41 protein-coding genes and 1 other RNA gene (1 of these 42 cut by a window edge) are annotated in these 57671 nt (G+C 45.7%); 18 read left to right on the forward strand and 24 right to left on the reverse strand.

Annotated features, from left to right (window positions below; genetic code table 11):
- Window positions 1–96: 96 nt before the first annotated feature.
- The 6 genes from BZA03_RS07655 to BZA03_RS07675 all read right to left on the reverse strand — a co-directional run bounded on the left by BZA03_RS07655 (window position 97) and on the right by BZA03_RS07675 (window position 7127).
- Window positions 97–1368 (reverse strand): inorganic phosphate transporter, encoded by a 1272-nt coding sequence (locus BZA03_RS07655; RefSeq protein ID WP_039224609.1) that lies wholly within the window; start codon window positions 1366–1368, stop codon window positions 97–99.
- Window positions 1369–1708: 340 nt separating this feature from the next.
- Window positions 1709–2425, reverse strand: coding sequence for a phosphate signaling complex protein PhoU (phoU, locus tag BZA03_RS07660; RefSeq protein WP_014948403.1), 717 nt, complete (start codon window positions 2423–2425; stop codon window positions 1709–1711).
- The gene (locus tag BZA03_RS20405; RefSeq protein WP_155279921.1) at window positions 2413–2583 is read right to left on the reverse strand and encodes a hypothetical protein; all 171 of its coding nucleotides are present in this window, start codon (window positions 2581–2583) and stop codon (window positions 2413–2415) included. Before BZA03_RS20405 ends, phoU begins: the two co-directional genes overlap by 13 nt.
- On the reverse strand, window positions 2576–3382 hold the full coding sequence (gene pstB / locus BZA03_RS07665) for a phosphate ABC transporter ATP-binding protein PstB (RefSeq protein WP_014948402.1): 807 nt from the start codon (window positions 3380–3382) through the stop codon (window positions 2576–2578). The genes BZA03_RS20405 and pstB overlap by 8 nt, the downstream gene beginning before the upstream one ends.
- 15 nt (window positions 3383–3397) lie before the next feature.
- Window positions 3398–4957: a phosphate ABC transporter permease PstA gene (gene pstA / locus BZA03_RS07670; RefSeq protein ID WP_061094323.1), complete on the reverse strand. Its 1560-nt coding sequence runs from the start codon at window positions 4955–4957 to the stop codon at window positions 3398–3400.
- Window positions 4950–7127, reverse strand: a complete 2178-nt coding sequence (locus BZA03_RS07675; RefSeq protein ID WP_110288444.1) for an ABC transporter permease subunit — start codon at window positions 7125–7127, stop codon at window positions 4950–4952. The genes pstA and BZA03_RS07675 overlap by 8 nt, the downstream gene beginning before the upstream one ends.
- Window positions 7128–7336: 209 nt before the next feature.
- Between BZA03_RS07675 and BZA03_RS07680 the strand changes: the two genes are divergently transcribed.
- The 4 genes from BZA03_RS07680 to BZA03_RS07695 all read left to right on the forward strand — a co-directional run bounded on the left by BZA03_RS07680 (window position 7337) and on the right by BZA03_RS07695 (window position 12599).
- A complete protein-coding gene (locus BZA03_RS07680; protein WP_014975755.1) occupies window positions 7337–7843 on the forward strand; it encodes a glycine cleavage system protein R in 507 nt (168 codons plus the stop codon).
- Window positions 7844–8030: 187 nt separating this feature from the next.
- Complete coding sequence (ppk1, locus tag BZA03_RS07685) at window positions 8031–10103, forward strand: polyphosphate kinase 1 (RefSeq protein WP_014948398.1); 2073 nt, start codon at window positions 8031–8033, stop codon at window positions 10101–10103.
- Window positions 10104–10119: 16 nt separating this feature from the next.
- Complete coding sequence (ppx, locus tag BZA03_RS07690) at window positions 10120–11682, forward strand: exopolyphosphatase (RefSeq protein WP_110288445.1); 1563 nt, start codon at window positions 10120–10122, stop codon at window positions 11680–11682.
- A gap of 149 nt (window positions 11683–11831) precedes the next feature.
- Window positions 11832–12599 carry a transporter substrate-binding domain-containing protein gene (locus tag BZA03_RS07695; protein ID WP_110288446.1) on the forward strand — a complete coding sequence of 256 codons (768 nt, stop codon included), beginning with the start codon at window positions 11832–11834 and terminating at the stop codon, window positions 12597–12599.
- Window positions 12600–12623: 24 nt separating this feature from the next.
- Here BZA03_RS07695 and BZA03_RS07700 read toward each other — a convergent pair whose 3' ends face one another.
- On the reverse strand, window positions 12624–14750 hold the full coding sequence (locus tag BZA03_RS07700) for a S9 family peptidase (RefSeq protein ID WP_110288447.1): 2127 nt from the start codon (window positions 14748–14750) through the stop codon (window positions 12624–12626).
- 235 nt (window positions 14751–14985) lie between these two features.
- Between BZA03_RS07700 and BZA03_RS07705 the strand changes: the two genes are divergently transcribed.
- Window positions 14986–15435 (forward strand): hypothetical protein, encoded by a 450-nt coding sequence (locus BZA03_RS07705; RefSeq protein WP_110288448.1) that lies wholly within the window; start codon window positions 14986–14988, stop codon window positions 15433–15435.
- A 107-nt stretch (window positions 15436–15542) separates the two neighbouring features.
- Here BZA03_RS07705 and BZA03_RS07710 read toward each other — a convergent pair whose 3' ends face one another.
- The 8 genes from BZA03_RS07710 to tkt all read right to left on the reverse strand — a co-directional run bounded on the left by BZA03_RS07710 (window position 15543) and on the right by tkt (window position 27537).
- Window positions 15543–17021 (reverse strand): TolC family protein, encoded by a 1479-nt coding sequence (locus BZA03_RS07710; protein ID WP_110288449.1) that lies wholly within the window; start codon window positions 17019–17021, stop codon window positions 15543–15545.
- Window positions 17011–20196 (reverse strand): efflux RND transporter permease subunit, encoded by a 3186-nt coding sequence (locus BZA03_RS07715; protein ID WP_075176026.1) that lies wholly within the window; start codon window positions 20194–20196, stop codon window positions 17011–17013. Before BZA03_RS07715 ends, BZA03_RS07710 begins: the two co-directional genes overlap by 11 nt.
- A 9-nt stretch (window positions 20197–20205) precedes the next feature.
- Window positions 20206–21291 (reverse strand): efflux RND transporter periplasmic adaptor subunit, encoded by a 1086-nt coding sequence (locus BZA03_RS07720; protein ID WP_039224934.1) that lies wholly within the window; start codon window positions 21289–21291, stop codon window positions 20206–20208.
- A 195-nt stretch (window positions 21292–21486) separates the two neighbouring features.
- Window positions 21487–21801: a hypothetical protein gene (locus BZA03_RS07725; RefSeq protein WP_230633693.1), complete on the reverse strand. Its 315-nt coding sequence runs from the start codon at window positions 21799–21801 to the stop codon at window positions 21487–21489.
- A gap of 222 nt (window positions 21802–22023) precedes the next feature.
- Entirely contained in the window at window positions 22024–22923 is a 900-nt protein-coding gene (locus tag BZA03_RS07730) for a fructose bisphosphate aldolase (RefSeq protein WP_039224596.1), read from the reverse strand.
- A 301-nt stretch (window positions 22924–23224) separates the two neighbouring features.
- Window positions 23225–24400 carry a phosphoglycerate kinase gene (locus BZA03_RS07735; RefSeq protein WP_014975742.1) on the reverse strand — a complete coding sequence of 392 codons (1176 nt, stop codon included), beginning with the start codon at window positions 24398–24400 and terminating at the stop codon, window positions 23225–23227.
- A gap of 116 nt (window positions 24401–24516) precedes the next feature.
- Complete coding sequence (gene epd, locus BZA03_RS07740) at window positions 24517–25527, reverse strand: erythrose-4-phosphate dehydrogenase (RefSeq protein ID WP_110288450.1); 1011 nt, start codon at window positions 25525–25527, stop codon at window positions 24517–24519.
- Between the two features lie 18 nt (window positions 25528–25545).
- Entirely contained in the window at window positions 25546–27537 is a 1992-nt protein-coding gene (tkt, locus tag BZA03_RS07745) for a transketolase (RefSeq protein WP_110288451.1), read from the reverse strand.
- A gap of 427 nt (window positions 27538–27964) precedes the next feature.
- On the opposite strand from tkt, the gene metK reads away from it, so the two are divergent.
- Both metK and BZA03_RS07755 read left to right on the forward strand, forming a co-directional pair.
- Window positions 27965–29110, forward strand: a complete 1146-nt coding sequence (gene metK, locus BZA03_RS07750; RefSeq protein WP_014948382.1) for a methionine adenosyltransferase — start codon at window positions 27965–27967, stop codon at window positions 29108–29110.
- A 239-nt stretch (window positions 29111–29349) separates the two neighbouring features.
- Window positions 29350–29820 (forward strand): hypothetical protein, encoded by a 471-nt coding sequence (locus BZA03_RS07755; protein ID WP_014975740.1) that lies wholly within the window; start codon window positions 29350–29352, stop codon window positions 29818–29820.
- Between the two features lie 88 nt (window positions 29821–29908).
- Here BZA03_RS07755 and BZA03_RS07760 read toward each other — a convergent pair whose 3' ends face one another.
- Entirely contained in the window at window positions 29909–30406 is a 498-nt protein-coding gene (locus BZA03_RS07760; RefSeq protein ID WP_014948380.1) for an exonuclease domain-containing protein, read from the reverse strand.
- Between the two features lie 335 nt (window positions 30407–30741).
- Here BZA03_RS07760 and BZA03_RS07765 point away from each other — a divergent pair, with 335 nt between their 5' ends.
- The 3 genes from BZA03_RS07765 to BZA03_RS07775 are packed head-to-tail and all read left to right on the forward strand — an operon-like array spanning window position 30742 to window position 35584.
- A complete protein-coding gene (locus tag BZA03_RS07765; protein ID WP_110288452.1) occupies window positions 30742–31920 on the forward strand; it encodes an ABC transporter substrate-binding protein in 1179 nt (392 codons plus the stop codon).
- Window positions 31917–34796, forward strand: a complete 2880-nt coding sequence (locus BZA03_RS07770) for an ATP-binding protein (protein ID WP_170870488.1) — start codon at window positions 31917–31919, stop codon at window positions 34794–34796. The genes BZA03_RS07765 and BZA03_RS07770 overlap by 4 nt, the downstream gene beginning before the upstream one ends.
- A gap of 23 nt (window positions 34797–34819) precedes the next feature.
- On the forward strand, window positions 34820–35584 hold the full coding sequence (locus tag BZA03_RS07775; RefSeq protein WP_110288453.1) for an ABC transporter substrate-binding protein: 765 nt from the start codon (window positions 34820–34822) through the stop codon (window positions 35582–35584).
- Between the two features lie 19 nt (window positions 35585–35603).
- Here the strand turns inward: BZA03_RS07775 and BZA03_RS07780 are convergent, their stop codons facing one another.
- Window positions 35604–36548: a DMT family transporter gene (locus BZA03_RS07780; protein WP_110288454.1), complete on the reverse strand. Its 945-nt coding sequence runs from the start codon at window positions 36546–36548 to the stop codon at window positions 35604–35606.
- Between the two features lie 389 nt (window positions 36549–36937).
- Here BZA03_RS07780 and BZA03_RS07785 point away from each other — a divergent pair, with 389 nt between their 5' ends.
- The gene (locus BZA03_RS07785; RefSeq protein WP_170826494.1) at window positions 36938–39334 is read left to right on the forward strand and encodes a TonB-dependent receptor; all 2397 of its coding nucleotides are present in this window, start codon (window positions 36938–36940) and stop codon (window positions 39332–39334) included.
- Window positions 39335–39402: 68 nt separating this feature from the next.
- On the opposite strand, the gene rnpB is transcribed toward BZA03_RS07785, so the two are convergent.
- The 4 genes from rnpB to BZA03_RS07805 form a co-directional block, all read right to left on the reverse strand.
- An RNA gene (gene rnpB, locus BZA03_RS07790) (RNase P RNA component class A) lies at window positions 39403–39753 on the reverse strand.
- Between the two features lie 37 nt (window positions 39754–39790).
- Window positions 39791–41254 (reverse strand): potassium/proton antiporter, encoded by a 1464-nt coding sequence (locus BZA03_RS07795; RefSeq protein WP_049586178.1) that lies wholly within the window; start codon window positions 41252–41254, stop codon window positions 39791–39793.
- A gap of 161 nt (window positions 41255–41415) precedes the next feature.
- Complete coding sequence (gene secD, locus BZA03_RS07800) at window positions 41416–43983, reverse strand: protein translocase subunit SecD (protein WP_110288455.1); 2568 nt, start codon at window positions 43981–43983, stop codon at window positions 41416–41418.
- An 84-nt stretch (window positions 43984–44067) separates the two neighbouring features.
- Window positions 44068–44382 carry a hypothetical protein gene (locus BZA03_RS07805; protein ID WP_258364607.1) on the reverse strand — a complete coding sequence of 105 codons (315 nt, stop codon included), beginning with the start codon at window positions 44380–44382 and terminating at the stop codon, window positions 44068–44070.
- 288 nt (window positions 44383–44670) lie between these two features.
- Between BZA03_RS07805 and BZA03_RS07810 the strand changes: the two genes are divergently transcribed.
- From BZA03_RS07810 to BZA03_RS07830, 5 genes are read left to right on the forward strand one after another with little or no spacing between them, the layout of a single operon-like run.
- Entirely contained in the window at window positions 44671–47970 is a 3300-nt protein-coding gene (locus BZA03_RS07810; RefSeq protein WP_110288457.1) for a DUF2126 domain-containing protein, read from the forward strand.
- Between the two features lie 20 nt (window positions 47971–47990).
- Window positions 47991–50573 (forward strand): circularly permuted type 2 ATP-grasp protein, encoded by a 2583-nt coding sequence (locus BZA03_RS07815; protein WP_110288458.1) that lies wholly within the window; start codon window positions 47991–47993, stop codon window positions 50571–50573.
- Window positions 50570–51448, forward strand: coding sequence for a transglutaminase family protein (locus BZA03_RS07820; protein ID WP_014948368.1), 879 nt, complete (start codon window positions 50570–50572; stop codon window positions 51446–51448). Before BZA03_RS07815 ends, BZA03_RS07820 begins: the two co-directional genes overlap by 4 nt.
- Window positions 51449–51458: 10 nt before the next feature.
- On the forward strand, window positions 51459–52934 hold the full coding sequence (locus BZA03_RS07825) for a circularly permuted type 2 ATP-grasp protein (protein ID WP_014948367.1): 1476 nt from the start codon (window positions 51459–51461) through the stop codon (window positions 52932–52934).
- An 11-nt stretch (window positions 52935–52945) separates the two neighbouring features.
- A complete protein-coding gene (locus tag BZA03_RS07830; protein ID WP_014948366.1) occupies window positions 52946–53866 on the forward strand; it encodes an alpha-E domain-containing protein in 921 nt (306 codons plus the stop codon).
- 152 nt (window positions 53867–54018) lie between these two features.
- On the opposite strand, the gene BZA03_RS07835 is transcribed toward BZA03_RS07830, so the two are convergent.
- A complete protein-coding gene (locus BZA03_RS07835) occupies window positions 54019–54675 on the reverse strand; it encodes an NAD(P)H-dependent oxidoreductase (RefSeq protein ID WP_069943783.1) in 657 nt (218 codons plus the stop codon).
- Window positions 54676–54948: 273 nt separating this feature from the next.
- On the opposite strand from BZA03_RS07835, the gene BZA03_RS07840 reads away from it, so the two are divergent.
- Together BZA03_RS07840 and BZA03_RS07845 are read left to right on the forward strand one after the other, a co-directional pair.
- Complete coding sequence (locus tag BZA03_RS07840) at window positions 54949–55896, forward strand: DUF3034 family protein (RefSeq protein ID WP_110288459.1); 948 nt, start codon at window positions 54949–54951, stop codon at window positions 55894–55896.
- A 12-nt stretch (window positions 55897–55908) separates the two neighbouring features.
- Entirely contained in the window at window positions 55909–56340 is a 432-nt protein-coding gene (locus BZA03_RS07845) for a group 1 truncated hemoglobin (protein ID WP_014948363.1), read from the forward strand.
- 135 nt (window positions 56341–56475) lie between these two features.
- Here the strand turns inward: BZA03_RS07845 and BZA03_RS07850 are convergent, their stop codons facing one another.
- Window positions 56476–57198 carry a YebC/PmpR family DNA-binding transcriptional regulator gene (locus BZA03_RS07850; protein WP_014948360.1) on the reverse strand — a complete coding sequence of 241 codons (723 nt, stop codon included), beginning with the start codon at window positions 57196–57198 and terminating at the stop codon, window positions 56476–56478.
- A 330-nt stretch (window positions 57199–57528) separates the two neighbouring features.
- Window positions 57529–57671, reverse strand: partial view of a cell division protein ZapE gene (gene zapE / locus BZA03_RS07855; protein ID WP_110288460.1) — the final stretch only. Its footprint extends 955 nt past the window's final position; only the last 143 of its 1098 coding nucleotides appear in the window; the start codon falls outside the window, past its right edge; it ends in the stop codon at window positions 57529–57531.

Below are 57671 nucleotides of genomic sequence, written 5' to 3' on the forward strand. Positions count from 1 at the left end.
AGAAAACATTCCACAAACAAAAAGGCCGTGCTTCACTTCAAGCACGGCCTTTTTTAATTCTTTTCGCTTAATACGAACGTTTGTAAGCGCTGTGTTTTACGCTACGCCAAACGACGCTTTAAGAATGTAGAAGAAAATAATCGAGAGGATTGCGCCTGCAGGCAACGTAACAATCCACGATACGACGATATTTCTCACAATGCCTAGGTTAAGCGCTGATACACCACGCGCCAGACCTACACCTAGTACCGCTCCTACAAGCGTTTGGGTAGTCGAAATAGGTAAACCCGTACCTGATGCGATAACTACCGTACACGCTGCAGCGAGTTCTGCTGCAAAACCGCGGCTTGGTGTTAAGTGTGTAATACCTTGACCAATGGTCTTGATAACGCGATGTCCAAATAGCGCAAGACCCGCAACAATACCTAAACCACCAAGAGGAAGGATCCAAGGTGCAAGCGTAGTGCTAGAGTTAATTTCGCCGCCACTACTTACTACGCTAACTACCGCAGCCAATGGTCCAATAGCGTTAGCTACATCATTTGAACCGTGGGCAAACGCCATACAACAGGCTGTTACTACCATTAGAAGTGCGAATACTTTCTCAACGTTAGCCGCCTGTAGGTCTGCATCTTCAGAACCGCTGAACTTCATACGGCCGATAAACCATTTACCCAAGAAGCCCAACGCTACGGCAATAGCAATCGCCAGCACATATCCGTTAACAGCGCTTAGCTCTAAACCAACGTGCTTAAGGCCTTTCTTGATAGTAACAAGCGACATCACAAAGCCCGCTAATGCCATATAGAACGGCACATAACGCTTAGCATTTGCAAACGGAGAGGCAGTTTGGAAGATGAGCTTGTGCGCGCTCATGAAAATAAGATAAGCAATGATGCCTGAAATAGCTGGGGTTACTACCCAACTACCAACAATACCACCCACTTTGTCCCATGCTACTGCGTCCATGCTGACGCCAGTGGCAGTAAAACCGATGATTGCACCGATAATTGAGTGAGTGGTAGATACAGGCCACCCCAACCATGACGCTACCGCAAGCCAGATTCCAGCTGCAAGTAGTGATGAGATCATGCCTAATACAAGGTATTCAGGTATGTCTATAAAATAGGTTGAGTCGATAATCCCTTTTCGAATGGTAGACGTTACTTCGCCACCTGCTAGGTAGGCGCCAGCAAACTCAAATATCATTGCAATGATAATGGCTTGTTTTATGGTTAAAGCTTTAGAACCTACTGACGTACCCATTGCGTTGGCAACGTCATTCGCTCCAATACCCCATGCCATGACGAAACCAACGCCGGCGGCAAGGATTATAAGAATTAGGCCATAACTTTCAAAAAATTCCACGGATAATCGCTCCCGATCTAAACGCGATTTAGGCTGGACGCTACTTGAGTAAGTAGCATGATCTCTTCACCACAAAGGCTAGAGAATGAAGTTAAAGACAAATTGTGTTTTATCATAAGGTTCGATTAAATTTTGCACGATCTGTTCTTGGCTGCGGCGCATGATAACGTAATCATGTTAGAAGCCATAGCGAAAATCACTGAAAAACGATAAAAGTATGCGGAATTATTTGAATGCGATGATAAATCCACCAAATATTTCAGTTTTATGACAAATAAATTTCGCATGTATCCATATTTGAATATCAATACGCAAAATTGTACTGACCATTTGGACAGGATTACGTCAAATCTTCCAATTTTTGTTGCATATTTTCCAACGGTGTATGCCTAACATCGGTACCCCGAGTAAGATAAACCACATACTCACACACATTCTTACATCTATCGCCAATACGCTCTAACGAGCGCATTGCCCACAAAACATCCAACCAATCCTGCATGTCATCGGTACTTTTCTGCATTTCGGAGGTGGTATACGACAGCAGACGCTTGTATTCACTATCAATGCGGTTGTCTTGGTCGTACACTTCTAACGCCGCAGCCTCATCCTGACGAGCAAAAGCGTCGAATGTGCCGCGCATCATGGCGGCCACGCGCTCGCCAATAAGTAACATGCTGCTCTTAATGGTATCTGAGCTCGGCAACTTATTGCGCGTTACCAGTTTAGCAATACGCTCGATTTCATCGCCCATTCGCTCTATATCGGTAATGGCTTTGGAAATGGTCATAATTAAACGTAGATCGCTGGCGGTAGGATGACGTTTTGCAATAATGCGCAAGCACTCTTCGTCAATTTGAATTTCCATGGAGTTAATTTTTAAGTCGTTCAACACCACTTTTTCAGCCAGAGCGGCATGATTGTGCTTTACCGCTTTTAACGTATCCACCAGCTGCTGTTCAACTTCGCCCCCCATGGTTAATACCGAGTTACGCAAGTTTTCCAACTCGATATTAAACGTACCCGAAATATGCGTGTTTAAGGCTACCTGTCGCATGGTGTTTTCTCCTCGCGGCGTAAGCATAACGAATAACGACAATCAATCGTGCCGCTACCTGTGGCAGAACTATCGTGACAAACCGCTACGTCTTGCCAAACTTCAGCATTGCGGTACAACCCCATGTGAGAACACACACCTACTGCTACCTTATCCATATCGCCCCGTTATGTAGTCTTCGGTTTGCTTCTTCTCTGGCATAGTAAACAGCGTATCGCTGTCTGCATATTCTATCAGCCTGCCCTGATGGAAAAAGGCGGTGTAGTCGCTTACCCTAGCCGCTTGTTGCATGTTGTGCGTCACGATAATAATGGTGCATTGTTTCTTTAATGCATCCATCAGTTCTTCGATAAAAAGCGTGGTCAGAGGGTCAAGGGCTGAGGTTGGTTCATCAAGAAGAAGAATGTCGGGCTTCAACGCCAGTGCTCTTGCAATCACCAAACGCTGTTGCTGACCGCCAGATAAGACATGAGCGGATTCAAATAAACGATCTTTAACCTCGTCCCACAGCGCCGCCTGTTTCAGTGCGCTTTCCACCGCGTCGTCTAAGTGTCGACGAATTTTAACGCCTTGAAGCTTAAGTCCGTAGCACACGTTCTCATAAATGCTCATAGGAAAGGGGTTGGGTCGCTGAAAAACCATGCCCACGTTCGTTCTTAGGCGTGACACATTTACTTTGCGGCTATTGATGTTTTGCCCATCAATAATAATTTCACCATCGTATTTGCAACCGTCATACAAATCGTTAAGGCGATTGAAACAACTAATGAGTGTAGATTTACCGCAACCACTTTGACCAATTAACGCTGTGATTTTGTTTTTTGGGATCCGCATGCTGATGTCATTTAACACATGCTTATTGCCAAACCACAGGTTGAGGTTTTTAACCTCTACCGCAGTTTGTTCTTCACCAATGTCGTTAACGTTCAGCGTATTGTGTTCAAACAACTTCAACATGTTACAAAACCTGTATTATCCTTTGAGATAGCGTTTGCGCAGGCGCGCTCTAAGTACAACTGCCAGAATATTTAATACAAACACCACCACGAGTAAAAGCAAGCAAGCGGCAAACATCATGCTTGCGCTCTTTCCATCAGTTTGGCTGTGAAACGCTCCGTCATAAATAAGCACGCCCAAATGCATAAACTGCCTATCAAGGTGGAGATAAGGAAACTCTCCATCTATGGGCAAGGTTGGCGCAAACTTGACCGCACCCACTAACATAAGTGGCGCTACTTCACCTGCCGCCCTCGCAATCGCCAGAATTACGCCAGTCATAATACCCGGAGACGCAATAGGCAATACGGTACGCACTATAGTCTCAATTTTGGTAGCTCCTAATGCGTAACTGCCCGCTTTCAATCCTTCCGGCACCCTGCGCAAACCTTCTTCAGTCGCCACAATCACTACAGGTAAGGTCAAAATTGCCATGGTTAAGGCAGCCCAGAAAACGCCAGGGCTTCCCATTGTGGGTGCTGGCAGTGTGTCACTAAACAATAGCTCATCAATACTGCCGCCCAAGGTATAAACAAAGAAACCAAGGCCGAATACGCCGTAAACAATAGAAGGTACACCTGCCATGTTGCTTACACTGACACGAATAATGGTGGTAAGCGCCGTGTTAGGTGCATATTCGCTCAAGTAAATAGCGGCTAATACACCAAAGGGCGTTACGATGATGGTCATTAAAAATACCATGAGTACAGTGCCAAACAACGCAGGGAAGACGCCACCTGAGGTATTCGCTTGTTTAGGCGAATCGGTGAGAAAAACACCGATTTCCGAAAACGCCACCTGCCACTTTTCCCATGTACTTAGACGACTGACAAAATCCACATCTTGAATACTAGATATGGGAATAACAAACGGCGTTTCGTCAGCAAAACTTACCAATAAGGTATACTCGGCTCGTGTTGCTTCTAACGCTTCCACACGCTTTTGGTATTCGTCAAACGATGCCACTAAACGCTCTCTTGCTGGCGCGTCGGCAACAACATTACGTTTATCAAATTGAGATAGCGCTTCGTGAATAGGTGCAAGGTGTTGCGTGTTTAAATCTTCAATTTGAGCGCTTATTTGAGCTACTTCCTCTAGCACAATGTCAATGTTACCAAGAGGTTGAGGCGGTTTAGATGGCACAACGATGTATTCAGGAATTGCCAACACACGCCTGCCGTCTAACAGTTTTATTTCTGCGCTTTGGTTTGCAAGTAGAGAAGTCTCTATTTCCTCTCGAGATAACTGGACTTGAAAGCCATAAGGATGCTGAGCATCTGAGAATTTAAGTGTCACATCCTCATTTGTTGATTCATCAAATAGGTTCGCAAGCACCGAAAACCTTGTGCCGTCTTGATGAGTACCGGTAACCGTATAGATGGGCTCTGGCCAAAAATATGCCGTACCTCGAAAACTAATAAGTATAAGAACGCTAACTAGCGCAATAAGCAGCAGACTGGTGAAAAAAGCCGTTAAGCTAATGACTAACGATTGACGCTGTACCGCACTTAACCCAAACGTTGTTCGATTAACCATAGTACGCCCTACTTCTTATACGCTGTCGCAATAGCTCTGCCATGGTGTTTACCAAGAAGGTAAACAGGAACAAAATACACGCGGTGAAAAATAGAATTTGATAGTGCGCCGATGATACATCTGCTTCTGGAAGTTCGATTGCCAAGTTAGCAGTAAGTGCTCGCAAACCTTCTATCAAGCCCCAGCTGGAGATTGGCGTATTTCCCGTCACCATAAGGACTATCATAGTTTCACCAAACGCGCGGCCGAAACCTAGCATAATCGCGGCAACAATACCCGGTAGTGCAACGTGAAGCACAACATGAAGTAAGGTCTGTAGTCGTGTGGCGCCTAAAGCAAAAGAGGCGTGTTTTAAATCATTTGGAACGCCGTTTATGGCATCTTCAGCAAGGGAATAGATACTAGGTGATATGGCCACACCTAACGCTAACGCTACCACTATAGTCGTTTTCCCGATGGGACTATCGGACTCGGCCGCAAGCATTGTAAACCCGTCAACTCCCATTACCGAGAAAATAAGTGAAGGCGCATACTCCACGCTAATATAACCTAAAAGGAACACTCCGCTTATAGCAAATAGTAGCTCTGCTCCGTGTCTTAGCTTCTTTGGTAAGTATTCCGCAACAGGGCGCTGTACCAGGGCAACGACAATAAGCACAAAAGGGATAACGATTAGGAAAAAGGCAAAGGAAAATAAAAACTGCTCAGCTTTTGGCGACAACCAAATAGCCGCGATGAAGCCAATGAGTACACTGGGAATCGCTTCGAGCAATTCGATAGCCGGCTTAATAACGTTGCGAAGGCGGCTTTTAGCAAAAAACGCGGTGTAAATTGCGGCACCGATAGCAACCGGAATAGCAATAAGCAGCGCTAAAAGAGAGGCTTTAATACTGCCTATTAATAGCGGTGTTAAGCTAAACTTTGCCTCTTGAAAATCAGAGGCAGTGGTGGTTTGCCATACGGTTTCTTCCGTTTCATACCCTTCGTAGTGCTGCGGTTCAAACAGAGAGGCCCATGTAGTAACGCCGCTTAAGTGTTTGCCTTCCCATACTGATAAGGTGCTATCTGAATAGCCATAAAGCTTATTGCCGTACCAAATGATATTCTCAGCAGAACGCTCTATCTGTTGTGATGCTACTACATCGCCTGATACACGGTTTACCAACAACACTCTTGCTTTGTCGGTCAGCACTGCCACTAAGTTCATACTGGCATGTTCTGCCACATCCTTAACGTTCTCTCCTGGTAGCGCTACTTGGTAGGTTTGTTCAAAGGTAAGGCCTTTATCGCTTTTGCTCAGCACCCAGCGAGTAAGTGCCTGTGTATTGCTGTTCATTAGGAAAAAGGTGCGGTCTTTAGCAAGTGGGAATACAATCTTCTCATCTATTGACGCTGTGATGTTTCCTGCTATTGGCAGTAGTGACGCCCCTTCATCCGTGAGCCTATTTAGGAAAAGCGCATCATCCACTTGGAGTAACACGCTCTGACTGCCGGGTAACAGTACGAGTCTGTCTATATTATGAAACCGTTTATCCACCACCTGTGTAGGACGAAGCCGATTTACCCAACGGATAAACACTTTATTGTCTTGAACGATAGAAACCACTGCCCATTTTGAAGACAGTGCAATGCTCCAGTCACTGCGTCTCTCCCACTCATCTTTGGGAAGCGCGAACGTAATGCTGTTCGACAACGCCGCTTGCGGCGTACTTGTGGCAATATCCTCTGCGCTACCGTCGGTCATATTGAACGATCTAACCGGTAAAACTCTCACTTGGGCGTTAGGAGAAACGTCTACGATATAGTTCTCTCCCATCACACTGTGGGAAGACAGTCTATGCTCGCAAGGACGGATATAATCGTGATTACTCACCAGAGCATCGCCTTTAAGCAACTTTAATCCCAATCGACAGTCAGACTTCCTAACCAGCATTGGCTGACTGTTAATGATGTCGCCTGCGCTGATAATTTTTTCATTATCTGACGTTTTCAAGCTCAACAGATGATTTAAGCTAGGGGTATATGCTAACGGCAGAGCTTGGCTGATTAGATGGGTAATAAGAATAACTAACGTCAACAAAACAAGGCCGCCGAAGCCGGTCACTACATAGCGTGACCACCTGTCGCTTCTCTGGCGTTTTTTGTTTGTGCTGTTGCTGTCGAAAGTCATGCGGCTGTTTAGTAATTCTTATTTTCGAAATTCTTCATTTTTAAGAAGAATAACCCTAAATTGCACTGGTGAGCAGTGTAAGTTTTGTTATGCTAATAGCAAGTGAAAGTTTAAAGCATTACCTTCGCGCAACCTACTCTGCGCCTATGGTATTACCCAACAGGAAGACGATCAAAGTTTTTCTCTACACGCCCAATAAGGAGCATCGTATGCAATCATTGGTTATAAGCATTATGGGTAAAGACAAGCCGGGTTTAGTAGACGCACTGGCTAAGTGTGTATACAAACATGAAGGCAACTGGCAAGGATCAAGCTTTGCGCATATGGCGGGAATGTTCACCGGTTTTGTAGAAGTACATGTTGCCGATGAGAACAAACAGGGCTTAATCGATGCGCTAGACGCCATTAAAGATTTGTCGGTGCAATCTGTAGCGGTAGCGAGCAGTGAAAATAACAACACCACCAAATTGACGGTTGATGTAATGGGCAATGACAAAACCGGTATTGTCCAAGAGCTTACCTCTGTTTTAAACCAGTTCAATTTGAATATTCTCACCTTTGCTTCACACTGTGAAAGCGCGCCTAACTGGGGCAGCCTGATTTTCAAAGCAAAAGCAGAAATTGCGGTGCCAGAAGATTTTGACGACGGCGCACTGCAAGATTCACTGGAGTCGTTGGCTAACGATTTGGTGGTGGATATTACCGCGAAGCGATAAAAACAAGGGCGTATTTGTGGTGCCATACACTATCCGCGCATCACAATTACGAACTCATCATATTGAAAGTTAATGGAATAACCACAACGCAATGCGTGCGCACTTGCACCAGAATACGTGTTGTCACAGTAGTGTCACTGACTGATGGCAGTCTTTGACCATTTTTATGAACGTGAATTGAGACATTATGGATAACGACGTTTTATATTATCCCAAAGAATTAAGCTGGCTTGCGTTTAACGAACGCGTATTGCAAGAAGCCGCAGATAAAAACAATCCCGCCGTGGAGCGAATTCGTTTTCTTGGTATTTACTCAAATAACCTAGATGAGTTTTATCGCGTGCGCGCCGCTGACGTGAAACGACAAATTACCATTGCGCAAAATGACGGCAATGAAGAGGAAGCTGAACGCCAAACCGCTCTTATGGCGCTTATTCAGAAAAAGGTAGTCCAGCTTTCTGAAAAGTTCGACCAAATTCATAAGGATGTGGTTAAGTCCCTAGCTCGCTACAACATACATATTCTTCGAAAAGACGATTTAGACGATTATCAAAAGCAGTGGGTACGCAACTTCTTCGTTAACAAAGCACTGCGTCACATTGCACCTATTTTAATAGATAAGAAGACCGACCTACTTAGCCGTTTGAACGGTACTTCGGTGTATTTATATGTGGCGCTTAGAAGAAAGGACCGCAATCCTAAATTTGCGGTTATTCAGGTTCCTACCTCTGAAATGTCGCGCTTTATGCTTATCCCACCGCAAAAAAGCCGCAAGAAGAAGAGCATTATTATGCTCGATGACATGATTCAGCTGTGTATCGAAGACATTTTCCGCGGTTTCGTGAAGTTCGACGAAATTGAAGCATTCTCGTTTAAAATGACGCGTGATGCGGAATATTCTATCAACGAAGAAATTGACGAAAGCTTCGTTGAAAAGATGTCTGAAAGTATGAAGCAGCGCCTTATCGCTGAGCCTGTGCGTGTTATCTACGACACGAACATGCCAGAGGACATGAAATCTGACTTGCGCAAGCGACTTAAGATAACCAAGCTAGATACCATGCACGCTGCTGGGCACTATCGTAACTTTAAAGACTTTATTGGCTTCCCTAATGTGGGTCGAGAATATTTAGAGCATACGCCGCTGCCTGCTATCGACAGCAAGGCATTCTCTAAGTACAACACCGTTTTCGATGCCATTACTGCACGAGACATACTACTATACTACCCGTACCATCGCTTCCTACACTTCACCGAGTTTTTGCGTCAGGCGGCTTTCGACCCGAATGTTAAGACCATACGTATTAATATTTATCGTGTTGCCAGTAATTCACGCATTGTAAACTCGTTGATTGACGCGGTAGACAACGGCAAAAAAGTAACCGTTGTGGTAGAACTTCGCGCCCGTTTTGACGAAGAGGCAAATATCGAATGGTCTAAGCGCATGACCGATGCAGGTATACGCGTTGTACTTGGCGTACCTACCCTTAAAATTCACTCTAAACTTTGTATTGTGACCCGTGAAGAACGGGGCAGTTTGGTGAACTATGCGCATTTCGGTACGGGTAACTTCAACGAGAAAACAGCAAAGATCTATACCGACTACAGCTTATTCACCCGTAATCAAGAACTCGCCGATGAAGGCGTGGCGGTATTCGATCTTATTCAGTACCCTTACCGACGCTACAAGTTCCAGCATCTTCAAATATCGCCATTAAACGCCAGAACCAAAATTCAGTCGTTAATTCGTCAAGAAATTCAGCATTTGAACCAAGGCCAAAAGGCACAAATCACTTTCAAAATTAACAACCTTGTTGATAAAGAACTCATTGATGATTTGTACCGGGCTAGCCAGGCGGGGGTTAAGATCCGCGGTATAGTGCGCGGTATGTGCTCACTTAATCCGGGGATAAAAGGAATAAGCGAAAACATCGAAATTATCTCTATTGTTGATAGATTTCTCGAACACCCTCGCGTGATGATTTTTGAAGGTGGCGGCGATAGAAAAGTGTATATCTCTTCTGCTGACTGGATGACCCGTAACATGGACAACCGCATTGAAGTAGGTTGTCCAGTGTATGATAAAGGTCTTCAACAGCGCATTGTTGATATAATGGAGCTACAATTTAAAGATACCCTGAAGGCTCGAGTGATTGACAAGGATCAGAGCAACAAGTACGTTCGCAGGGGAAATCGTAAAAAACTTCGTTCTCAGATAGAAATTTATGACTATTTGAAGAAGCTAGAAGACACTTTGTAGGATAGAAAATTAGTACATGACCCAGCACGAATCAGTTTTTAATGACGTGGAAACCCGCGAAGTCAATAAAGTCGCAGCACTAGACATTGGCTCAAATAGTTTTCACTTAGTAGTAGCACGCATTGTTGCTGGGTCTGTGCAGATTCTGCATAGAGTTAAACAAAAAGTACGCTTGGCCGAAGGTCTCAACGACGACGATATCTTGTCTGATGAAGCGATGGAGCGTGGGCTTGCTATGCTAAAAGTAGTAGCAGAGAGCCTGAAAGGTTTTGAGCCCGACTCCGTGAGAATTGTCGCCACCCATACGTTGCGCAGAGCGCGTAACGCCCGCGATTTTATCAGCGCAGCAAAAGATATCCTTCCCTACCCTATCGAAGTCATTTCTGGTGTAGAAGAAGCGCGACTTATTTATTCAGGCGTTGCACATACTAACCACTCCGACGGCCAACAGCTGGTTATTGATATAGGCGGAGGCTCTACTGAGTTCGTTATTGGCGAAGGTTTTACGCCTTTACTTTGCCGCAGCCTTCAAATGGGCTGCGTAAGCTATACCAAACGGTTTTTCCCTGACGGTGAGCTAAAGCCAAAAGCCTTTGATCGTGCTATCACGGCTGCACAGCAAGAGCTTGAGTTAATAGATAATAAATATCGCAGACTGGGCTGGGTCCAGTGTATCGGTACGTCTGGTACCATTCGTTCGCTGTTTACACTTTGTCAGCAAGACAGACCCAATGGCCACGATATTCCGGTGACACTTAAAAGTTTGCGCAATTTAATGAAGCAATTCATAAGCGCAGGGCATATAGACAAATTAAGCTACCCAGATTTAAGTGAAGATCGTCGTGTGGTTATTGCTGGCGGCCTCGCTATTCTTATCGCCGTTTTCAAAGCGCTAGAGATTGAAGGCTTGGTGTACTCGCCTGCCGCCTTGCGCGAAGGCGTACTTTATCAGATGGAAGATGAGCTTCATCACGCTGATATTCGCGGCAGAACCGCGAGTAGTTTGGCAACCCGCTACGATGTAGATACGTCCCAAGCCACTATGGTGCTTAATACAACCCTTTCACTTTTCAACGATGTTGAAAAAGCATGGAAACTTAAAGGGCGTGACTTTAAAAGCATGCTCGGCTGGGCAGCTTTACTTCACGAAGTCGGCATGCAAATTAACTCTCGAGGCATACAAAAACACAGCGCCTACATTCTTGGTAATGTGGACATGCCTGGGTTTACGCAGGAACAACAATTACTGCTAGCTACGCTCGTGCGATTCCATAGAAAGAAAATTCGAACCAATGAATTGCCCGCATTTAATCTTTTCGATGAGCAGTCGGTTAAGCATTTAATCGCGTTACTGCGTTTGGGTGTACTGCTTAATATTAAACGCCAAGAGGGTTTTGTACCTGACCTCGTTGTTAATGTAGAAAAGAACGAACTGACCATTACCTTCCCCGATGGCTGGTTAGATGAAAAACCTATTATCTCAGCTGACCTGCTACGAGAACGCCACTACTGGAAAGCGCTTGATTTAAAACTCACAGTTGTTCCTGATATCGAGCAATTACATCCCGCGGTAGAATAAGCAAGTACCGACTATCAGCACCTCAAATTGAACATTTTATAGGCAAATATCAGTATTATTTGCCTATAAAACCGGTATACTACGCATTAGCATTACCTTATCTAAAACCTCCAATTGATGTTATTTTTTATAGGTTCTTAACAGTAGTTATGTTTCGTAGTATCTGGATTTTTTTGTTGCTGATTGTAAGTTCATTTGCCTTCGCATCGTCCAACCATGTCTACTTTCTAACCGAGGTCACCCCACCCTATTACTGGATTAATAAGGATGGAAAAGCACAAGGCGTCAACGTAGACCTCGCAAACGCACTAGAACCTCTGCTGCCATTTAGCAGTTCGTTGGAACACATGCCGTGGGCCCGTGCAGTACAAGAAACCCTCGATAATCCCAATCTGGTACTTCTATCTTTATTGAAAACACCGAACAGGGAAGATGAATTTGAGTGGATTTCATCAGTAAATCACATGCAAGCCTCGCTGATCCGCTTAAAGCAGAAAGAGACAGCACACGTAAATTCCTTAGACGACGCAAAGCAGTTCCGAGTAGGCTCAATACGCGGCTATGGCTCAGCATCGTTTTTGCAGCAAGAAGGTTTTGAAGAAAATAAAAACCTCGCTTTGGTTGCTGAGCCAGCACTACTGTGGAAGCTTTTGTATATGGGGCGCATCGACTTTGCATTAGCCAATTTTGAGACAGGAAAGTATGAAATCAGCGACGCAGGCTTTAACCCTAACGACGCAACGAGCGAATATGTTATCGAAGCATTGGGTGCTGATCTTTTTGTTGCCACTGGCCTTAAGACTGAGCAAGACAAAGTAAGCTCACTTAAACATGCGCTTTCGATTTTAAAAGCGAATGGCGAATATGCTCGAATACTAAAAAAATGGGGCCTTGAACCGATTGAGTCGGCGCATTAGCCCCACTTAGTCTCAGCACACTAATTATTGAGCTTCAACTTGCGTACTTTGTGACTGCACGCTGTCGTATTTTTTAAACCACGCCAAGATATTTTCAACTTTACCAATCATTCTAGATGGCTTAGAAGCAATCCCGTGGGGCGATCCAGGTACTTTTACCAGCACGCTATCAACCTTTTGAATCTTTAACGCTTGATAGAACTGCTCGGTCTCAGACATTGGCGTGCGCTTGTCCTCCACTCCCGTGATCAGCATGGTGGGGGTCGTTACATTGCCTACTAGCGATAGCGGTGAGCGCTTCCAGTAGTGCTCTACGTTATCCCAAGGCTTGCCCGGAAATTGGAAAGGGATCTGATATAGACCTGAATCGGCACTCAGCACTTTCGATAACCAGTTGATAACGGGTTTAGCGACTACGGCTGCTTTAAATCGGTTAGTAAGGCCAATGGCATAAGCTGATGCAATGCCACCTGCTGAACCACCAGTAATAAACAGTCGCTCTGGGTCAGCGATACCTTTTTCAATAAGCGCATCTACACCCGACATATGGTCTGAGAAGTCATATTCCGAACTGTATTTCCCTTGAAGTAGCAATGCGAAGCGTTCTCCATAACCTGTACTGCCTCTGTGATTATCATAAAACACCACATAGCCCTCTGCAGCCATGCGCTGCAGTTCAGCAGTGAAAACAGGGCCATAAGCGAGATTAGGTCCGCCGTGAATTTCTAAGATAAGCGGATACGTTTTCGAGCTGTCATAGTTTGGCGGCAGAATGTACCACCCCTGGATTTCTTCGCCATCAATAGAAGACGGATAGACAATTTCTTTTACTTCGCCAAGTTGCTTATGACCTAGAACGTCTTCATTGAGCGCTGTTAGCTGTCGCTCGTTTCGCGTAGTGACATATAAATCAGCGGGGCGATCGGTACGTCCTTTGGTGTAAGCCACTACATCACCGACAGCGTGATAAGTGCCAAATACGTAAGGTCGTCCTAACGTTGTACCGCCCAGCCCCTTAGCTACGGCTTTTACGCTGCCCGATAGTGATACTACATCTACCTGCGCTAAACCGCGAACCGACTGCTGAAAATAAACGTGCTTATTATCTTTCCAGTGAAAGTTAGACACTGAATTATCAACGTCTTTTGTTAAGTTTTTGGCATCTGTACCGTCACTTTTCATCACGTACAAATAGCTATTTTTATACATCACCTTTTCGTCATCGCGGCGAGCGTAAGCTATGTACTTTCCATCAGGCGATACGACAGGCGATGATTCGAGGCCTTTGTCGTTGGTAAGTTGCTCGATATTTCCCATCATATCCACAGAGAAGATATCCCCCTCTACAGGCTCATATTCCCAATTGTCACTGCGGTTGGCAGAGAAATAGATTTTGTCGCTATCAGGAGAGAAACTTAAGCGCCCATTGTGGTGATAGTTCCCTGAAGTAAGCTGTCGTGCTGTGCCTCCGTCAGCAGGAACAATAAAAATATGGGTGTAAGCAGGTTCAAGAATGCCTCGGCCATCGGCTTGATAGCGCGCTTTGGTAATATATTGAAAGCTAGGAGACCACTTTGCACCGTCAGGCTTTTTAGGCATTTTAATGTCTAGCGGCTTTTCCTTGGCATCAACGCTCATAGTGAAAGCAATGTGCTTACCATCTGGCGACCAAGTGATGTTACTTGGGTTTGAGGTGACATTTGTTACGAGTGCCGTTTGCCCTGTATCCATCCAACGCACATACAATTGCGGTTTACCTTCTTCATTAGAAAGGTAAGCCAATCGGCTACCGTCAGGTGACCAGCGAATAGAATAGTAACTCTTTTTCGACGACAGTAAGGGGCGGTGTGACTTTCCATCAACCGACGCTAGCCAGACGTTCGCTCGACTGCTATCCGACATAATGTCGTTTGAACGGCGCACATACGCAACATATTTACCGTTTGGCGACACCTGAACTTCGCTCACGTATTCCAAATTAAAAATATCTTCCGATTTAAAATAGCGTTCAGAGTCGGTAGTAAGAGATTCTCTCTCATTGCTTGCAAGCGCTGTGGATGGCATAGCTAGCGTGCCTACGCTAAATAGTGCAGCCCATATAGCAAACCGTTTTTTGACTGACGGGTACCTGTGATTTCTCGTAAAAGACATATCTCACCTTAATCTATTTGTTCTTATCCGTTCTTTTTTTATGGGGTGATCACGTTGTAGTGATGCATTTATCGTCTCCATATTACTGAATATATTCAGCCAATAAAGATTAAACGTTGAGCGACATCGCTAGGCGATTAAGCGCAGTACACAGGGGCGCTGGCTTTAGCCGAATGGTTAGTTGCGTGATAGCAGTAAAGTGCTAACTTCTATATAAGGCTTAAAGGTAATGCCCATGAATAATCCACACGGCGAGTTTGAATGTAGCGTAAGCGGTCAGTTGCTGCTCTTCTCAGCGCGCGGACCGTGGAATGACGAAACCATGAGAAATGGCGTAGTAAAGATGTCTTCTGACATTTCAAAATTCGAAAAGGGCACTAAATGGGCACAAGTAAGCTGTCTTTACGGTGAAAGCCTGATGCCCCCTTCCACCTTTGATATTTTTGTAAAACAAACTCGGGTAAGAAAAACCCGCGGCCTGTCGTTTCTTGCCGTGGTGATATTAGATACCGACATTATGCTGACAACTAAGCATCAGATTTCTCAGTGCTACGACGCTGCCGAAGTTCCTTATGGCTTTTACGAAACGGTAGAAGATGCTTTGGAAGCGATGACGAATAATGGCTATGATTTTGATAGTGACGAAGCTGAGCGCTTTTTTGCCCGCTTTGACTTTACGCGTTAACATTTAACACCGCATGCGTTCTGCTTTTGTCACACGTTGAGTCTGAAATTCACCGCCAGCTTTTGATAAAGGCGAAAAAAAGGAGAGCGAGCGCTCTCCTTTTTATTTTAAGACTGCCATCCGCCTCCGAGTGCCTGATACAAATCGACCAGTGCGGCCATTTGCTGCTGACGAGTTTCTATAAACTCGCTACGCGCTTCCAGTGCTTCTCGTTGCGCAAGCAGCACCTCTAAATATTCACCATGAGCTGACGAAAAAAGCCTATTGGCAATATCAATCGACTGTTCGAGTGAAGCAATTTGATGACGCCGTGCTTCAGCACTTTTCTCCAAATTATCAAGCTTCGATAAACTGTTTGTTACTTCAGCTACCGCCGTTAAAACGGTCAGTTCATATTCGTAAGCCGCTTCAATTTGTTCGGCGCTGGCATTTTGATAAACCGCCTCAATCGCCCTGCGGTTTATTAATGGCGCAAAAACATCACCAGATAAGGAATATGCCAATGACTCAGGCACATTAAACAAGTAACGACTATCAAACGCCGATAAACCTACCCCTGCTTTTAGCTCAAAAGAAGGGTAGAAGTTGGCTTTAGCCACATCGATATTTAACTCTGCTGCTTGGAGCGTGAGTGCAGCTTGTTTTATATCAGGGCGATTGTCTAATAGCGTAGAGGGTACACCCACCTGCGGGCTTTTTAGCTCGGCGCTGAGCAACACGTTACTGTCCCTTTGAATGGGCTGTGGAGTGCGTCCTAATAACAGATTGAGCGTGTTCTCTTTCTCTAGGATTTCCTGCTCAATCAAGTAACGCTCGCTCTCGTTTTTCTTCACTTCCGCGTTAAAGCGCGCAACGGGTAGCGATGACGCCCGCCCGTATTCTTTCAACGCATTAATAGTGTGAATAACATTGCGCTGTAGCGAAATGGTTGAGTCAAGATTCTCTAGCTTGTTATCTAGCGCCAGCAGTTCATAGTAAGTACGCGCAACTTCAGATACTAACTGGGTAACGAAAAAGTTCTTACTTTCAACCGACGCCAAGTATTCAAGCGAGGCCACTTTAGACGCATCTCTCAGCTTATGCCAAACGTCAATTTCCCACGACGCATTAAGGCCTAGCTTTAGGTTTGCCAGCGGGTCAGGAAATTCTTTATCCTCCTTGATATTTAACTGTTCTTCTACTGCGCCTTCCCGGGTATATTCGCCTACCTTTTCGGTTTCAGCGGCTACCCCCGCAGAGAGTCGAGGCAAATATTCCCCTTCCCGTGCATACACTTCATTCGACGCCATATTAATGCGTTGAATTAATATAGACACCTCTTGGTTGTTCTTAACCGCCGTATCCACCAGCGCAGAAAGCGTAGGGTCGTTAAACCACTCACTCCATTGAATATTTGCTTGTGTACTCTGGTTAATCCCTTGACCAGCCTGAGTATCCACTTGCGAAACTTTCGCGTTAAACTGCTCTGGCAAATCTAGATTAGGGTTTCGCGTTTCAATGGTAGGGATGGCACATGCCTGTACTAACAACGCACTACTAAGCGCTAACCACAGCGGCTTATAAGTAAATCGCTTTTTATTTATCATCGCTTAGCACCTCATCGTTATAGTGGTAAGTTTCAGTAAGAGGGACATGATCTTCGTTTTTGATTAATGACTTACCTTCTTCAAGTTTGGCGAACAAGTAGTAAAGCCCAGGAATAACCAGCACACCAAAAATAGTGCCGAACAAAGTACCGCCTAAGGCAGAAGCACCAATAGTTCTATTTCCCACTGCGCCTGCCCCCGTTGCAATAACAAGCGGAATTAGCCCTGCTACAAACGAGAACGATGTCATTAAGATTGGACGGAAGCGCTGTTTGGCCGCTTCAACAGCTGCGTCAGCGATCGATAAGCCCTGCTGATTTTTTTGCACTGCGTATTCCACAATAAGCACGGCATTTTTGCCGAGTAACCCAACCAGCATAACTAAGCCAAGCTGCGCATAAACGTCGTTGGCCAGCCCCATTCCTTTTAGAAACAGGAATGAGCCGAGAATACCGGTAGGTAGTGAAAGAATGACTGCGAAAGGTAGAAGCAGACTTTCGTATTGTGATGCCAGCACGATATATACAAACAACAATACTACGGCAAAGATAACGATGGCTTCATTGCCTCGTTTAGCCTCGTCAAATGACAGGCCTTCCCAACCTATGTCATATCCTTTTGGCAGGGTTGCAGCCGCTACTTCCTCAACTGCTTTTATCGCTTGCGCCGAGGTATACCCTGCTGCAGGCTCTGCACGAATTGCTGCCGAGGTATAAAGGTTGTAGCGTGTAATTTCATTAGGGCCTTGGGTTTTAATCAGCTTCATAAAGGCCGAGTAAGGCACCATTTCACCCTCTTCATTTTTCACGTAGTAATCCAATAGGTCACTGGGATAACGACGATATTCCGGTGCACTTTGTGTGTACACTTTGAAGAAGTTATTAAAGCGCGTGAAGCCTTGCTCATAAGTACTACCAATAAGAATATTCAAATTCTCCATGGCCGCGCCAATAGATACCCCTTTCTGCATTGCAGCTTGGTTATCTATCTCAATTTTGTATTGAGGATAATCGGCCGCGTAAAACGTGAATAAACCTTTTAGCTCATCACGTTTACCGAGTTCTTCCATGAAGGCTTTGTTGATTTGGTCGAACTCTTGATAGTCGGTAGTGTTGGTTTTATCGAGTAAACGAAATGATAACCCCGACGACGCGCCATAACCCGGCACAACAGGCGGTTCGAAATACTCAATCACTGCACCTAAGTGGTGTGTCTTGGCTTCCAGTTCTTCAATGATGTCACGTACCGACTGTTCGCGATTAGCCCAATCTTCAAGGTTAATCAAGCAGGTGCCTGCATTTGAACCTCGACCTTCCGTAAGGATTTCATAGCCAGCAAGCGAGGACACCGAGGAGACGCCTTCAACGTCCAGCGCCAAGCTTTGCAGCTCTCGCGCTACTGTATTCGTCGCTTCAAGGGTACTACCTGGCGGTGTTTGAATAATGGCATAGATTTGCCCTTGGTCTTCACCGGGAATAAAGCCTGTAGGTAATGCCTGATTAACGCCAAAGGTACTTACCACAAAGCCCGCAAGCAGCACTACAGTAACACTGCGGCGTGTAACGATAGCTTTGATAATGCCTGTATAACGACCGGTTAACTTATTGAAATAATGGTTAAACCCATCAATAAACTTGCTTAATGGCGTTGCTTTTCTTGTGTGTGAATGAGGGTTTTTAAGCAACATTGCACACAGCACTGGCGTTAATGAAAGCGCCACAATACACGAGATGATAATTGACGATGACATGGTAATAGAGAACTGGCGATAGAAGACACCTACCGGGCCCGTCATAAAAATAAGGGGCACAAAAACCGCCGTCATCACAAGTGTAATCGCGATAATAGCTCCCCCCATTTCACCCAGTACTTGTTGGGTAGCCATATAAGGGGTTAGGCTGCTGCTTTCTTCCATTTTCGCGTGAACGGCCTCCACGATAACAATAGCGTTATCCACCACAATCCCTATAGCTAGTACCAATGCGAACAGAGTAATAAGGTTTATGTTCACCCCTGTGGCCTGCATGCAGAAAAACGTCCCTACCAGTGAAACCGGCACAGCAAGAAGCGGGATAAGTGTGGAGCGCCAGTCACCCAGAAAGATGAACACCACCAAGGAAACCAAAATAAAGGCTTCAAACAAGGTATGCAGCACTTGTTCAATAGAGGCATCTAGAAACTTGGAAACATCGTAGTTGATTTCGTACTTCATGCCTTCTGGAAACGTTTTTTCTAGTTCAGCCATAGTGGCTTTCACCTGAGAAATAACCTCGTTGGCACTACTTCCGTAGTTCTGCTTAAGTACTATGGCAGCGGAAGGATATCCGTCTTTGTTCGAATAAATATCGAAAAATTCACTACTTAACTCAACATCGGCAATATCACCTAATTTGAGCAAGCGACCGTCGGAGTCGGCGCGAATAATGATATTTTTATATTCTTCAGGCTCGTCATAACGTCCTTCGTAAATAAGCACGTATTCTTTGGACTGAGCAGTAATGCCTGAGCTTCTGCCAAGTCGCCCAGGGCGTCCAATCAAGCTTTGCTCGTCTATCGATTCCATGATCTCATCTACAGAAACATTGTAAGCACGCATGCGATCAGGCTTTAACCAAATTCGCATGGCGTACTGGCGACTTCCCAATATTTTTGCACTGGCAATACCGTTTACCCGCTGTATCTCTGGAATAAGGTTGATATTGGAATAGTTGTACAGAAACTTTTCATCAGCCGTTTCGTCCGTGCTATAAACGTTTATGTACATCAACATGCTAGGCTGAACCCGCTCTAGTACCACCCCTTCTAACTGCACGAGCTGGGGCAGCCGGTTCATGATCTGGTCAAGCCGCGTTTTCACATTAATGAGCGCCTGATTCGGATCTACATCTAAATCGAAGATAACTTGAATGGTGGCTTCACCCGCGCTGGTCGCATCAGACACGATGTACTTCATGCCCGGCACACCGTTGATTGAACGCTCAATGGTAACCAGCGATGACTTCACCAATACATCAGCGCTCGAACCGGGATATGCCAGAGAAATAAGCACTCGCGGCGGAGCAATATCTGGAAACTGTGACGTGGGTAGGCTAAACACCGACAACACGCCCAAAAATATAATCATCAGCGATAGCATGATGGCCATCACTGGACGTTTAATAAAAACTCCAAACATAGCGCCCCCTTATTCTGCGTGCAGTGACAGTTCAGCTAATGTGTCGCTGGCTGAAATAAGTTCAGGCTCTATCTCATCACCGTTCGAAACTCTTCGCAGTCCTTCAATCAAAATAGTGTCGTCCGGCGCTAGTCCGTCTGAAACCAGATAGATGTTAGGGAGTTCTGCAGCGATGTTAATGTGGCGGGTTGCTAACTTGTTCTCGCTATCCAGCACATATACAAAGCTTTGATCGAGAATTTCGAATGTGGCTTTCTGAGGAATAACTAAAGCATCCGGATAGGCAATATCCACCATGACATTACCGGTTTGCCCATGTCTTAGCAGTTGGTCTGGGTTAGGGAAAGACGCACGCATTTCAATGGTACCGGTATGATTATCAAAATCAGCTTCAATGGCATCTATCACGCCTTGATGCGCGTAAATACTGCCATCGGCAAGCTTTAATCGCACTGACGTTTGATCATTTGATGCGCTGTTCTGCGCGTACTTTAAATACTCTGATTCAGGCACATTGAAATACACCCACATTGTGCTGATATCAGACAATGTGGTGAGCAGTTCGCCCTCATCAAGCAAACTTCCCGTTCGAGCTTCCAGTCGGTCCATTTTGCCTGTGAACGGCGCTTTGATATCTGTGAATGCTAAGTGAGTCTTTGCCAGTTCAACTTCAGCCTGAGCTTTTTGAAGCTGTGCTTCTATGACGGCAAGTTCGTTAGGAGAAACAATGTTTTGTTCAACAAGCGACTTTGTATTTTTGTACTCCATCTCTACCGATTTAGCCTCGGCTTCAGCGCGGTGTAGTTCAGCTTCATATACGTTCGGCATTATTTTGAACATGGGCTGGCCACGTTCTACCGTTTGTCCCTCATCAACAAAGGTCGATTGAAGATAGCCTTTTTCCATAGCTCTAACTTCAATATGTTGAATGGCACGTATCTGACTGACGTACTCTTTTACCAGCGTTGTGTCTTGTACGATAGGATGAGTAACGTTGAATTGAAGTTTTTCGTGATGCGCAGCATGTTCTTCATGTCCACAACCACCTAAAAGTGCGGAAACAATGCTTACTGCAAGAAGTGCTTTTTTGCTCATAATGTAAATTCGTAATAAAAAGGCTAATCGTGACATGCCTTATAAAAAGACAGCATGCCACTAGCGCGCTTTCAGCAAATAGGTTCACCGCTGATAATTAAGCACGCAAAAACATCCAGCAAAGCGCTGGCGCGTTGTTAGGAATATCGAATTAACGTGTTTTTTAGGTAGCCAATAACCGCTAAACCTAAAAAACTAAGCAATAGGCGGCGCTCGGGTTAACGGCGTTGCGTAGTTAAGGGATGTTTTGAAAAGCCCACGCGGACGTGGTTTTGCGGTATCCGTGAAGGAGTCCGTAATGTAATCCAGCACAACATTTTGTGGCGGGACGGGCTCTTCCGGCGCACTTTCCTCAGTATCAAATTCAAATGAATATTCTGAGATAGAAGCATCAAAATGATGCTTGAACGTGATCGGCTTGTAATCCTGTTTAAGTCCAGATAAGCAAGTAAACAACAACGCAATTAATGCGTATATGGTGTACTGCTTCATGTACTGATGATTATTCACCGATGATTATTCCAGAAATTCAATTATATAAGGAAAATAGCGGCGTTATGCTACACAGGCGATTACGCTTTTACAAGAAACATTCTTGCTAGTAAACGCAGGCAATAAGCGATTGCACGTTTTCAGAATCGACAAAAGCGGAATGGAATAAGAAGTGACAAAACCGCACAACGAAAAAGAGCGCCATTAGGCGCTCTTTATAATCAATTTAAAAGGAGAGAATTAAGCTTTAGACGCTTGGTAGATACCTTCAATTGCAGTATCAAGCGTTGCTTCAAACTCTTCTTGAGTTTGCTGTGCAGATACGCCTTCTGTCAGTGCGCGAGAGAAACTCGCGATCATACCTTGGTTTTCTGCCAGCTTCGCGTTTGCTTCCTCGCGGCTATAGCCACCAGATAGCGCCACTACTTTAAGTACGCGAGGATGGTCAACAAGCTCTTTATAGAAGTTTGCTTCTGTCGGAAGCGTAAGCTTAAGCATAACTTCCTGACCTTCGTTTAGAAGGTTAAGCTGCGTTAGGATCTCTAATTTAAGAAGTGCTTCAGCTTCTGCTTTTTGTGGGCTGTGGATGTCTACTTCTGGCTCGATAATCGGAACAAGGCCTGCGGCTAAGATTTGCTTACCCACTTCAAATTGCTGAGCAACAACATCTTTAATACCTTGGTGATTCGCAAGCTTAACCACGCTGCGCATTTTAGTGCCAAATACATCTTGCTCTACCGCTTTAGCTAGCAGTGCATCAAGACCAGGCATTGGCTTCATTACTTGAACGCCATTGCTTTCTTCTGCTAATCCTTTATCTACCTTTAGGAACGGAATTACGCGCTTCTTCTGCCATAAGAAATGTGCAGAAGACATGCCTTCAATCTCTCTATCAAGGGTGTTTTCAAACAAGATTGCGCCAAGAACGCGCTCGCCGCTAAAAGGGGTGCTGGTGATAATGCGTGTACGCATTTCGTGAACAAGATTAAACATCTCTTCGTCTGAGCTATACTCTGACTCTTCGATGCCGTATAAGCGCAACGCTTTAGGGGTACTACCGCCGCTTTGATCTAACGCTGCAATAAAACCGGTTTGCGTCTTCAGTTTATCCAGCATTGCCTGCTGAGCTTGTGATGCCATTGCAACACTCCTTTTGTATATTACTGCCTTAATAGACAGGTGTAGGGTTTATTGTTATACCAATTCTATTAAAGATCTGTTTGTCTCAGACGCAACATGCCAGCACCTTAAGTAAACACATCTGTAATAAAGTTGGTATTTATGCCTGCGTACTTCACTGTTTCGCAGGTGTAATCGTTTCCGATTAAAAGGTCACGCTCAAAAATGCTGTTACTGAGCGTGACACTTATGGGGTAACGTTTGTACTATGCCTTAGCTATCTAGAGCTTTAAAACGCAGCGTTTACATGCAGCGCCCAGGCTTATTTATTTTTTTCTTCTAGTACTGCTACCGCTGGTAGTGTTTTGCCTTCCAAGAACTCTAGGAACGCGCCACCACCTGTTGAAATATAAGAGACCTTATCGGCAATCCCGTATTTATCAACTGCTGCTAGTGTATCACCACCACCTGCGATTGAGAATGCGTCGCTTGCCGCAATCGCTTCAGACAGCGCTTTTGTTCCAGCACTGAACTGTTCAAATTCAAATACGCCTACAGGGCCATTCCATACAATGGTTCCCGCGTTCTTGATAATGTCCTCTAACGCCTTTGAAGAGTCTGGACCAATATCAAAAATCATATCGTCGTCGGCAACGTCACTGACTACTTTTAGCGTCGCTTCGGTATTCTCATCAAACGCTTTGCCCACGACCACATCTGTAGGTACTGGAATATTACCGCCATTCGCCTGTGCTTCATTCATAAGCTGCGTGGCTTGCTCGGTAAGGTCCATCTCTACTAGTGACTTACCTACATTATGGCCTTGAGCAGCAATGAAAGTGTTGGCAATACCGCCACCAACAATCAGCTGGTCAACTTTTTCAGCAAGTGTTTTGAGTACCGTTAACTTGGTAGATACTTTAGAGCCACCCACAATAGCAACCATTGGACGCTTAGGGTTGTCTAGCGCTTTGCCAAGTGCGTCTAATTCTGCAGCAAGTAATGGGCCAGCACAGGCTTTTGGTGCAAATTTAGCAACGCCATGAGTAGACGCTTGTGCGCGGTGAGCAGTACCGAACGCATCCATAACAAAGATATCGCAAAGTGCTGCGTACTGTTTTGCTAACGTTTCGTCGTCCTTCTTTTCGCCGTTATTAAAACGTACGTTTTCAAGGATAACTAATTCGCCGTCTGCAAGCTCCACGCCATCTAGGTAATCTTTTACAAGCTTAACCGGTACGTCTAGGGCGTCATTAAGATAATCAACAACAGGTTGAAGAGAGAATTCGTCTGCAGGCTCGCCTTCAGTAGGACGACCAAGGTGAGACATCACCATAACTGCCGCACCTGCGTCTAGGGCTGCTTTAATCGTAGGGATTGATGCTTTGATACGCGCATCAGAGGTTACTTTGCCGTCTTTTACCGGCACGTTTAAATCTTGTCTAATTAATACGCGCTGACCTTTTAGGGCCATATCGCTCATGCTTGGAATTGCCATCGTCTTTCCTATGTTAATTTAAATTCAGTAGAGCGTGTTTTGAAGGTAAGACACGCTCAAATTAACTGTGAAAGCTGCGCGGGCTGGTGCTACCAACCCTTGGCAGCATCAATGCTTTATTTTGCGTCGAACATCACTTTTGCGGTATCGAGCATACGGTTTGCAAAACCCCATTCGTTGTCACTCCATACTAGTGTTTTAACCAGTTGTTTGTGACTGACTCTTGTTTGTGTGCCATCTACAATACACGAGTGAGGGTCGTGATTGAAATCTACCGACACCAAAGGCTCTTCGGTGTAGTCCAAAATGCCCTGTAAACGCCCCGCTTTTGCATTGCGAAGGGCTTGGTTCACTTGCTCAATCGTTACCTTAGATTGAAGCGTTACACTCAAATCCATGGCAGTAACATTGATAGTTGGCACTCGAACCGCAATGGCTTCGAATTTTCCCGCAAACTTAGGCAGAATGCGCTCTATACCGGCAGCAAGTCGGGTATCAACGGGAATAATCGACTGACTTGCAGCACGGGTTCTGCGCAAATCTTCGTGATAGGCGTCGATAACTTGCTGGTCGTGCATAGACGCGTGAATGGTTGTGATCGTACCACTTTCAACACCGAACGCAGCGTCTAGCGCTTGGATAACAGGAACAATGCAGTTTGTGGTGCAAGAGCCGTTGGAGACTAATTTTTGTTCACTGGTCAACGTGTCTTCATTGGTTCCGAAAATGACCGTATTGTCTAAATCTGGTGACCCGGGTGACGAGAAAAGCACTTTGCCAGCGCCGGCATCTAAATGTGCTTGCCCCGATGCTCTGTCATCAAACTTGCCCGTACACTCAAGCACAATATCAACGCCCAAGTCTTTCCAGGGTAGGTCTTTAATATCGCTTATCGCGAGCAGTGTAATATCGTCGCCTGCGACATTTAGCGTGTTATTTTCTAAGGCCACATCAAAACGGAACCGCCCGTGGGCGGTATCGTATTTAAGTAAATGTGCTATGCCTTCGGGTTTAGCAATGTCGTTAATGGCCACCACGTTAAATTCGTTGTTGCGCCCACTTTCATACAGCGCGCGCAACACGTTACGACCAATACGACCAAACCCATTTATGGCAATATTTACCATAGGCTTATCTATTACCTCTTACAGAGACAGTGCAGCCTCTACTACAGCGTCAGTGGTAATGTTGAAGTGCTTGAACAGGTCGCCCGCAGGTGCAGATTCACCAAAGGTGTCCATGCCTACGATAGCGCCATTAAAGCCAACGTACTTGTACCAGCTATCTTTAGACAAGGCTTCAACCGCTACGCGTTTAACTACGCTAGAAGGTAGTACACTTTCACGGTAGTCAGCAGACTGACGGTCAAATACGTCAGTTGATGGCATAGACACTACGCGAACGGCTTTGCCTTGCTCGGTCAGTTTCGCTGCGGCTTCAACGGCTAGCTGAACCTCAGAACCGGTACCAATAAGAATAAGTTCTGGCGTACCTTCACAGTCTTTAAGTACGTAACCGCCTTTGGCAATGTTAGCCACTTGGTCAGCCGTTCGCTCTTGCTGCGCTAAGCCTTGACGTGTGAAGATCAGCGTTGTTGGGCCGTCAGTGCGCTCAATAGCAGACTTCCACGACACAGCAGACTCAACCTGATCACAAGGACGCCAGTTATCAAGGTTAGGCGTTGCTCGTAGCGCTACCACCTGCTCTACTGGCTGGTGAGTTGGGCCGTCTTCACCTAGACCAATTGAATCGTGGGTGTAAACGAAAATTGCAGGCTGCTTCATTAGCGCTGCCATGCGTACCGCGTTGCGTGCATATTCCATAAACATTAGGAAGGTTGCACCATATGCCTTAAAGCCACCGTGAAGGGCAATACCATTCATCATGGCCGACATACCAAACTCACGTACACCGTAATAAATGTAGTTACCTGATGCATCGTTTGCTTCAACGCCTTTGCTGCCTTCCCAAATAGTAAGGTTAGAACCTGCAAGGTCAGCAGAGCCGCCTAATAGCTCAGGAAGTAGTGGACCAAATGCGTTTAATGCATTTTGCGACGCTTTACGTGAAGCAATATTTTGTGGGTTAGCTTGAAGCTCTGCAATAATTGCATCTGCTTTTTCGCTGAAATCTGCTGGCAACTCGCCATTTACGCGGCGTTTGAACTCTGTTGCAAGCTCTGGGTAGGCGGCTTCGTATGCTGCGAAAGCGTCATTCCACGCGCTCTCCGCGTTTGAACCTTTCTCTTTAGCATCCCAACCAGCGTAAATATCGTCTGGAATTTCGAACGCGCCATGGCTCCAGCCAAGCTTCTCGCGAGTAGCGACAATTTCGTCCTCACCTAGTGGTGCACCGTGACAAGACTCGGTACCTTCTTTATTAGGTGAACCGAAACCAATGGTGGTTTTACAACAAATAAGCGTAGGCTGCGCAGTATTCGCCTGTGCCTTTTCAATGGCGGCTTTCACTTGCTCTGCATCGTGACCGTCAACGCCATCGATCACTTCCCAACCGTAGCTCTTGAAGCGTGCTGGTGTATCGTCGGTAAACCAACCTTCCACTTCACCATCAATTGAAATGCCGTTGTCATCCCAAAACGCGATAAGCTTACCAAGGCCTAGTGTACCGGCTAGTGAACAGGTCTCGTGTGAGATACCTTCCATCAAGCAGCCGTCACCTAGGAATGCGTAGGTGTGGTGGTCAACAATAGTGTGACCATCTTTGTTAAATTGTGCAGCTAGTACTTTTTCGGCAAGCGCCATGCCCACAGCATTACTGATACCTTGGCCTAGTGGGCCAGTGGTCGTTTCAACACCTGGCGCATAGCCATATTCTGGATGGCCTGGCGTTTTTGAATGCAATTGGCGGAAATTCTTTAACTCTTCAATTGGCAGTTCGTAGCCTGAAAGGTGAAGAAGAGAGTACAACAGCATCGAGCCGTGACCATTTGAAAGCACAAAGCGATCGCGGTTAGCCCAAGATGGGTTTGCAGGGTTGTGTGATAAGAAATCACCCCATAGTACCTGTGCGATATCAGCCATCCCCATTGGGGCACCTGGGTGACCAGATTTAGCTTGTTGAACGGCATCCATGCTTAATGCACGGATTGCATTGGCGAGTTCACGACGAGAGGGCATGTTGTCTCCTGATTTATTTTGTATCTTTTGTTTCGTATCTTAGCGGGCTAGGCAAGCTAGACTAGCGTAGAGGTAAGGCGTTCGCTCTACTTCTTTATACGAATGAATGTGGCGTTATTCTTACCTATGCCACCTTACAGTTCAATGGGTTTTGATTGCCAATAGTGAAAGTCATAGTAAAAAATGGTCTATACCCTGACCATCACGTATTCCCATTACAGCAAAAACAGTTATATCTGACGCCTAGTTTCACAAATACATCATTAACTTCGACAATTACGACCTAAATAACCCTACAAGTGATCGGGTTGTGTCAACTATTCGTAACGAAGAGACTTTTAGACGTCTAGAAGTAAAGACTGGTATTTATAACTTGTTTTAGTACAATATACGACTATTTTGATAATTTAACGCTTACGGAGCATTTATGGCCACGCATTTATTCACATCCGAGTCAGTGTCTGAAGGACATCCGGACAAAATTGCTGATCAGATCTCAGATGCGGTTCTTGACGCTATTTTAGAACAAGATCCTCGCGCTCGGGTGGCCTGCGAAACGTATGTAAAAACCGGTATGGTTTTAGTGGGTGGTGAAGTAACTACCTCTGCATGGGTAGATATTGAAGAGCTTACCCGAAAAACAGTTAAAGAAATTGGCTACACGCACTCAGATATGGGCTTCGACGCTGATTCATGTGCGGTATTAAATGCTATTGGCAAACAGTCACCTGACATCAATCAAGGTGTTGATCGCGCAAGCCTTGAAGAACAAGGTGCTGGTGACCAAGGTCTAATGTTTGGCTACGCTAGCGACGAAACTGACGTACTAATGCCTGCGCCAATCACGTACTCTCACCGCCTTGTTCAAAAACAAGCCGAAGTGCGTAAATCTGGTAAGCTAGACTGGTTACGCCCAGATGCTAAAAGCCAAATTACTTTCAAATATGAAAACGACAAGCCTGTTGGCATCGACGCGGTTGTGCTTTCAACCCAGCACTGTGATTCAGTAAGCACTGAAACAGTTCGCGAAGCGGTAATGGAAGAAATTATTAAGCCAGTGCTGCCTAGTGAATGGATTGATGGAAATACACGCTTTCACATTAACCCAACGGGACGATTCGTTATCGGTGGTCCAATGGGCGACTGTGGCTTAACAGGTCGTAAAATCATTGTTGATACTTACGGTGGTATGGCCCGTCACGGTGGTGGCGCGTTCTCTGGTAAAGATCCATCAAAAGTAGACCGCAGTGCAGCATACGCGGGTCGTTACGTTGCTAAGAACATTGTTGCAGCAGGTCTTGCCAAGCGTTGCGAAATCCAAGTGTCTTATGCAATTGGTGTGGCAGAGCCAACGTCTATCAGCATCGATACCTTCGGTACAGGTGTGGTAGATGAGAAAACGTTAGTAGCACTGGTCCGTGAACACTTCGACCTACGCCCGTATGGACTTATTCAAATGCTCGATCTTGAGCGCCCTATTTATCGCCCAACGGCTGCGTACGGTCACTTTGGTCGTGACGAATTCCCATGGGAAGCAACAGATAAAGCAGAAGCGTTAAAAGCATCGATTTAATTCGATAACCCAATAACGCTTTTAAATACGCCGCTCAGTTTTTATAACGCTTTGCAAAAAAGTGTTTGTATAAACTAGCGGCGTTTTTATTTGGCTCGCAAAATCAACGAAACAAATAAAAAACAGTAAAGAATATTTTCATCATTTATTTTTTGCAGCTATGCTTAAATAACGAACACACTATCGCTTGTAGTTTCTGGTTGTTTACAAGCCATGATAACAACAACTTGGGCTCTTCCATGAATGTGGTTACTGGAATTCTTCTGGCACTTACTTTGGCTGCGTCTATGGCGGCTTCCCCCGTGCTCGCGGAAATGAATGCTCCCCACTACAGCCCTATCCAATTCAAAAGCAAAAAAATAGCCCGGTGGCAGCTAAATAGTATGTACCGCATTCAATCTACAACCGAAACTTATCTATACGACAACAGTTATACCTACCCAGCGGGGTCACAAGGTATGTTTAGCGCCAGCAGGCGGTTTAACACTTGGGTTCCGCAAAAGGTCTATGCAACGTACAAAACCAACAATACCGCCTTTCAGCATTACGCAGAGTGGCTTTATTTACCACATGATGTAGGTACTTTTACTCGGTTGGGCTGGCTGCTTGGCAAAAGCGAGGGTTTAAACATGGCGGTAGAGCTTGAACATAGGCAAGTTGGGGAAGAAGAGAATATGGCTCTCTCATTGGGCGTCAATTACTTGTTTTAAGTCATCCTTGTTTTAGGTCACCGCTACATTGCACTCACAGTGCGCTTTTAGTATTACACCCCATCATAAAGACGAAACGTAGTTGCCGTTATGCCAATGATAAGGTTTTTGCGTAAGTCTGTTGAATTACCATCGCGTCGGAACTCGCTCTATGACGCTTAACATCAAGTTGGCTCGCAAGGCGGCTTTTCACCTCATGCCATTGATTCATTTGTGCTTCAGACAAAATATATTCCAATGCTCTACACGTAAAAGACATTTCTACCTGCGCTGCGGCGTAGAGCTTAATTAGCCACGGGTTATCAACGACCCAACCGTCACTGTAAACCACCGTATTGCCAAGGAAGTTATTTAACTCAACACAGACTTTTCGAGGCTCTTCTCCTCGAGTTTGCAGCATCTGCTGCGTTATGCCGTGCAGTGACTCCGCTTTTCGATCCCAGTGAACCCACGAGTCAAAGGGCCGAAGTAGCTTACACCACTTTGCACCATCATAGCGCACGATACCTATCTCAATAGGGTAACTCGCTGCGCCAAATCCACTTGCTTCAATGTCTATTATTGTTGGCAGGGTATTCTTTCGCACTCACGCTCCAAACCGCTGTTTATCCTTGCTTGCAACATACGCAAACCATTTTTATCAGGCGGTTTTACTGCTACCTCGTCACCAGAGGAACAACTAAACAACGTCGAACACTGTTTAGCAAATGTACAACCACTCTCTCGAAATATAAGCTAATAGTAGAATCGTGCCACAATTAATGCGCACTCGTTTAGTACACCACCCCGTAGCCAGCGCTCAAAAATCTCGTAAAAGCTCTCAAAAAAGCATCAAACTTATACTAAAGGATAAGACGTTTACGCTAAAAGACTGAGCACATTGCTATACACTTTTAAGGTTAACATTTAGGTAGCCTATTCATGCGTGCACTTTCTATCTTTCTCTCGCTGGCTTGCGTCTTTTCAATTTTTACTGCAAGTAAAGCATTAAGTTCAACGGAACCTCTGGTGATTGGTATTGATGCCGATCTTTCAGCGGTAGCTGTTGAAGGTGGCATCGCTATTACAAGAGGGGTCGAGCTTGCCGTCGACGAAATAAATGCCGCTGGTGGGATTCTAGGTCGTCAAATAAAAGTTATTGCGAAAGACCATCGCGGCAACCCAGCTCGAGGTGTATATAACATTGAGCAATTTTCCCAAACTCCCAATTTACTTGCGGTAGTAGGCGGCGTTCATACACCTGTAGTTCTCGCTGAAGTCGACCCAATACACGAAAAAAACATTTTGATGTTGGTTCCTTGGGCAGCGGGGACGCCTATTATCGACAACGGGCACTCACCGAATAACATATTTCGCGTGTCGGTACGCGACGCTGAAGCAGCGTCAGTCCTAATTAATCACGTCAAATATATGGGGCTATCAAATATCGCGTTGGTACTGGAAAGAACAGGATGGGGACGCTCAAACCTTGAATCATTAACACAAGCTGCAAGTAATAATGATATTGATATAACAGCAACCCATTGGATAAATTGGCAGCAGAAAGACTTTTCTGAGGATATCGCGGCAATAAAAAGCGCGAAAGCGGAAGCGATTATTCTTGTCACTAACGTTCCTGAAGGTGTTGTGGTACTCGATGAGATGGCAAAACAAGGCATCGCCTCTCTCCCTGTTGTGTCGCATTGGGGAGTCGCGTCGGGTCAGTTCGCCTCTTTACTTGCAAAGCCCATCGCTAACTACAATGTGTCAGTACTTCAAACCTTCCACTTCAACCACCAGAAAAATACCAAGGCAAAAAGCTTGTTAGAAGCCTATTATAATAAGTATGGCTTGGTGGATGCGACTGCGATTGGTGGTGTGACAGGTTTGGCTCATGCTTATGATTTAACTCATTTAATCGCGGCAGCTGCCGCGAAAGCTGGTAGTATAGAAGTAGACGCATTACGCGCTGCGCTAGAGTCTCTTCAAAATGTGCAAGGTGCAGTGAAGCACTACACAGCTCCATTTTCAGAGGACAGACACGATGCACTCTGGGCAAAGGATTATTTTATGACTACGTTTAACGAAAAGGGTCACTTGGTAACAACGGGCGTGCAATGATGCAGCAGCCCCCAAGGTTACGCTCTCTTCTGCTTTCAAGCATGCTACCGCGACTGGTTTTACTCGTCGCGGTTTTGTCTATCATTCTGTTTGCTCTCTCTTTCCACTTCATTGTTAAACAAACCGACCAGCTTCAACAACAATCTGTTGATGGTTTAGAACAAGATATCAATTACATTGTTAGCGACACCACTAGACAGCTAGCAGACTTGGCAGCTAACGATATCATCATCAATTCTTTGGTTGATTTCGAGCAAAGGGATAATTACCTTCCCATGTTTTTCCGCTCGTTAAATTTAACTCAGGCGAAAAGTGTCGAGTTTGCACTATTTGATTTTGCCGGCAACCGAGTGATTGATAAAAACTGGAATGCTGTTATCCCCGAGTCGCTCAGTAGTGCATGGCGCCAGCAAACCCTTGGTTCATCGAATGCATACTCCTCGGTATCAAAGTACGGCGTATTAATAAGCGTTCCAGTTTTACTTAGAGGCGTAGCGGAAGGCGCACTTGTCATGTATGTGGATAGCTTGCAGTCTTTGCTCGCGCCCTATCCCAGACTGACTAACCAGCTTGTTACCGACTCTAGTGGGCATGTCCTGTTTAGCAGTGAGCCATCACTCATTGCTCCCAACTCAAGCTTTTCCGATTTTGATGACAGCGGCTACGCTATAAAAAAGGCTGATTGGCAAAATTTAACCTTATACAGCGTGAAACCCACCATCACCGCATACAGAGAAGCCGCATGGACTGGGATTGTATTGCTGGCAATGATTGTAGGCTTCGTATTTATCATTTTGCATATGGTGAGTATGACGGGAACGCTTGCCGAGCGAACACTTTCGACTTTGTACAATGACATTAAGAATCGACTAAACAGTGATGATAAGACCTCACTACGCCTTGATAGTGAAGTTGAGGCCCAAGAACTTGCGGATATTCGCGAAGCGTTTGACAAACTGATTTGGGATTTGACAGAGGTTTCACTGTCTAACGAACAGTTTTCTAACGTGTTGGAGTCAATGGGCGATATGCTTGTTGTGGTTGATCAAGACAAGCAAATTTTACTTTCTAATAAGCGCTTCGACGACTTTTGTCATGACCAGTACGGTGAAAAGAACGGTATTTTGAAGTTCATTATGCAAAAGCTTGCTTCTTCACAGAGCAATGAACTTACACACTTTTCGGTATCAACCGGCCAAGAGCGGTTTGTTCATTGGACTAAAACATCACTGGCCGATGCTAATGGTAATATTCGTGGTGATATCTATGTTGGTAGCGACGAAACTGAACAACGCTCTCTTGAAAGTCACGTTAAAGTGCTCACTCACGCTATGGATGAAGCAACCGTGTCGATCATCATTTCGGACATTAAGCGCGTCGGCCAACCAATAATATACGTAAACAGTGCCTTTGAAGAGCTTACAGGCTACAGTCGTGAAGAAATAATCGGTCATAACTGCAGGTCGATGCAGGGCGATGAAACCAGCAAGCAGACAGTTGACCAAATCCGCAAGGCTATTGCAGTGCGCGAGCCTATTGAAACGACGCTGCTCAACTATAAAAAAGACGGCAGCGCCTTTTATAATCGTTTGAATTTAACGCCGGTAAAAATAAATGGTGAAGTCACTCACTATATCGGGTTTCAACAGGACGTTACTCAACAACGACAAACCGAACAGTATCTTCAGGATGCGCGAGAAAAAGCGGAAGAGTCTGCCCGTCTTAAATCGAGCTTCCTCGCTAGTATGAGCCATGAAATACGCACGCCAATACACGGTATTTCTGGTGTTTTGCAGTTAATGGCTAGCTCTGAACTCACTGAGGAGCAAAAGCACTACCTGTCTCTTGCTAAGTTTAGTATCCAGGGCCTTTTACATATCGTAAATGATATTTTGGACTTCTCTAAAATAGAGGCAGGCCAACTGCAAATTGAAGAAAACCCATTCGACATTTTAGAGTCGCTTGAAAACCTTCAAAGTCAGTACGCGATTATGTGCCAAGAAAAAGGGTTAGCGCTACATTTTCACTTTGATTTACAAGGCTTTCACGTTGTACAAGGCGATGATGTACGCTTTAGACAAATACTCTCGAACTTGTTAGGTAATGCCGTGAAGTTCACCGACAGTGGATGCATTGAAGTCACCACCAGCATTCAGCAAAACGCAGATAACAGCCTTAAGCTTTTATGTAGCGTAAAAGACACCGGCATTGGTATCGCACAAGATAAGCAAAGTACAATCTTTGATGTCTTTACCCAAGAAGACCTTTCTACAACTCGCAAATTCGGCGGAACAGGCCTTGGCCTTTCTATTAGCAAACAATTATGCGAACTCATGGGCGGCGATATAAAACTCGAGAGCGTTAAAGGTCACGGAAGCACGTTCTCTTTCACTATTATGCTTGAACAAGCCGACGAAGCCCTGCTTAAGCCAGTTCACCACTCCTCAGGAGTGAAGCGGGAAAAAGGGAAAAAACGCAAAGTATTAATTGTCGAAGACAACGACATTAATCAGGTTATTGTTAAACAGCACCTAAATAACCACACTACATTGAGTGCCAAATCAGGCCTAGAGGCACTTGAAGCGTTGAACAAAATGAAAGTGACCTTTGATGTTGTCTTGATGGACTGTCAAATGCCGGAAATGGACGGCTTTGAAGCAACTAAACGCATAAGAAATGGTGAGGCCGGAGAACGCTATTTAAACGTGCCGATCATCGCACTAACCGCCAATGCCATGAAAGGTGACAAAGAGCGCTGCGTTAACGCCGGAATGGACGATTACCTAAGTAAACCTTTTGATGCTATTGACCTCATCGACAAAGTTGAGCATTGGGCAAGCATTGAAAGAAATAGTGAAGAAAGCGCCGTTCATTAATCTATTGAAGTGGAACATCTTGAGTGAACGCCTTAGCGAGACTAGCCCAACACATCAAAAAAGTTGTTTCGTTTATCTTATTGATTAACGTTTCGCTTTTTGGCGGTGGCGCGACTGCCGATGAAGTACTGCGATATAATCTTGGAACGTCAGGCAGCTCTATCCCGTACGAAAATGCTGTCGACGCAGATAGGGCCGGTATTCTAGTTGAAATCCTTCCCCTTATTATGAATAGAGCAGGTATTAAGACAGAAAAAGTCATGCTCTCTACCAAACGTGCCATGCTTGCATTTAAAACAGGCGCTCTTGATTTCGACTTTTTCAGTCCAAGCTGGCTGTCTAAAGATGAGCCCGCGGGCGACTTCACTTTCTCAGATCCCATTATAGACATCACAGAATACTTTATTACTCTGCCTGAAAACCATAGCCGATACCAAACCGTCGCCTCTATCTACGGTGAAACCGTAGGGATGATCTCCGGCTATGTGTATTTTGATTCTGATAAGTTCGTCAGAATGGACTTTCAAGCCGAGAGTAACCTTATCTTAGCCCTTGGCATGAAACGGATAGATGTCATCATAATGGAGGAAGCAGCGGCGCGTTACTGGTCTTCAATGCACAACGTAAAAATAGCGCTGGGCCCCATCCATACGGCAGGCCAAATGGCGTTGCGTGTTCACAATCGACATAAAGATAAGCTCCCCGCCATTAACCGCGCCATTGCTGAATTAAAACAAACGGGTCAAATTGATAGAATACTTAACAAGTATTCTGACTTTTCATTATAAGCCACACGCGGTTTCAACATTACGCCGTTGCTTTTTTGCCATAGCGCTTTAAAGCAAATGGAAATTTTATCGATTGGATTAAAAGGCAAAGACACACCAGCGTCATGCCAACCCATCCCACCGGCTTGAATACTTCACCAATCAGAAAAATAGCGAAAAGTGTCGCAACCAGTGGCTCAATTAACGTAATAAGCGTAGCTTTACTCGCTTCGGTGGTGCGAAGACCATAGCCAAATAGCAAATAACCAAGAAACATTGGCACCACAGCCATATAGAGTGAAACGCTAATGTGGATAGTGTTAGTAAACAAGTTTTGACCGGTAAACCAGAGGGAAGGCAACAGAGCAACGGCAGCGCAACCGAAAAGTCCGGCCATGGCAGATTTTGAATTTGCGCCAGCGTCAATGTGTTGCTTCGCAGCCCATGAGTACCCAGCGTAAGTTAAACCTGCAATTAAACCCAATAGAACGCCGAACACCTGATCATCTTTAGATGCTGACAACGCCATTGCGTCGTGTGCCTTACCCATGGCTAACATGCCAATCCCAAACGCACCAAACACAAAACTAATAAACCATTTTAAAGACACGGGCTTTTTACTTAAAAAGTACTCTAAAAGCGCAGCGAATAGTGGTGCACTGGCGATAGAAACCACGGTGCCTATGGCAACGCCTGACAAACGCATTGAGCTGTAAAAGGCCAGCGGATAAATTGCAACACATGCACTGCCAAACAGAAAGGTCAGTGCTGTAGAAAAAAGAATAGGTGCATCCTTTACTAGTGATTTTCGGGCACTAACACAAAGCAATACACCGCCTATACCCATTGCAAAGGCACCGATTGCCAGAGGACTGATTTCTGTAGCGAACTGAGCGGCAGTGCCTGTTGTCCCCCACAGAAAGCTTGCGATAACAATTGCTAAGACCCCTTTTACTACATCGCTTGTATTCACTGCCTTCTCCACTCTATTACTCACCTTCTTAGCTTTAACTGTTGAACAATGCTTTCTCTAATTAACCCATCAGCTTTTACTGTGATGCTGATATAAACCGATTGCTGCCGCTTGCTTTTATCACTCAGTCATTTTTGCTCTTAGGGTCAACACCTCTCTCATAAAGATGATACTTAGATTATTGCTTTTGTAATTAGCCAGATAGACGCTTCTTTTGACCTTTTAGACGCACATTCCCCACACATTTACAATTAACACTAAATTAACAAGAAAAACGTACCGCATTAGATACAACAAAAAATGAAATATTTGTTTCGCAAGTTATGGAAATAACCCAACTTTTTTGCCACATTACGCCCTTGCCTGATAACAAAATAGAAACAACCAACCTGGATGGACTTATGTTTAAAATAGAAAAATCGTCGTTTAGACGAAGCACACTTAGCGTTGCGGTAATGGGGCTGCTTAGCTCCGGTGCAATGGCGCAGGACACACAACAAAAGGATGACGATGACTTTGAGCAGATCATAGTAACTGCAACAAAGCGTGCAGAATCCATTGAAGACATTCCTTTTTCAATCAACGCACAAACGCAGCGAGACTTTGAACGCAGCGGTGCAGGAAACTTAGAAGACGTCGCAAGAAACGTGGCGAGCGTATCAATTCAGAACTTAGGACCAGGCCAAAGCCAAGTATCTATGCGTGGCGTTTCAGCGGGTCAAATTGTACGAGACCAACCAGGCGTTAAGGAGCAGGTCGGCGTATACCTCGATGAAAGCGTAATCTCGCTGTCTTTATTTACTCCAGATCTCGACCTTTTCGACCTTAACCGCATTGAAACCCTGCGCGGTCCGCAAGGTACGCTTTTTGGATCTGGCTCTATCGGCGGAACCCTTCGCTACATCACCAATCAGCCCGAGTTAGATACCTTTGAAGGTAAGTTTGAAGCTAATCTTAATAGTGTGACAGACGGTGGCGTGGGCGGTCACGTTAAGGGCATGGTAAATGTACCTATTTCCGACACCATTGCCATGCGCGCGGTGGTATACCGCACTGATTACGCAGGCTTTATAGATGCGTTAGGTGAAAACGGCGCGTTTAGCGAAGACGTTAACGACGGCGATAGAACTGGCGGACGCGTAGCTTTCATTATCGCACCCAACGATAAGCTCACCATTACACCACGACTTATCTTCCAAGAATTGGAAATGAACGGGTTTAACAGGCAGGAAGTGTATAACGTGTTTGCTAACCCTTACACAACGACCCGCCCAGCTATTCAATTGGGTGAACGAGAACAGTACCTGCTGCTTGAAGAAGGCTTCTCTGACGATACCTTGATTGCTGACGTAACTGCTGAATATCAAGCTGACGTTGCTGACTTTACCTTTGTTTATAGCTATACCGACCGCGATATTCTTGTAAGTCGTGATGCCAGCGCGCTTTCGGGCTCAGTAAGTATCGACTTAGGTTTTCCTGATGAAGCCGTACTATTACCGTCGAACTTATTAGACAGAACGGAAGTAGAGCAAGATACCTTTGAGCTTCGCGCCGCATCCAATGGCGATGGCGCGCTAGACTGGCTAGTTGGCGCTTTCTACTCTTCTACAGAGCGTGTTTACGACCAATCACTCCCTACCCCTGGGTACGACGCATTTACCGACGCCACCTTAGGTGAAGGCACGTCAGCAGCGGTTGCCAATGGTTTTGAAGCTGATTCTCCCTACAACGCCTATTTACCGTACGACTTGAAGCAGCTTGCTGTGTTTGGTGAAGTGAACTATCAAGTGAACGATGACTTTAAAATGACCGTGGGCTCTCGTTTTTACGATTATGAAGAAGAGCGTCAGTTTATCTCTGGGGGCTTATTTGCCAACGGCGACAACCAGACCGATTCTACAGAATCAGATGGCTTTACTTCTCGCGTTATCGGCCAGTATAGCGTAAACGAAAACGTGAACTTAAATGCTCAGGTGTCTCAAGGATTTAGACTTGGCGGTGTAAATGACCCGCTAAATAGAAGCCTGTGTACCGACCAAGATGAAGCCATCTTTGGTTCGTTCCAAGACTATGACGATGAAAAGCTCACCAACTATGAGATCGGTATGAAATCATCAGGTCGTGGATGGTCAGCTAACATCTCGGCTTTCTATAACGATATTGAAGATCTTCAGGTTACATTGGATGCTGGTTCTTGCTCGTCACGTGTATCATTTAACGTGCCTGACGCCCACACCCAAGGTATTGAATTTGAGCTTACGCGTCAGTTTACTGACCAGCTCTTTTTCTCATTAACGGGTAGCATCATTGAAGCCGAGTTCGATTCAACCGTTGTTGATGGTGATGGTGCGGTACTAGGTGGCGTAGAAGACGGTAACCGCTTAGCTTCAGTACCTGAAGAGAGCTTTGCCATCGCATTTACCTACGATTTGGCGCAGCCTTTATTCTCTTCAAACAGCACCTATTTCCAAGGCTCTTACCAGTATGTGGGTGATCGTATAACCCAGCCTAGTGACCAAGTTGCAGGCGCAGGTATATTCACTTCAGGCCTTGCCTTTGGCGGTGCCACTGGCGCAGAAACAACGGAATTAGACTTGTTGTTAGACGACTACGGCACGCTTAATATGAGCTTCGGTCTTACCTACGATGACTATGAAATATTACTGTATGCAAACAACCTGTTCGACGAAAACGCGCAGCTATCCTTTGATAGAGAACGTGGTGGACGAGCTCGACTTGGATTTACTGTGAACCAACCACGCACCATTGGTGCGACGTTCCGCTATTTCTTTCAGTAAAGAGTGATAAATGTCTCTGCCTGAGGAAATATCCCTTCAGGTAGAGGCTTCACTTTCTTTTGGGAAAAGAGTGGAGTTGGCCGTAAGCCGGGTTCTGTCGTGGGCAACCATTCCTCTAGATCAGCAATCGCTCACTGATTCAAGCAACCTACCCGATCCCCATGCGGGCCACACGTTGAGGGATCCTATTTGGTCTTGCTCCGGGTGGAGTTTACCTTGCCACACTCTGTTACCAGAGGTGCGGTGCGCTCTTACCGCACCCTTTCACCCTTACCGGCATGTAAACATGCTTAGGCGGTCTTCTCTCTGCTGCACTTGTCGTCGGCTCACGCCGCCCAGACGTTATCTGGCACCCTGCCCTTTGGAGCCCGGACTTTCCTCCCCTTTCTTACGAAAGCGGCGATTGCCTGGCCAACTCCGCGGCGCATTCTACATTAAGTACCTTACAATAGCACCCTATTCCTGCTCGCTGTAAAAGCAGTGCTCAACGGCGCTTTTATCAAGCAGTTTGGTGATAATGAAAATTTGATCGCCCATTTCTATTTTGGTACTTCCTTTGGGTATAAGGGTTTCTTCTCCGCGGGCAATCATCGCCACTACCGTATTATCGGGAAGGGCTAATTCACTAATGGTTTTATGTAGTGCCGGCGATAACTTAGATACCTCTATTTCTATAAGCTCGCGCTTGCTCTTAGCGACTTTTACAATCTCCAGCGTGCTCGATTCCTTTACTTCATCGTCCAACACTAAACCTAACTTACGCGCCGCATAAGGTAAGGTGGAACCTTGCAACAAGGCAGAAATAAGCACGATAAAGAACACCACATTAAAAATGAGCTCGGCATATGGCATGCCGAATATTAGCGGAAATATAGCGAGTATAATTGGCACCGAACCGCGTAAGCCTACCCATGATATAAGCAGTGACGCTTTAAATGAGAACTTTGAAAGCAATAAAATAGGCATAACCACCAGCGGACGTGCAATAAAAATAAGCACAAACGCAATTAAAAGGCCTTCTTTCCAATTAACAAACAGCTCGGTGGGCGTTACCAACAAACCTAAGATAACGAACATGGCAATTTGCCCAAGCCACGCCAGCCCATCCAGAAACACGAACGTATTACGCTGATAAGCAAAGCGGCTGTTACCCACGATAACACCCGTAATAAAGGTAGCGAGAAAGCCGCTGCCATTTAAGTTCGCAGCAAGGCCAAAAGACAATACACCAAACAACATCACAAATACCGGGTACAAACCGATGGCCATTAAGGTGACGCGTCTGAAAAGCCATACTGCAATACCGCCAATGGCAAGGCCCACTATCGCTCCCACTCCCATTTGACTGGCAAACAGCGAAAGTAAGTCAACTGGCTTAGTGGTACTGTCTTGAATAAGCGTTATAAGGCCAATTGTGAGGAATATGGCCATTGGATCATTCGACGCACTTTCTAGTTCTAGTGTGGATTTTATTTTTGAAGGAATGCGTATACCAGCGTTGCGCAAAACAGAAAACACTGCTGCGGCATCTGTCGACCCGACAATAGCACCAAGCAATAAGCCCTTATAAAGCGGTAAATCGAGAATAACCATAGCAGCGATACCGGTGACCACTGCCGTACCAATTACGCCAAAAGTGGCGAGTAACGCGGCGGGTTTCCACGCCTGCGCTATGGACTTTTTTGACGTTTGTAGACCGCCATCAAATAGGATGAGAATAAGAGCAAATGTACCAATGGCATGCGCAGCATCAGCATTATCAAAGAAAATTCGGCCGATACCATCTTCTCCAGCCAACATACCTACACCAAGGAATAAAACTAAAACAGGTACGCCAAAGCGCGGGGACAATTTACTGGCCAGTACGCCCAAAATGGCAAGCACTGCACTGAGTAAAATAATGTGATCAACTGCAAACATTATACGTTCCTTATTGCCCTTGATGCTCTCACGCAAATTATTTGGGTATGCGTGAGAGCATCAAGGGTTCCTGTTAATACTGCTACCTTACCGCGTTTTTGCACCAATGTATTGAGGTACAAAAGCACGCTGAGGTATTGGGGTTAAGGAACTTGTGCCGCCTAAGGGATATGCGACAACGAAGCCTTAATCTCTTCTGCAGTAGGCTTTAACTGCGCTTTACCTTGTTTCTCTCTTCTACTGCCCAACAAATACAACAGCGTAGAGGTGATAAACAAGGTCGATGACGTGCCAATCACGACAGCAAAAACCATAGGGACTGCAAAACTTTCTACGGCATCACCGCCAAAAATAGCCATCGGTAACAATGCCAACAGCGTGGTAACGGAAGTGAATACCGTGCGGCTTAACGTGCTGTTCACGGCCTCATTAATAGTATCTGCCAATGGCTTGTTTGGGTCTAAACGCAATAATTCACGGATGCGATCAAGCACCACCACCTTATCGTTTATAGAGTAACCAATGAGCGCCAACAGTGCTGCGACAGCCGTTAAGTTAAATTCGATGCCCGTAAGCGCGAAAAAGCCTATGGTTTTGGTTAAATCGAGTATCACGGTTAGCAGCGCTGCGCTCGCAAAATGCGCTTCAAAGCGTGCCCACAGATACACCAACATGCCGCCACCTGCGATAAGCAATGCTAGAATGGATAGCTCGGCAAAGCCTCCGCTGACTTTGGGTCCAACCATATCAATTTTATCAAAACTTACCTCACTGTCGGCTTGCGAAATCGCACGCTTTAGTGCGTCAGTCTGCTTTGCGTTGCTATTTTCAAGCTCGCCACTGCTATCTAGAACAGGTGCTCGCAATAAATAGTGATGTTCACTGCCATATTCTTGAATTGCTATTTGATCAAAGCCATTGCTTTCAATCACATTCCTTAGCTCATCGGTAGTAAGGGTTGGTGCGGTCAACTCAATCATGGTGCCACCGGTAAAGTCGACGCCATAATGTAAGCCTGGCTTAGCAAATAGCCCGATTGAAAGCACCGTAAGCACGACAGAAACAGCGAGTGCAATTTTACGCTTTGCCAGAAAATTAATACCGCTTAGCTTATCGCTTAACCGCAAAAGCGGTGATGAAAAACGCAAAGGAACGCGCTGCTGCGCGCGATCTTGCGTATTCTTGTGCTTCGACTTAACCACTCTTAGCATTAACATTTTAGTTAGGGCTACAGCAGTAAATACCGAAGACACCAGACCAAGGGCAATTGTAATTGCAAACCCTTTAATAGGGCCGCTTCCAAACATAAACAACAAACTTACCGCTATTAGTGTGGTGAAGTTTGAATCCACAATAGTCGCGAACGCTTTATCAAAACCCACTTCTATTGCACTGGCTGCCGGACGACCTTTTTTACTTTCTTCACGAATACGTTCATTAATCAAAATGTTCGCATCGACCGCCATGCCCATGGTTAGGATCAAACCTGCTATGCCCGGTAACGTCAGGGTTGCGCCAAACAGGGTTAATGCGCCAAACACCAATGCCATATTGATACAAAGAGCAAAACTTGCGATAGCGCCCCACCTGCCGTAAATCGCTACCATAAATGCCAATACCAGTAACGCACCTGCCACGCCGCTTTCCACTCCGGTTTGAATTGCATCGCTGCCTAAATCTGGCCCTACCGTGCGTTCTTCTATAATGGTAAGTGGCACAGGTAGCGCACCTGTGCGAAGCATTAATGCGGTGTTGCCCGCCTCCGGCAATGTAAAGTTACCGGTTATTTCACCACGACCACCTGGGATCACGCTATTTATGACGGGGGCTGTAACCACTTTGTCGTCAAGGACGATAGCAAGCACACGGCCGATGTTGTCACGTGTCATAGTGGCAAACTGCTTGGCACCTGCGCTGTCTAATCGGAACGTCACTACTGGCTGGCCATTTTCACTACTTAAGACTCCTGCCGCATCAGTAATATGTTCACCTTCTAGCGCCACTTTTTGCTCTAAGCGATAGGTATTACCCGCCGCATCTTGCTTATTCATAACCTGCTCAGACTGGCTATTCGCGGCCCAGTGAAAAGTCATTTGTGCGGTAGTGCCCAATAATTTTTTAACTTGAGTGGGGTCAGACATACCCGGCATCTGAACTAAAATGGCGTCTTTACCTTGTAGCGTAACGCTAGGCTCAGTAAGCCCCGTTTCGTTCAAACGCTTTCGAACTACTTCAACACTTCGACTTAACGTGTCTTTAACCAGTTGTTCGGTGTATAGCTCGTTAAGCGTAAGGGTAACGGTGCTTTGCTTTACCTCTACATCAAGTGCACTTGAACCATTTGGCTGAGCGGAAATTTGATATGCGGTGTCTTTTACCTTTCTCGCATCATCTGCACTACGCAATGTAAAGACGACACTTCCAGAACGACTATCTTTATGAGTGAGTGAATGAGACGTTTTTGTATAGCGCACGTTTTGACTGCGCAATTCGCTAAGTAAGTCGCTCGAAAAGCTGTTGAGTTGCTTTTCAAACAAGGCGTTGGTGTCTGCGGCTAATAGCAGATGCGAACCACCTTGCAAATCTAAGCCTAAAGATAGTGTGGAAGTGGTGTACCACGTAGGTAACTGCTGTTTAATTGATTGTGGCAATATGTTGGGCGCAGCGCTCAGTAAACCGAGCATAACGATGAGCACATACACAAAGCCACGAAATGAAAATCGTGCCATTTTAGAATCCTGAATAATTAAATTTTTAAAGCGCCTTAATATGCAGCGAAGCGAACGTGCTAGTGCATTAAGGCAAAAAGAGAATTAGCTCAGGGATAAAGGTGGGCCGCGAGAAGGTTGGCGGTAGTGTTTGCGAGCACGGGGTACAACATTTGCCATACCCAAACACGACACAATAGCCAGAGCAATAAACCCCAAGGTCAATTCAACAATTGCCTCAGGTCCATCGCCTTGATCGTCACTGTTTTCTAGCTTAGTGCCGGTAAACCGTAACGAATAGCTTTTGCCCGCGTAGTTAAATTGGGCAAGTGGTGACTGCTGACTTACTTCAACTTCATTATTAATTTGACCACTTTGGAAGCTTGCACTAAGGATGAGACACGAGAGTATCCATGCCATGAAAAGCGGCATGTAGGACGAAAACCCGTGGCGAAAGTTTAGTGCTCTCAAAGTAGTGAATTGTCTATCTGTGAAGGAAAAGTCGCGCTTAAAACACGCGCTGTTTTATAGCGCATATATTGGGGTGAGTATACATTATTCAATATCGTGAGTAACGAGATTACCGTTGAAGCACATAATTTTTGGGTTTTACATTTCTGCCCATCGCTTCTTCTTGTAAGTTTACTCACTTGGATATAAGGTGATTTTTTGTGCTGTTTGTATATCAATTGGCAATGGAGCCATAGCATGACAATCACTGTAGGGATCACACATCATACTGAATACCACTACGATAGAAGTATCAGTATGTCACCGCACACTTTCCGCCTTCGCCCTGCTCCGCATAGTCGAACACCAATAAAAAGTTACTCTTTAAAAGTCTATCCTGAGAATCATTTTATCAATTGGCAGCAAGACCCGTTTGGTAACTACCTTGCACGCGTAGTATTTCCTGAGAAGACTAAAAAGTTCTGGTTCACCGTAGACCTTGTTGCCGAATTGACGGTTATTAACCCCTTTGACTTCTTTTTAGAGTCTTACGCTGAAACCTTTCCGTTTTCGTACGAAAAACGGCTGGCGAGAGACTTAACACCCTACCTTGAGACAGAAGATGCATCGTCTTTGTTTCAGCAGTTAATTGACAATCAGCAGCCTAAAGAGCCTGTTGCTACCGTAGATTTCTTAGTGGGTGTAAACCGCGCAGTATACGACCTAATTGAATACGGTGTGCGCATGGAGCCCGGAGTCCAGAGTATCGACGAAACTCTGCAGAAAAAAGGCGGCTCGTGTCGTGACTCGGCTTGGCTATTGGTTCAGCTATTTCGGCATTTAGGGCTAGCATCGCGCTTTGTTTCCGGCTATCTGGTTCAATTGGCAAGTGATGAAAAGTCTCTTGATGGCCCCAGTGGCCCGGAAAAAGACTTTACCGACCTGCACGCATGGTGTGAGGTATATGTTCCCGGAGCGGGATGGATTGGCCTTGACCCTACGTCTGGGCTTTTCGCAGGTGAAGGGCACATTCCATTGGCGTGTACCCCCGAACCACTGTCGGCAGCGCCGGTTACCGGTGCCATCGATCAATGTGAATCGACGTTTAGCTTCTACAACAACGTACAACGTTTGCATGAACCGCCCCGTGTAACCAAGCCTTACAGCGATGCCCAGTGGGCCGCTATCGATAGGCTTGGAGGCCAAATAGACAAAGACTTAGTTAATGCAGGGATAACCCTCACCATGGGCGGCGAACCCACGTTTATTTCCATTGATGATATGGAAAGCGAACAGTGGAATACCGCCGCCGACGGCAAAGAGAAACGCATTTTAGCGCACACGCTTTTCATGAAAATGGTGGAAAGCTTTAGTAATAGTGGCTTTCGCCATTATGGACAGGGTAAGTGGTATCCCGGAGAGCCATTACCTCGCTGGCAATATGCCTGTTACTGGCGTAAAGACGGAACGCCTATCTGGCATAATCAAGCACTACTTGCTGACAACAACGCCACCTATTCTTTCTCACAAAACGAAGCGCAAACATTTGCTACTCAACTAGCCACGGCGTTGGGTTTAAGTGAAAAGGTTGTTGTCACCGCTTATGAAGACGTGCTGTATCATTTATGGCAAGAGGGTAACCTGCCGCAAGACCCGTCACCCGACGCTCCAGAACTGCTTCACGCAATGACCCGCAAAGGCTTTTTAGCCAAGTTGGAACAGGGTTTAGATACACCCGTGGGCTTTATTATTCCCCTCGCCTACGACACGGTTTTTGACGGATGGCAAAGTAGCGTATGGTCGTTTAAACGAGGACACTGCTTCTTGTTACCGGGCGACTCTCCATTAGGTTATCGGCTGCCGTTGAGTAGCTTAGGTAGTCCAGATGCGCTAGCAGAACGGGATCCTGCTGACATGACCGGCACGCTCTCATCCCCAACGTCTCACAAAGGGTATATTAGTGAAAAGTCAGTATTAACCGCCCTTTGTTTAGAAGTGCGCGACGGAAAGTTATGCGTATTTATGCCGCCTGTAAGCCACTTTGAACATTATGCGCTGCTGCTGAACGCTATTGAGTCCATCGCTGATAAACTTAATATTCCCGTGATACTAGAGGGCTATACCCCGCCCTACGACAGTCGCGTTGAAAAGTTTGCGGTTACCCCCGACCCAGGTGTTATCGAGGTTAACGTTCACCCTGCATCCGATTGGTATACTCTGGTAAAAAACACCCATGCCCTTTATGCCATGGCAAAGTCATGTCGACTCGGTACAGAAAAATTCATGCTTGATGGACGGCACGCCGGCACTGGAGGTGGAAATCACGTGACAATGGGTGGGCCGACACCGTTAGAGAGCCCGTTTTTAAAACGTCCAGACATTCTGCGAAGCTTTATTACCTATTGGCAGCATCACCCTGGGCTTTCCTATTTGTTTTCGAGCCTGTTCATCGGCCCGACTAGCCAAGCGCCTCGTGTCGATGAAGCGCGGGATGAAAGGCTATACGAATTAGAAATTGCGTTCTCTCAAATTCCCGATGGCGAAGTTCCCTCACCTTGGTTAGTTGACCGGCTCCTTCGGCACTTGCTGACTGACCTGACAGGAAATACCCATCGTGCAGAGTTTTGTATCGATAAACTGTTCAACCCCGACTCACCCACCGGGCGATTGGGCATTGTAGAGTTTCGCGGTTTTGAAATGCCTCCTCACGCCAGAATGAGTTTGATGCAAATGCTTCTTCTGCGCACGCTGCTAGCGTGGTTTTGGAAACAACCATACAAGAAGAAACTGGTGCGATGGGGCACAGAGCTTCACGACCGCTTTATGCTGCCCCACTATGTACGGCAAGATATCGCTGAAGTATGTAGCGACCTAAACGCAGCGGGTTTTCCCATTAAGCTTGAATGGTTCGATCCGTTTTTTGAGTTTCGATTCCCTCGCTGCGGTAGCCGTGAAGTCGGTCAAATTAAGCTAGACCTCTTTAGCGCTATTGAGCCATGGCATGTATTGGGTGAAGAAGCGACAGGCAGCGGAACTGCGCGTTATGTTGACAGCTCACTGGAACGCGTCCAGCTCACTGTTTCAAACATGCATACAGACCGTTACATAGTGTCGTGTAACGGCCGCAGATTACCGTTAAAACCCACCAATATTCGCGGAGAACATGTAGCCGGAATTCGCTTTAGAGCGTGGCACCCTGCATCAGCGCTTCACCCGACCATTGGCGTACATGCGCCGTTGGTCTTTGATGTTTACGACAGCTGGGCGGGTCGCTCTTTAGGCGGATTTACCTATCATGTTAGTCACCCGGGCGGGCGCAACTTCTCTACTATGCCAGTAAACGCTTTTGAGGCAGAAGGAAGGCGTATTGCCAGATTCTGGGATCACGGTCATACCCCGTCGGTGGCATCGCCTTCCATGCCTGAGTGGTCGCCTCACTTTGCTACACAGTATGTGGTTGACCATGAAGGTCACAGTGATTTTGATTTACCTTTGGAAGAAGCCGAGAATGAAGAATATCCAAATACGCTGGATTTGCGCCGGCCTCCTACACTATAGTTTAAGTGACAATCGATTTTATGAGTGAAGATTTCACCATGCCAGAATGGCTTAGCAGCTATATCAATTCGAGCACTGCTGCGGATGAGAGCAAACGTCTGCTCAATACGTTATTTTCTCGTTTGTCAGGCCTTAACAGTGACGAGCTGTCCTTTAGAGCAAATGAAATTCGCCGACTAATGCGTAACAGTGGATTTGCGGATATCGATGAACGCCAGAATTGGCAGCTAGATCCCTTGCCTATGCTCATTTCAAGCCAAGACTGGGAAATGCTCAGCCGCGGTATTGAACAGCGAGTCTTACTGCTCAATAAAGTGCTATTAGACCTTAACACAGACAGGCAAACGCTAACCAACGGCGTTTTCTCTACAGACCACTTGATGCGTCATCCTTACTATCTTGCCGAGAGCCACACGCTTTCCTCGTTAAACAACGGTGTATTTCTAAGCGCGTTTGACATAGCCCAAGATGCAAACGGCGAGTATTTCATGCTGAACGATCACTGCCAGTTCCCTCGCGGTCTTGGACTGCTGCTGGAAAACAGGATTGTGGCAAGAAGGGTAATGAGTGAGGAGTTTGCTGAATGTGGTGTGCAGCGAATAGCAGGCTTTTTTGAGCAACTTCAACATGCTATTGACCAGGAAACCGCTGCGATTAATGACCCGCGCATTGTTATTTTGTGCAGAGGTCCAGATGATCAGTATTATTCTGAGCAAGCCTATCTTGCCACTTACATGGGGTACACCCTGGTAAGAAGCGCTGATTTAACGGTGAGGAAAGGACAAGTCTGGCTTAAAGCTTTAGACGGATTACGAAAAGTTGATGTCATTCTGCGCTGGATTGAGGACAGATTCTTAGATTCACTGGAGCAAGTTGACTACTCAGCGTTCGGGATTCCCGGGCTTATTCATGCAGTCCGAACTCAGAACGTGGTATTGCTCAACCCCTTGGGCAATGGCGCTATTCAGATTCCTGCCATCAAAAACAATTTGCATAGGGCCGCTGAGTTTTTTAATGGTGAATCTTTACTGCTTCGCCAACAAGAAACCTTTCCCGCAGAAAACCTTACGCAAAGCGATTGGTCGGGATATGAGTTATTAAGCTATGTTGACCCTGAATTAAAATACGACGGTGAAAAAGACGCTGACGCTATTGCAAATACACTACAAACGGTAGCGTTAACCGACCTATTCTGGCGAAAAAAGGTGAATCTTTCGCATACGCCATTTTGGCACGATAAAGGGCTGGTAAGTAAGCCAGTCATTATGCGTTGCTATGCGTTGTACTCACAAGGGCAGGTTTTTATTCTCCCCTCAGCCATGTGTTTTACGCCCAAGGCAGCACGCACCGATGGCAAAACAGAAATAAAGGACACGTGGGTTGAAACCATAGGTCCGCCACAAGAGCGTGCGCCTTCTATTCCCAAATCACTGCAATCAGATGCAGACTTAGCGCTGGTGGAGGGGCTACTGCCTAGCAGAACGGCGGAAAACCTATTTTGGTTGGGCTGTGCGGTAGAGCGAAGTGAAAACGTGATTCGGTTGGTCAGGGTATTTATAGACAAATTCACTGAGCTTGCCATTTACCCCGATGAGGCGCACAGAAATGCCCTGCTACGATTCAAATCTGGGTTAGAACAGCAGGCATTAATTTACCCTTACCTTACGCCAGACACAGCGAAAATAACCGTGAACGAAGGAGGATTCAAAGAATTAGTGATATCGCTAATTAACGATAATTCCTTCGCTGGCGGCCTTTACAGTAGCATTAATATGGTGGTGCAAAGCGCGCTGCAAGTGAGAGAGCTACTTTCTTATGACAGCTTGCGCATTATCGAAAGCCTAGAAGAGGAACATCACGAATTTAGTACCATTACCGAGCAGACGCCAACGCACAGATTACAAAGTACTCTCGATAAATTAATTGGGCTTACCATGGCGTTTAACGGCTCTATTCAAGACAGCCTGTCTAAAAGTAATGGCGCCTTTATGATAGAAATTGGACGACGGTTAGAGCGCAGTAAACAGCTTGTGTCTATGGTGCAAAATCTGCTGCAATTCCCTCTGCCCGAAGCTGAGCAACAAAACGTGCTGGAAATCGTGTTGGTGGCGCAAGTGAGCGCAATTACCCACAGACGCCGATACCGAGCGTTTCAAAGTATTGAAACGGGATTAGAGCTATTGCTTTTAGATGCCGAGTACCCACGCTCATTAGCCCATCAAATCCAAAAAATTACCGAGCTTTGCGAAAGCTTGCCGGTAAGCGCCAAGCCCGGCTTTTTAAGTACCACAGAGAAAATTCTGTTGCAGTTAAAAGCAAGCTTCGCGCTGGCTGACAGACAGACCTTAAATATCAACACTAATCAAGCACCTTCGGGCTTGGTGTCTTTACTAAAAAGCGTGACATCACAACTGCAGAAATTTAGCGAAATGATGCAAACTCAATACTTCAGCCACACTAAGCCTGCGTCACAACTGCACTGGTCTGGCATTGGCACCGCGTCTGTACAGATCGTCGAAAAACCAATGGATGAGGAAGCGACAGCTCCATTAGCCAGTGCGCCTGATGCCAGTAATCCGAATGAAAGTGAGGTGAAAAAATGAAGTACACCATTCGTCACGTCACTACCTACAAGTATTCCGACAAGGTGAGCCTGACACAAAACCATGCCCGCCTAATACCGCTAAACACCTTTAATCAAAAGAGGATTAGCGCCAGTGTCACCATTGTGCCTGAACCTGACTATCAGGCAGAGTTTAAAGACTACTTCGACAACACGGTAACGGTGTTTGAAATACCCACTTTGCATGAAGAAATGCAGGTCATCGCAACCAGTGAAGTTGAAATTCAAGGAGCACCATTACAAGGTCTGTTTGCGCACAATACGCAATGGGAAAGCGTGAGAGATCAAATCCGCTACCCAGTAGATCAGAGCATGTTGGCAGCGCAGTTTTTCAGTATTCCTACTCGCTTAACACAGGCCAATAAAGCGATATTAGACTATACCTTGATGTCGTTTACGCCTGGCCGCTCTATCGTGGAGTCGTGCGACGACTTAATGAACCGCATTTTTAACGATTTTACCTTTGACCCGTCCTTCTCGACGATTAACACCCCAGTAAGCCACGTGTTTGAGCACAAGCGGGGCGTATGTCAGGACTATGCCCACCTAACGCTTACTTGCTTACGCAGTATTGGTTTGGCGGCGCGCTATGTAAGTGGATATATCGAAACGATTCCACCACCGGGTCAGGAAAAGCTTACTGGTGCAGACGCCACCCACGCTTGGGTTGCGCTTTTTGTACCGGGCTCTGGTTGGATTGATTACGACCCGACCAACAATTTGAAACCCTACGACCAGCACGTTACGTTAGCTGTCGGACGAGATTTTGCAGATATCACACCGCTTAAGGGCATTATGTTTGGTGGTGGAAATCAGGTTTTAGACGTTTCAGTGGATATGAATCGCGGACAATAAGGAGCGTAGTTTGAGTAGTCAAAAACAAAGTCAGACGTTATCGAAAGCTGTGAGTCTGGAACACTGCAATTTTTCCGAGTTTTACGATGAACTGATAGATAAAAATGGAAAACCACGCCCTCACGGTGCGCCGTTAATGGATTATTTGTCGCAATTAAGTGAAGAAGAACTCAAAAACGCGCAAGACGCCGCCGAGTTGGTGGTAAAAGAAATGGGTATTACCTTCACAGTTTATGGTGAAGGAAGCTCAATAGACCGAGCGTGGCCCATTGATATCATTCCTCGTATTATCCCAAATAAAGAATGGCAACGCGTAGAAGAAGGACTTAAACAGCGCGTAAAAGCCCTTAATATGTTCATCGACGATCTGTATCACGATCAGAAGATTATTAAAGATGGCGTTTTTCCTAAAGCGCTTCTCGATAAGTCCGTGAACTTTAGAAAGCAGTGCGTAGGTGTTTCTCCCCCAAACGGTATCTGGGCACATATCTGCGGCTCTGATTTAGTGCGAGATAGCGACGGCACCATTTACGTACTGGAAGACAACCTGCGCGTACCTTCTGGCGTGTCTTACATGTTAGAAAACCGCTCAGTGCTGAAGCGTGTCTTTCCAGACATGTTCGAGAAAATGGATATTCTTCCCGTAAACGACTATCCCTCACAGCTGTTCGACATGTTGTCGAGTCTATCACCGCGTCCTCAGGATAAACCTGAAGTTGTGGTACTTACACCCGGTATCTACAACTCTGCCTACTTTGAACACTGCTATCTTGCTCAGGAAATGGGGTGTGAGCTAGTAGAAGGTCGAGATCTAACCGTAGAAAAAGACGACTGCGTATATATGAAGACGATTAAAGGCCTACGCAGAGTGGACGTTATCTACCGCCGTATTGACGATATGTTTTTAGACCCAGAAGCGTTTAACCCTGATTCGATGCTGGGCGTTCCCGGGCTAATGCGAGCGTGGAGTAAAGGCAAGGTAACGCTGATCAACGCGCCGGGGGCTGGCGTGGCAGACGATAAAGTGGTGTACACCTATGTGCCTGACATGATTCGCTATTATTTGGATGAAGAGATTAAGCTGCCTAACGTAGAGACCTACCGTTGTTATGAGCCCGAAGACTTCAAATATGTTGAAGCCAATATCGACAAACTTGTAATAAAGCCTGCCAATGAATCGGGAGGCTACGGCTTGCTGATTGGACCGAAATCAACCAAAAAGCAGCAGCAAGAAACCCTTGCTCAAATAAAGGCTGACCCCAGAAACTGGATAGCACAGCCTACCTTGAATTTGTCTACCGTCCCCACTATTGACGGTTCTACAATTGAAGGGCGACATGTGGATCTTCGCCCTTTCATCCTTTCATCAGGTACTCACACCTATGTCACAACGGGAGGCCTCACTAGGGTTGCCCTTGTTAAAGGTTCCCTCGTGGTCAATTCATCACAAGGCGGTGGTAGTAAAGATACTTGGATTGTGGATTAGGAGGGACTGACATGTTATCACGAGTTGCTGAAACGCTTTATTGGACGGCGCGCTACGTTGAAAGGGCTGAAAATCTCGCCCGCTTGATCAATGTTAACAACCTCCTGCTGATGGACTTACCCAAAGGGTTTTCGCCAGGCTGGGAGCCATTGCTAGACATAACGGGAAATCGCGAGCCATTTGAGGCCATTTATAATGAATACAGCGAGAAGAATGTCGTTAAGTTTCTTACGGTAGACACACGCAATCCGTCTTCCATATTAAATTCCCTTCAATACGCAAGAGATAATGCGCGCACAATCAGAGACGTTATTCCAAGAGAAGTGTGGGAAACGCTGAACGCACTTCACTTATCGGTAAAAGAGAACAGTACAAGCTTTCTAAGTAAACGCGGGCGCTTTGCAAGTTTAAAACAGGTAATCAATCAGTGTTTACTAATGTTTGGAACCATGGATGCCAGCATGAGCCACGACGAAGGCTATTTCTTCTGGCGCTTTGGTGCGGCATTGGAACGGGCTGATATGACATCAAGGATAATTGACGTTCGCTCATCGACCCTTACCGAAGACATGAGTGACCTGCCATTCGAAAACATCTTATGGATGAGCGTACTTAGAAGCCTGAGCGGCTACCAAATGTATCGCCAGAAAATGGGCGTTCGCATACGTCCGGGCGATGTGTTGTTATTTATGCTACATAGCAAGGAGTTTCCGCGAAGTGTGTTGTTCTGCTTGAACAAACTAAAGAGTTTGTTCCTCAACTTGCCCGACAATGAAGCGATGATAGAGCGAATTGACCACAGTATTAGTGATTTAGAAAAGCAGCCTGTTGCGACACTTCGAGGACGAGCGCTGCACAACTATATCGACGAGCTTCAAATTGATTTTGCCGACATTCATCAACAACTCGCAGAGCAATACTTCTTACATTAGTGCGCGTTTTTCCGCGTCTGTCGGTGCGCAAAGTAAAAGAAGTTATAAGTGAACACAGGAAATGGAAGCCAGAACACAAAAGTAAGAAAGTAAAACAAAGCCCGCACTAAGCGGGCTTTGTTATAATCATTGTAAGCTTGTGTTGTCAGGTATTACACAACCGCGATCACATCTTCTTTTGCAAGGCGTGCTTTCGGTAAACCATGGTTCCAATCTTGCTCTGTATCTGGGTAGCCCATGGCAAGTGCCACTTCGCAAACGTGGCCGTCTAGCTCATCTTTAAACTGTTCGCCAAGCAATTCGGCGTCAACACCTTCCATCGGCGTAGACGCTATGCCTAAACGCGCCAGCGTGTGAAGAACATTGCCTAGCGCTAGATAAACTTGCGCTTTGGTCCAAGCCGCGTTGTTACCGTTCTCATCGGTGTTCGCTTCAGCAAATGCGTAAGCGCCCATGAAGTTTTCACGCATATCTTCGGGTAAATGACCAGACGATACTTCTGCATCGACACGCTTTACAAATTTCTCTTTCGTAAATTTAGGATCATAAGCAAACAGAATAGTATGCGATGCTTCTTTAGCGTGATGCTGATTGAACTGATGCTTATTGGCAAAGCTATCGTGTAAACGCTGCTTGGCTTCATCACTTTCAACAACCACAAATTTCCATGGCTGAGAGTTGATTGAAGACGCAGATAGTCTCAACGCCTCAAGAATTGTCGCCAGATCATCAGCTGAAATGCGTTTACTCGCATCGTACTGTTTAACCGTGTAACGCTTATTTAAATCTTCAATAATTGGATGAGACACAACTAACTCCTCAATACGTCTGCTATTTGTTGTTCACGCATGAATGCTGCGAACAGAAAATTAAAGTACTCAATGAATATGGCGTGTATGGTATAGATTCGGCTTTTCAATGATAAGCCCTATAAAAAACGAATCAGTTTCAAATATTTTTTGATAATAAAAATTCGATAATAGCTAGTATCGCCAGCAGCGTGCATTTCACAATTCATGGGATAGGCGCTATGCTGATTAATAGAATTACAAAAAACCATTTAAAAACATTAGGTTTACCTTATGATTAAGCAGTTGCTTCTCCCTCTTTTTCTCGCATCGTCTCCCGTACTCGCAGACAGTGGATCTCGCTTAATTGCATCTGGTGGTATTACAGGTTTCGAGGGCACTGCGGGTGGCGGCATTACGCCTTGGGCATTTATTGGCGGATACGCGAGTAAAGAAGAGGTCAGTTATTCGGCAAATATTCAGTACTTAAGCCTAAGCGATTATTCCCTTACAACAGCAGGGGCAAGTATTAGTTTGTTTGACCGTATAGAGCTTAGCGTGCAGCGACAGCGCCTCGATATTGCTTCAGGGTTAACAAGCAACGTTTTCGCGTTACTCACAGAAGGTGCTATTACAAACGCCAACAGCACCACCATTGAGCAAGATATAATCGGTGCAAAAGTTAAGGTTCTTGGCGATGGCGTCTTTACTCAAAACTCATGGATACCCCAAATATCCATCGGCGCACAATACAAGAAAAACAGAGACTACGACAGCTCTCTTTCGCTACCCGACGGTACGACCCCCTTGCCCGGCGTAGGCGTACCAATGCTGCTAGGAGCGACAGACGACAGTGGTACCGACGTTTACCTTTCAGCCACGAAACTGTGGTTAGGCACTCCATCAGGTTATAATTTACTCACCAATCTTACCGCGCGATATACAAAGGCGAATGTGTTTGGCTTACTTGGATTTGGTTCTGAAAACAACGATAGCGCTAAGCTCGAATGGGAGGGCTCTTTAGCGGTATTAATTAGCCCTTCCACAGCAATTGGCACAGAGTTTAGAACGCAAACCAATCGATTAGGAGGCTTAGCTGAAGAAGACACCGTTGTTGATGCCTTTATTGCCTACTTCCCAAATAAATCTATTTCGATTACCGCTGCCTATGTGGATTTGGGCAATTTACCTTTGCAAGAAAGTTCTTCAGGATTTTATCTAACGGTAAACAGCACTTTTTGATAGGGGAACGAAATGATCAGACACTGCTTCCGGTTAATGGTAATTGCTGCGTTAAGCGTATTGATAACCGCATGCGCCAGCGCTCCTGAACAAAGCCTTTATGAAGAAATTGGCGGCCATAAAACGCTCAATACCATATACGGCGTAGCGATTACGCGAATTTACACTGACCCCGTAATTGGTCATTACTTCAAAGGTGTTCCCAAAAAACATTTAAGAGATCAACTTGTATTGCAAACATGCGAGCTTATTGGCGGGCCTTGCGAATATGATGGAAAAACAATGTTGGAGTCTCACACGGGTCTCAATATTAAGGAGCGTGAATTTTACATATTGGTGGAGTATGTCCAAGGCGCGATGCGCGATGTGGGGCTAACCTATCAGCAAGAAAACCGTATTCTCAAGCTGCTAGCGCCAATCAAATACGAAACGGTATACCTGTAGGGAAGCGTGTATTTATCTGTCCTGTACACGTTGAATAAAGCAGGTACGTTAACGTTCTAGTTCTTTTTATAGATACAACAATAAAAAACCCTCGTCTTAGCGAGGGTTTTTATATCAATCTAAATTAGCTAAAGCTTAGTTAGGCGTAATCGCGTTGTGGTAAACGTCTTGCACGTCATCACAGTCGTTAAGCATGTCCATGAATTTTTCAAACATCGGCATGTCTTCTTCGCTTATCTCAGTTTCGGTCTGAGGCATCCAGCTCATTTCTTCTGCAATAAAGCTAATGTCTGGGTAGGCTTCAGTTAGCGCTGTTTTTACTTGATAGAATTCAGTGTGTGGCGCGTATACTGTAACTTTACCGTCTTCAACTTCAACATCAGTTACGTCTACGTCGGCTTCCATTAGCACTTCTAGGATAGCGTCTTCGTCGTCACCTTCAAACTGGAATACCGCTTGGTGATCGAACATATGCGATACCGCACCCTGTGCACCAAGTTTCGCGTTGGTTTTAGTAAAGCAGTTACGTACTTCAGTGATGGTGCGGTTTGCATTGTCAGACAAGCAGTCAACAATGACCATGCAGTTACCTGGGCCAAAACCTTCATAACGCATAGGCTGGAAATCTTCGCCAGCGCCACCAGCGGCTTTATCAATCGCTTTTTCAATAACGTGGCTTGGTACTTGGTCTTTCTTCGCCTTTTCCATTAGGCGGCGAAGTGAAAGGTTGGTGTCTGGATCGGCACCACCATTTTTCGCACATACGTAAATTTCTTTACCGTATTTAGAATAAACTTTAGTTTTTTGGCCGGCAGTTTTTGCCATGGCGTTTTTACGAACTTCGAATGCTCTTCCCATCTTAAAATTCTCTTTCTCGCAATTTGAAATGCTGCGTTGGGTTTTATCGGGCTACCTGTTGCCTGACCGTTCATCAGGCGCATCGCTCTGCCTTACTTGGTAGCATTGCCGAACTCGACGTTTCAATAAATGGCCGAACGCGACGGTGCTAAAAATTGCCAAGCGAAACACTGCCCAAAATAACGGTAGGCTAAGCGACACAAAAAATTTGGGCGAAATTCTACCTTAATTTTCGTGTAATACCAATGTGAACGCCCCTAGAAAGGGTATAGGTTGGTAGCTTTCACATTTTCAATGAGGTCAAAATGTACTCTGACCCCATATTTATGCTTACGGTAAGTGCTCGGTTGCTAGGTAGTCGTGTGACTGCATTTCCTTTAAGCGGCTAAGACAGCGCCTGAACTCAAAATTAAGTAGCCCCTCGGAGTACAAGCTTTCCAGCGCGACTTCTGCAGATATGATCAGCTTTACAT

The sequence above is a fragment of the Alteromonas sp. I10 genome, assembly GCF_003201515.1.
Lineage (GTDB): Bacteria > Pseudomonadota > Gammaproteobacteria > Enterobacterales > Alteromonadaceae > Alteromonas > Alteromonas macleodii.

Coding starts and splice junctions, on each gene's coding strand:
- phoU (WP_014948403.1), bottom strand. CDS start 2,425: ATGCGACAGGTAGCCTTAAACACGCATATTTCGGGTACGTTTAATATC.
- BZA03_RS20405 (WP_155279921.1), bottom strand. CDS start 2,583: ATGGATAAGGTAGCAGTAGGTGTGTGTTCTCACATGGGGTTGTACCGC.
- pstB (WP_014948402.1), bottom strand. CDS start 3,382: ATGTTGAAGTTGTTTGAACACAATACGCTGAACGTTAACGACATTGGT.
- pstA (WP_061094323.1), bottom strand. CDS start 4,957: ATGGTTAATCGAACAACGTTTGGGTTAAGTGCGGTACAGCGTCAATCG.
- BZA03_RS07675 (WP_110288444.1), bottom strand. CDS start 7,127: ATGACTTTCGACAGCAACAGCACAAACAAAAAACGCCAGAGAAGCGAC.
- BZA03_RS07680 (WP_014975755.1), top strand. CDS start 7,337: ATGCAATCATTGGTTATAAGCATTATGGGTAAAGACAAGCCGGGTTTA.
- ppk1 (WP_014948398.1), top strand. CDS start 8,031: ATGGATAACGACGTTTTATATTATCCCAAAGAATTAAGCTGGCTTGCG.
- ppx (WP_110288445.1), top strand. CDS start 10,120: ATGACCCAGCACGAATCAGTTTTTAATGACGTGGAAACCCGCGAAGTC.
- BZA03_RS07695 (WP_110288446.1), top strand. CDS start 11,832: ATGTTTCGTAGTATCTGGATTTTTTTGTTGCTGATTGTAAGTTCATTT.
- BZA03_RS07700 (WP_110288447.1), bottom strand. CDS start 14,750: ATGTCTTTTACGAGAAATCACAGGTACCCGTCAGTCAAAAAACGGTTT.
- BZA03_RS07705 (WP_110288448.1), top strand. CDS start 14,986: ATGAATAATCCACACGGCGAGTTTGAATGTAGCGTAAGCGGTCAGTTG.
- BZA03_RS07710 (WP_110288449.1), bottom strand. CDS start 17,021: ATGATAAATAAAAAGCGATTTACTTATAAGCCGCTGTGGTTAGCGCTT.
- BZA03_RS07715 (WP_075176026.1), bottom strand. CDS start 20,196: ATGTTTGGAGTTTTTATTAAACGTCCAGTGATGGCCATCATGCTATCG.
- BZA03_RS07720 (WP_039224934.1), bottom strand. CDS start 21,291: ATGAGCAAAAAAGCACTTCTTGCAGTAAGCATTGTTTCCGCACTTTTA.
- BZA03_RS07730 (WP_039224596.1), bottom strand. CDS start 22,923: ATGGCATCACAAGCTCAGCAGGCAATGCTGGATAAACTGAAGACGCAA.
- BZA03_RS07735 (WP_014975742.1), bottom strand. CDS start 24,400: ATGGCAATTCCAAGCATGAGCGATATGGCCCTAAAAGGTCAGCGCGTA.
- epd (WP_110288450.1), bottom strand. CDS start 25,527: ATGGTAAATATTGCCATAAATGGGTTTGGTCGTATTGGTCGTAACGTG.
- tkt (WP_110288451.1), bottom strand. CDS start 27,537: ATGCCCTCTCGTCGTGAACTCGCCAATGCAATCCGTGCATTAAGCATG.
- metK (WP_014948382.1), top strand. CDS start 27,965: ATGGCCACGCATTTATTCACATCCGAGTCAGTGTCTGAAGGACATCCG.
- BZA03_RS07755 (WP_014975740.1), top strand. CDS start 29,350: ATGAATGTGGTTACTGGAATTCTTCTGGCACTTACTTTGGCTGCGTCT.
- BZA03_RS07765 (WP_110288452.1), top strand. CDS start 30,742: ATGCGTGCACTTTCTATCTTTCTCTCGCTGGCTTGCGTCTTTTCAATT.
- BZA03_RS07770 (WP_170870488.1), top strand. CDS start 31,917: ATGATGCAGCAGCCCCCAAGGTTACGCTCTCTTCTGCTTTCAAGCATG.
- BZA03_RS07785 (WP_170826494.1), top strand. CDS start 36,938: ATGTTTAAAATAGAAAAATCGTCGTTTAGACGAAGCACACTTAGCGTT.
- BZA03_RS07795 (WP_049586178.1), bottom strand. CDS start 41,254: ATGTTTGCAGTTGATCACATTATTTTACTCAGTGCAGTGCTTGCCATT.
- secD (WP_110288455.1), bottom strand. CDS start 43,983: ATGGCACGATTTTCATTTCGTGGCTTTGTGTATGTGCTCATCGTTATG.
- BZA03_RS07805 (WP_258364607.1), bottom strand. CDS start 44,382: ATGGCATGGATACTCTCGTGTCTCATCCTTAGTGCAAGCTTCCAAAGT.
- BZA03_RS07810 (WP_110288457.1), top strand. CDS start 44,671: ATGACAATCACTGTAGGGATCACACATCATACTGAATACCACTACGAT.
- BZA03_RS07815 (WP_110288458.1), top strand. CDS start 47,991: ATGAGTGAAGATTTCACCATGCCAGAATGGCTTAGCAGCTATATCAAT.
- BZA03_RS07820 (WP_014948368.1), top strand. CDS start 50,570: ATGAAGTACACCATTCGTCACGTCACTACCTACAAGTATTCCGACAAG.
- BZA03_RS07830 (WP_014948366.1), top strand. CDS start 52,946: ATGTTATCACGAGTTGCTGAAACGCTTTATTGGACGGCGCGCTACGTT.
- BZA03_RS07840 (WP_110288459.1), top strand. CDS start 54,949: ATGATTAAGCAGTTGCTTCTCCCTCTTTTTCTCGCATCGTCTCCCGTA.
- BZA03_RS07845 (WP_014948363.1), top strand. CDS start 55,909: ATGATCAGACACTGCTTCCGGTTAATGGTAATTGCTGCGTTAAGCGTA.
- BZA03_RS07850 (WP_014948360.1), bottom strand. CDS start 57,198: ATGGGAAGAGCATTCGAAGTTCGTAAAAACGCCATGGCAAAAACTGCC.